General features: G+C 62.8%; 34 protein-coding genes (1 of these 34 only partly in view). 7 read left to right on the forward strand and 27 right to left on the reverse strand.

Features of this window, described 5'->3' with window-relative positions; genetic code table 11:
• A protein-coding gene (locus QP305_RS04430) for an AMP-binding protein (RefSeq protein ID WP_284904177.1) crosses the window boundary here: on the forward strand, window positions 1-986 show its 3' portion. Its footprint begins 1117 nt before the window's first position; the window shows 986 of its 2103 coding nt (coding positions 1118-2103); its start codon lies off the left edge, out of view; it ends in the stop codon at window positions 984-986.
• Between the two features lie 88 nt (window positions 987-1074).
• Here QP305_RS04430 and nrdR read toward each other — a convergent pair whose 3' ends face one another.
• Window positions 1075-1578: a transcriptional regulator NrdR gene (nrdR, locus tag QP305_RS04435; RefSeq protein ID WP_026428570.1), complete on the reverse strand. Its 504-nt coding sequence runs from the start codon at window positions 1576-1578 to the stop codon at window positions 1075-1077.
• A gap of 114 nt (window positions 1579-1692) precedes the next feature.
• Window positions 1693-2307 (reverse strand): LysM peptidoglycan-binding domain-containing protein, encoded by a 615-nt coding sequence (locus QP305_RS04440; RefSeq protein WP_284904179.1) that lies wholly within the window; start codon window positions 2305-2307, stop codon window positions 1693-1695.
• Between the two features lie 183 nt (window positions 2308-2490).
• Here QP305_RS04440 and lexA point away from each other — a divergent pair, with 183 nt between their 5' ends.
• On the forward strand, window positions 2491-3198 hold the full coding sequence (gene lexA, locus QP305_RS04445) for a transcriptional repressor LexA (RefSeq protein WP_284904180.1): 708 nt from the start codon (window positions 2491-2493) through the stop codon (window positions 3196-3198).
• A 144-nt stretch (window positions 3199-3342) separates the two neighbouring features.
• Here lexA and QP305_RS04450 read toward each other — a convergent pair whose 3' ends face one another.
• Both QP305_RS04450 and hflX read right to left on the reverse strand, forming a co-directional pair.
• Window positions 3343-5283: an ATP-dependent DNA helicase gene (locus QP305_RS04450; RefSeq protein WP_284904181.1), complete on the reverse strand. Its 1941-nt coding sequence runs from the start codon at window positions 5281-5283 to the stop codon at window positions 3343-3345.
• Window positions 5280-6785, reverse strand: a complete 1506-nt coding sequence (hflX, locus tag QP305_RS04455) for a GTPase HflX (RefSeq protein ID WP_284904182.1) — start codon at window positions 6783-6785, stop codon at window positions 5280-5282. Before hflX ends, QP305_RS04450 begins: the two co-directional genes overlap by 4 nt.
• A 151-nt stretch (window positions 6786-6936) precedes the next feature.
• Between hflX and QP305_RS04460 the strand changes: the two genes are divergently transcribed.
• Window positions 6937-7536, forward strand: coding sequence for a class I SAM-dependent methyltransferase (locus QP305_RS04460; protein WP_284904183.1), 600 nt, complete (start codon window positions 6937-6939; stop codon window positions 7534-7536).
• A gap of 67 nt (window positions 7537-7603) precedes the next feature.
• On the opposite strand, the gene miaA is transcribed toward QP305_RS04460, so the two are convergent.
• The 11 genes from miaA to dapB all read right to left on the reverse strand — a co-directional run bounded on the left by miaA (window position 7604) and on the right by dapB (window position 19319).
• A complete protein-coding gene (gene miaA, locus QP305_RS04465; protein WP_284904184.1) occupies window positions 7604-8518 on the reverse strand; it encodes a tRNA (adenosine(37)-N6)-dimethylallyltransferase MiaA in 915 nt (304 codons plus the stop codon).
• Window positions 8515-9102 (reverse strand): regulatory protein RecX, encoded by a 588-nt coding sequence (locus QP305_RS04470; RefSeq protein ID WP_284904185.1) that lies wholly within the window; start codon window positions 9100-9102, stop codon window positions 8515-8517. The genes miaA and QP305_RS04470 overlap by 4 nt, the downstream gene beginning before the upstream one ends.
• 154 nt (window positions 9103-9256) lie before the next feature.
• Complete coding sequence (gene recA, locus QP305_RS04475) at window positions 9257-10429, reverse strand: recombinase RecA (RefSeq protein WP_284896747.1); 1173 nt, start codon at window positions 10427-10429, stop codon at window positions 9257-9259.
• Window positions 10430-10645: 216 nt separating this feature from the next.
• Window positions 10646-10882, reverse strand: a complete 237-nt coding sequence (locus QP305_RS04480) for a DUF3046 domain-containing protein (protein WP_234984521.1) — start codon at window positions 10880-10882, stop codon at window positions 10646-10648.
• A gap of 181 nt (window positions 10883-11063) precedes the next feature.
• Entirely contained in the window at window positions 11064-11444 is a 381-nt protein-coding gene (locus QP305_RS04485) for a helix-turn-helix domain-containing protein (protein WP_026428564.1), read from the reverse strand.
• Window positions 11445-11600: 156 nt separating this feature from the next.
• Window positions 11601-12143, reverse strand: coding sequence for a CinA family protein (locus tag QP305_RS04490; RefSeq protein WP_284904186.1), 543 nt, complete (start codon window positions 12141-12143; stop codon window positions 11601-11603).
• Window positions 12140-12751 carry a CDP-diacylglycerol--glycerol-3-phosphate 3-phosphatidyltransferase gene (gene pgsA / locus QP305_RS04495; protein ID WP_087070963.1) on the reverse strand — a complete coding sequence of 204 codons (612 nt, stop codon included), beginning with the start codon at window positions 12749-12751 and terminating at the stop codon, window positions 12140-12142. The genes QP305_RS04490 and pgsA overlap by 4 nt, the downstream gene beginning before the upstream one ends.
• Window positions 12752-12760: 9 nt before the next feature.
• Window positions 12761-15697 (reverse strand): FtsK/SpoIIIE family DNA translocase, encoded by a 2937-nt coding sequence (locus QP305_RS04500; protein WP_284904187.1) that lies wholly within the window; start codon window positions 15695-15697, stop codon window positions 12761-12763.
• Window positions 15698-15758: 61 nt separating this feature from the next.
• Complete coding sequence (locus QP305_RS04505) at window positions 15759-17435, reverse strand: ribonuclease J (RefSeq protein ID WP_284889643.1); 1677 nt, start codon at window positions 17433-17435, stop codon at window positions 15759-15761.
• Window positions 17436-17654: 219 nt separating this feature from the next.
• On the reverse strand, window positions 17655-18563 hold the full coding sequence (gene dapA / locus QP305_RS04510; protein ID WP_284904189.1) for a 4-hydroxy-tetrahydrodipicolinate synthase: 909 nt from the start codon (window positions 18561-18563) through the stop codon (window positions 17655-17657).
• Between the two features lie 9 nt (window positions 18564-18572).
• Window positions 18573-19319 (reverse strand): 4-hydroxy-tetrahydrodipicolinate reductase, encoded by a 747-nt coding sequence (gene dapB / locus QP305_RS04515; RefSeq protein ID WP_284904190.1) that lies wholly within the window; start codon window positions 19317-19319, stop codon window positions 18573-18575.
• 37 nt (window positions 19320-19356) lie between these two features.
• Between dapB and QP305_RS04520 the strand changes: the two genes are divergently transcribed.
• Entirely contained in the window at window positions 19357-21378 is a 2022-nt protein-coding gene (locus QP305_RS04520; protein WP_284904192.1) for an ABC-ATPase domain-containing protein, read from the forward strand.
• Window positions 21379-21420: 42 nt separating this feature from the next.
• Here QP305_RS04520 and QP305_RS04525 read toward each other — a convergent pair whose 3' ends face one another.
• From QP305_RS04525 to QP305_RS04545, 5 genes are all read right to left on the reverse strand, one after another.
• Window positions 21421-22734 carry a M16 family metallopeptidase gene (locus tag QP305_RS04525; protein ID WP_284904193.1) on the reverse strand — a complete coding sequence of 438 codons (1314 nt, stop codon included), beginning with the start codon at window positions 22732-22734 and terminating at the stop codon, window positions 21421-21423.
• Window positions 22735-22826: 92 nt separating this feature from the next.
• A complete protein-coding gene (locus QP305_RS04530) occupies window positions 22827-25265 on the reverse strand; it encodes a polyribonucleotide nucleotidyltransferase (protein ID WP_284904195.1) in 2439 nt (812 codons plus the stop codon).
• A 274-nt stretch (window positions 25266-25539) separates the two neighbouring features.
• Entirely contained in the window at window positions 25540-25809 is a 270-nt protein-coding gene (gene rpsO, locus QP305_RS04535) for a 30S ribosomal protein S15 (protein ID WP_016442511.1), read from the reverse strand.
• Window positions 25810-26074: 265 nt separating this feature from the next.
• On the reverse strand, window positions 26075-26455 hold the full coding sequence (locus QP305_RS04540) for a phage holin family protein (RefSeq protein WP_026428556.1): 381 nt from the start codon (window positions 26453-26455) through the stop codon (window positions 26075-26077).
• Window positions 26456-26506: 51 nt separating this feature from the next.
• Window positions 26507-27496, reverse strand: coding sequence for a bifunctional riboflavin kinase/FAD synthetase (locus QP305_RS04545; protein ID WP_284904196.1), 990 nt, complete (start codon window positions 27494-27496; stop codon window positions 26507-26509).
• A 239-nt stretch (window positions 27497-27735) separates the two neighbouring features.
• Here QP305_RS04545 and QP305_RS04550 point away from each other — a divergent pair, with 239 nt between their 5' ends.
• Both QP305_RS04550 and QP305_RS04555 read left to right on the forward strand, forming a co-directional pair.
• Entirely contained in the window at window positions 27736-28689 is a 954-nt protein-coding gene (locus QP305_RS04550; protein WP_026428554.1) for a PfkB family carbohydrate kinase, read from the forward strand.
• A gap of 23 nt (window positions 28690-28712) precedes the next feature.
• Window positions 28713-29612, forward strand: coding sequence for a DUF4862 family protein (locus QP305_RS04555; RefSeq protein WP_284904197.1), 900 nt, complete (start codon window positions 28713-28715; stop codon window positions 29610-29612).
• 98 nt (window positions 29613-29710) lie between these two features.
• Here QP305_RS04555 and truB read toward each other — a convergent pair whose 3' ends face one another.
• From truB to rimP, 6 genes are all read right to left on the reverse strand, one after another.
• Window positions 29711-30832: a tRNA pseudouridine(55) synthase TruB gene (truB, locus tag QP305_RS04560; RefSeq protein ID WP_284904198.1), complete on the reverse strand. Its 1122-nt coding sequence runs from the start codon at window positions 30830-30832 to the stop codon at window positions 29711-29713.
• Entirely contained in the window at window positions 30810-31307 is a 498-nt protein-coding gene (rbfA, locus tag QP305_RS04565; RefSeq protein ID WP_284904199.1) for a 30S ribosome-binding factor RbfA, read from the reverse strand. Before rbfA ends, truB begins: the two co-directional genes overlap by 23 nt.
• Window positions 31308-31396: 89 nt before the next feature.
• Complete coding sequence (gene infB / locus QP305_RS04570; protein ID WP_284904200.1) at window positions 31397-34474, reverse strand: translation initiation factor IF-2; 3078 nt, start codon at window positions 34472-34474, stop codon at window positions 31397-31399.
• Window positions 34475-34601: 127 nt separating this feature from the next.
• Window positions 34602-34859, reverse strand: a complete 258-nt coding sequence (locus QP305_RS08705; protein ID WP_350309595.1) for a YlxR family protein — start codon at window positions 34857-34859, stop codon at window positions 34602-34604.
• 49 nt (window positions 34860-34908) lie between these two features.
• A complete protein-coding gene (nusA, locus tag QP305_RS04575) occupies window positions 34909-36018 on the reverse strand; it encodes a transcription termination factor NusA (RefSeq protein ID WP_284904207.1) in 1110 nt (369 codons plus the stop codon).
• 14 nt (window positions 36019-36032) lie between these two features.
• The gene (gene rimP, locus QP305_RS04580) at window positions 36033-36584 is read right to left on the reverse strand and encodes a ribosome maturation factor RimP (RefSeq protein WP_087070982.1); all 552 of its coding nucleotides are present in this window, start codon (window positions 36582-36584) and stop codon (window positions 36033-36035) included.
• A 292-nt stretch (window positions 36585-36876) separates the two neighbouring features.
• Between rimP and QP305_RS04585 the strand changes: the two genes are divergently transcribed.
• Window positions 36877-38040, forward strand: a complete 1164-nt coding sequence (locus QP305_RS04585; RefSeq protein ID WP_284904202.1) for a hypothetical protein — start codon at window positions 36877-36879, stop codon at window positions 38038-38040.
• A gap of 378 nt (window positions 38041-38418) precedes the next feature.
• Here QP305_RS04585 and QP305_RS04590 read toward each other — a convergent pair whose 3' ends face one another.
• Window positions 38419-40242 (reverse strand): proline--tRNA ligase, encoded by a 1824-nt coding sequence (locus QP305_RS04590; RefSeq protein WP_284904209.1) that lies wholly within the window; start codon window positions 40240-40242, stop codon window positions 38419-38421.
• Window positions 40243-40439: the final 197 nt, after the last annotated feature.

Consider the following 40439-nt stretch of genomic DNA (forward strand, 5'->3'; position numbering starts at 1 on the left):
CTCCGATGAGTCCGGATCGGCGCCCGTCCACTTTGGGCGTTCCTTTCCCCGGCACCGAGGTGCGTATCGCCAATCCCGATAATTTGGCGGAGGACGCCGTGGATGTGGGTGAGATTTTGGTGCGCGGCCCGCAGGTTTTCGCTGGTTACCTGGGCGAGCCGGAGGAAACGGCGCAGGCGATGTTCGAGGATTGGCTGCGCACCGGTGACCTGGGGCGCTGGGATGGGCCTTTCGTTGTTATGGCGGATCGCGCAAAGGAAATGATTAATTCTTCCGGTTTCAATATTTACCCTTCCGAGGTGGAAGAGGTTCTGCGCGGGATGCCGGAGGTGCGCGATGTGGCCGTTGTGGGGATTCCCGCTGCGGAGCGTGGCGAATCGGTGGTGGCGGCTCTTGTTTTAGAGCCGGGATCAACGGTTGATCTGGCAGCGGTGCGCCGCTGGGCGGAGGGTAGGCTCGCCCATTACGCGATGCCCTCCTCCATCGCTCTTTTTGACGCGCTTCCCACGTCCCAATTGGGGAAAGTGATGCGCCGCTCGGTGCGCGAACAGCTGGATAATTTCGAGCTGAAAGCCGGCGTATGGGTGAAGAAAGCCGGCGCGGTTGCAGGTAGTGCTACTACCGCGGTGAGCGATATGACCCGTGAGACTTTCGAGCGGGTCTTGGCCGGGTTGGAGACCACATATAACCTGACTGTTGATCAGATTCAAAGCTGGGCGTCCAGTGTCACGAAGTCCGCTGCGGAAAGTGGCGATGCGGTACGCCAGTGGGTGGATAAAACGGCCCCCAGTGGCGAAACGATTGCTGCTTTTGTGCGCTCCGCGGGAGCCACGCTGGAATCTTTTGCCACGTGGGTGGTGCGTTCCGGTCACGACCTGGTTGCTGGCACTACACGATCCGTCACACCCGCAGCGAAAGACAAAGGTGCCACTAGAGACGACGCGACCGATCAGAAAGACCGCGCCAAGCCCGAAGAAACCGCATAGCCCCGGCCACCGGAACATCCGGCGCTATCGGTAGTACCCTGCGCCGACGCAGTTCTTTGCGCGTGGAACCATCAGGCGCGTAGAACCCTCAGGATTGGGGTTTCGAGAAATCCGGCGATTCGGATGCAACTGGGACATCCGGATCCTGGCGTAGATCTGCAATGGCTCGCTCAAAGTCGTCAATGGAATCGTAATTCGAGTAGACCGAGGCGAAACGCAGGTACGCGACCAGGTCAAGAGCCTTGAGCGGTTCGAGAATGGCAAGACCAATATCATGCGCATCAATCTGCGAGCTTCCCGAGGAGCGGACTTTTTCTTCCACTTGGGCTCCGAGCAGCGCAAGTTGATCTTCGGTAACCGGACGCCCCTGACAGGCTTTCCCCACCCCGCTAATAATTTTCTGACGGGAGAAAGGTTCGGTAGCACCCGAGCGTTTGACAACCACGAGGCTGGCAGTTTCCAGCGTGGAGAAGCGCCGGTGGCAGTTCGGACATTCACGACGACGGCGAATGGACAGACCGTCATCAGCGGTACGAGAATCAATCACCCGTGAATCAGGGTTGCGACAAAATGGGCAATGCACATTAATCATTCTAAATGTCTCAGCTATAATACGCCAACCGCATAACTATGACAGACCCGCTAGTGCTACCCGTGGTACTACCCGCACCGACCGTGCCGCCCGCGCACAGCCGGTAGCTCGGGACTAATAGCCTGGAATCTCCAACACCTGGCCGGGAACCAGGTCATGAGAAACAAGTCCGTTGAGATTGACAATATCCGCCACCCCGGTGGAAATATCCGGAACACCCGGAATACTGGCAGCAATGCTGGCCAGAGTATCCCCGCCCTGCACGGTTACCGTGGCCATTCCCGTTTCCAGGAAAGTGGTGCCCACGATCATGGCAAAGCTGGCCAGCAGGAGGGTGACTGCGATAGTCAGTGCTACCCGCACCCCCATGCGAACAATGACATCCAGCGAAGCTGGAGCGGTACGCGAACGGACCGCCACTGGCTCTGCACGTTGGGTAGCTGACCGGGCAATCGACTGCGGCGCAAAAGCCACCGGACGGCGCACCGCACCCAGGGCCGGCGTATTCCAACGCCGACGAGCTTGCACCACCCGCAGCGCGGTAACTGAAGCTCCCCCGCGGACACTTCCGCGGGCATCCCCACAATCATCCCCGCAGCGCACTTCTTCCCCGCGCAGCTCACGATATACAGCAGCCGGATGCTCACCCACCACCCGCAGTTTCGGGTGCCGCCGGCTGGTGTGAGCACGGCTAGTTTCCCGCGGAATCTCCTGGTATGCGACACTCATTTTTCACTCCTCGAACATTCGTTCGCCGAACATCTGTATGTTAGACTAGTACGACAGTGAGGGTTTGTCTAGAACGTTCGTTCGATTCCGTTCGCTTCGGTAACGTTCCGGGCCTCGCCCTCATAGAACAATTCAAACCCGCCCTTACGACATAAAAATCGGCACGAACTCTCGGGAGTGCATATGGATCGTCCTCAGCTCACAGCTCGCCAGGCAGAGATACTGGACGTTGTTATTAACGGGATCGTCACCCACCGCGTCCCCCCAACGGTGCGGGAAATTGGTGAGGAAGTAGGAATGTCTTCCCCTTCCTCGGTGAAATACCAGCTCGATGCACTGGAAGAAAAGGGCTATATCTCACGTAACCCACGCCGGCCACGCATGATTGAACTCACGGAAGCGGGGCTCGCCCATGCCCGTAGTTCTCGCAGCGATTCGGCATGGGAAAGCACACTACTCCCCGTGGGTGAACCCGCTCAGAGAAGCCTGGAATCCGATGTGCCGGTTGATATTAGCGAGGCGATCAATGTTCCCGTTGTCGGGAAGATCGCGGCTGGGGCTCCAATTCTGGCCGAAGAACTCATAGAAGATGTTTTTCCGCTCCCGCGCCAATTGACTGGAACCGGTGAGCTTTTCACGCTAAAAGTGCAGGGCGAATCAATGATTGATGCCGCGATTTGCGATGGGGACTGGGTGGTGGTGCGCCGCCAGCCCACCGCGGAAAACGGGGAAATTGTTGCCGCCATGATCGATGGCGAAGCCACGGTCAAAGTCCTCCAACGCCGCGATGGCCACGTCACGCTACTCCCGTGCAACCCCGCCTACTCCCCCATTCCCGCCGATGATAGCGAAGTGCTCGGCCGCGTCGTCATGGTACTGCGCACCCTCTAAGCAACCTCGGGCGGAGCCGGCTGAGCGCTAAGTCCCAGGGTTGAGCTGCCTCCGGGCTGAGGCCCCGGGCCCAGCCATTGCCACGCCCACACTTGTGGCAGGTCAGCCTCCCGCCGCGAGGCGGCGTCGTCGTACTACTTCCCGTTACCCAAGCTGTTCCGCGAGCCGGCCCAGGGCCGCACGCACCACGGCACCGTCGGCCGTACCCCACATACGCGGAAGGGAGGCACGCAAGAACCCGCCGTAACGCGCCGTCACAAGCCGCGGATCCAGAATCGCCACCACGCCCCGATCAGCCTCACTGCGGATCAGGCGCCCGGCCCCCTGCGCCAGCAGCAAAGCAGCATGCGCGGCAGAAACATCCATGAAGCCGTTAAATCCACGCTCGTTAGCCCGCCGCGAACGTGCCTGCACCAATGCGTCATTGGGGCGCGGGAAGGGAATCCGATCAATCGTCACCAGGCGGCACGTCAGGCCGGGCACATCCACGCCCTGCCACAGCGAAAGCGTGCCAAAAAGCGAGGCATGCGGATCCGCCGCGAAATCCTTAACAAGCGTGGGCAACTGGTCTTCGCCCTGCACGAAAATCGGCAGGTCAAGGTGATCACGAGCGAAAGCCGCGGCCTCATTCGCGGCCTTACGGGAAGTGAAAAGGCACAGCGCCCCGCCCCGGGAAGCCTCAATTAACTCCACGAGTTCGCGCAGGGTTTCCTCCCCGTACCCATCCTTTCCCGGCACGGGCAGGTGGCGCGCAATATAGAGAATGCCCTGCTGGTGGTAGGTAAAAGGAGAGCCGACGTCGATTCCCCGCCACGGCCCCTGGCTCGGATACGAAAAACCAATCTGCCGAGCGGCCAGGTCAAAACGCCCGCCAATAGCGAGCGTGGCGGAGGTGAGAATCGCGGGGCGCGCCTCGAAAAGAGTATCCGCCAGCGGCGCGGACACGTCGAGAGGCGCCGCGCACAAGCTCGACCGCCCCTCCAGATCACGGGATACCCACACGACGAGAGAGCCGTTCGCCACCTCGTCACTGACCATCGCACTCACCATATCGACGCAGGTAGAAAGCCGGTGGCGCACCACCGCTTTCGTTGCGGCATCCGATTCGGTACTACCGGGCAGAGCTGCGACGTCGTTCTCCACCAGCTGCAATTCACGCAATAGCAACATAAGAGCGTCCTGCAGGGGCGCCGGAAGGGAAGTGAGGCGACCTTCCTCCAGCTCATCAAGAATATCGACGACGCCGTTACGGGCCCGTTCGATCCCATCAGCCAAGATTTTTTCGCGGCGCAGTAGGCGCGCCAATCCCGTGATCTCGCCGTGGGAGAGCGCGAAGGTGAGTTGGCTGGTGACCCGGTCAGCCAGATCATGGGCTTCGTCCACGACGAAAGCATCCACGTCGGGGAGCACCGGGGTGCCCGAGCTATGCACGCCCAACATCGCATGATTGGTAATGACGATATCCGCTTCGGCGGCCTCGGTGCGGGCGCGCACCGGGAAGCACACCTCGCGCAGCGGGCACTTGACGCCCACGCATTCGGGTTTACTCAAGGAGACTTGGCGCCAGGCACGCTCCGAGACACCGGGAACAAGATCATCACGGTCCCCGGTCTCGGTTTCCGCGGCCCATTCGCGCAAGCGCATCACTTCTTCGCCGGTTGCGCTGGCGCCGTATTCCCCTTCGGCGCGGCTGACCAGGGCATCATCCTCCGGGTAGCCGCCGTGGACTTTACGCAAACATACGTAATTATTCCAGCCTTTGAGCAGGGCAATATGCGGTTCGTGGCCGGTTACGGCGCTGACGGCCCGCGCCACCCGCGGCGCGTCCTGCCCCACGATCTGGCGCTGCAAGGCGAGGGTGGCGGTGGAAACGGCCGCGCGCTGGCCGGTGCGCACCGACCATTCCATGAGCGGGACCAGGTAGCCGATAGATTTCCCGGTGCCCGTCCCGGCCTGAATCAGCAGGTGGGAGGAGTCCTCCAGCGCGGTGGCGGTCTCCTCGACCATGCGATTCTGCCCTTCGCGGACCGCTCCCCCGAGATCCGCGACCACCAGCTCGAGGATCTCGGTTAGTTCTTTCCTCATGCCCGCATCCTGGTGGGCACGTCTGTTTGGGCACCCCAGCGGGCCTCAATCTGGCCCGCAATATTTGCCCGCACCCGCGCGTGGATGCGAGTTCCGGTGGGCAGATACTCAAGTTCTTCCAGGAGTTCCCCCTCTTCCAGGATCCGTGAAACAAGATCACCGCGCTCGAAGGGAATGACCGCGTCGATTTCAATATTCGGGTGGGGCAGTTCTTCTTCGATGCGCGCGAGGAGCTCATCAATACCCGCCCCGGTGTGGGAAGACACCGCGATAGCGGACGGGTAACGGGAACGCAGCGCGGTCAGATCGACCGGAGCGGCAATATCGGCTTTGGAGAGCACAATAATCTCCGGGATATCGCGGGCCCCGGGCACATCCGCAAGCACCTCGTGCACGGCGGTGACCTGCGCGACCGGATCCGCATTGGAGGCATCCACGACGTGGAGGAGGACATCCGCCCCGTCCACTTCCTCAAGGGTGGAGCGGAAAGCTTCCACCAGCTGGGTGGGCAGATTCCGCACGAATCCCACGGTATCCGAGAGCGTGAATTCGCGACCTTCCGGGGTGATGGCTTTGCGGACCGTCGGATCAAGAGTGGCAAAAAGCGCGTTTTCCACCAGAACATTCGCACCGGTGAGCCGGTTGAGCAGCGAGGATTTCCCAGCGTTGGTGTAGCCAACCACCACCACGGAGGGAATCCCGGTACGGCGCCGTTCGGCACGCCGAGTGGAACGGGCCGGTGCCATCTTTTTGATATCGCGGCGAAGCTTTGCCATGCGTTGGCGGATGCGGCGTCGATCCAATTCGAGCTGGGTTTCACCCGGGCCGCGCGATCCAATGCCGGCACCACCAGCCACCTGCCCGCCGGCCTGCCGCGACATCGATTCACCCCAACCGCGCAGGCGCGGGAGGAGATATTCGAGCTGCGCGAGCTCGACCTGGGCTTTGCCTTCTTTCGATTGGGCATGCCGCGCAAAAATATCGAGGATGAGCGCGGTGCGGTCGATTACTTTAACATTGACGATATCTTCGAGGGCGCGCCGCTGGGAGGGCGCGAGCTCGGTATCGACAATGACAGTATCGGCTTCCTGGGCTTCGACCATCGCAGCGAGTTCGCGGGCCTTGCCGGCGCCCAGGTAGGTGGCGCGGTCGGGTAGCGCGCGGCGCTGGATAACCCCGGCCAGTACCGTTGAGCCGGCGGTATCGGCTAATGCGGCAAGCTCGCGCAGGGATTCTTCGGCGCGGGGGCGGTCCTCAGAAAAGACTCCCACGAGGATGACTCTTTCGAGGCGAACCTGGCGGTATTCAACATCGATGCCTTGTTCGCGTTCGATACCGCGCGCCAGGCCTTCCACTTCCTGAAGGCCGGTGTGGTCACGGTGGATGCTATCGGTATTGGCCTGCCAGGCGGTATCGGCTTGGAGTACCGTGCCGCGGCGGGTGGAGATATCGACATCACCGACGTGGTGCTTGTGTTCATGTACTTCGTTGCTAATGGCCACGTTCTCCTTTGTATTCGCTTTTATTTTCTCACGTTGCGCCGGAGTTTCCTACCGGGAAGTGGCACGCGTGCTTCAGGTATGTGCGCGGGATTTTTCGCGAGAGTTTGCGCGAGAGTTTCCGCGCCGCTGCACGCTCCTTTAAGCTGGTGTTATGACTTCGCACTACTTTTCAGAGCATCCGGATACCGCGAGTAATGCGCGCACCCTCGAGGTAACGATCCGCGGACGGGACTATTCCGTTACGGTCGACGACGGCGTCTTTTCCGGCGGTGGCCTCGATAAAGGCACCGCAGTGCTCTTACGAAAAGTGCCCGAGCCGGAGCTGGAGCCGGGCGATATCGCGGTGGATCTCGGGTGTGGCTGGGGGCCGATCACCTTGGCTTTGGCCGCCGAGGCACCTCAGATTATCGCGGTGGATGTGAATGAGCGGGCGCGCGAATTGACCCGTATGAATCTTGAGGCAAACGGCCTGCATGGTGAGGTGTTGGCTCCGGATGAGGCTCTGGAACGCTTGGGTGAGAAGTCGATTCGGTTGCTGTGGTCAAATCCTCCTATCCGTATCGGGAAAGCTGCCCTGCATGAGCTGCTCACCACGTGGTTGGGCCGTCTGAGTGATGACGGGGAAGCGTATCTGGTTGTACAGAAGAATCTGGGTGCTGATTCCCTTGCTTCCTGGCTGGTAAACGAGGGGTATCAGTGCGAGAAGATTGGTTCCTCTAAGGGATTCCGGGTCTTGTACGTACGCCGGTAGTGATACGGGAGCTAACTCGATACTGACGGAAGCGCTCCTTCGGTAACCGCCGCGCCGTTCCTCGGACTCACCGAGTGAGTTTCGTGAGGATGCGCGCGGCTAGCTGGGCTGGCGTGTCCGTACCTGCGTCCAGCCAGGTGATGCGGGGATCGGCCCGGAACCACGAGCGTTGCCGGCGCGCGAGCTTTCGGGTGGCGATACGGATCTCTTCGGTTCCTTCAGCGAGGCCAAGAGTGCCGTCCAGGATGGCCATGGCTTGGGGGTAGCCGGTTGCCCGTGATGCGGTGGGCGCTTCCCGCAAGCCTCGGCGTAGCAAGCCGGCGGTTTCTTCCAGGAGCCCCTCCCGCATCATCTCATCAACCCGCTCGTTAATAGCGGCGTGAAGATCGGCTGATTCCCGGTGGATCGCGAAGATATGCACATCCTGGTAGTGGGAGGTATGGCGCGGAAAACTCGGGGTATAGGGCTTTCCCGTCAGTCGAATAACTTCCACGGCACGAATGACGCGGCGTTCATTACGCGTATCGATGGTGGCGTATGCCTGCGGATCGCGTTCCTCTAACTCCCGCAGGAGCCGGGGATAATCACAGCGAGCTTCCTCCGTAATCGCGGCGCGCAACCCGGGATCAGTTCCAGGGAACTGCAATTCATCAAGAAGCGCAGATACATAGAGCCCCGAACCTCCCACCACCAGCGGAATTTTCCCCGCCGTGGTGATAGCAGCGAGATCCTGCCGGGCATGCTTCTGGTAGGCCGCAACCGAAGCTTCTTCCGCGATATCCAACTCATCAATCTGATGGTGGCGAATTCCGCGCCGCTGGGAAACCGGAAGCTTGGCGGTACCAATATCTAAGCCGCGGTAGAGCTGCATGGCATCGGCGGAGATGATCTCCACTTTTTGCGACCCGCCCAGAAGCTCCGCCAGCTCCAGCGAGACGGATGTTTTTCCGCTTGCGGTGGGGCCCACCACTGCAATAATCACCCGGCCACCGCCTCATCTGCCGCGTAACCGTACTGATCATCATCAGTTTGCTCCGCGGCGAGTTCTTCCGCGGCGCACTCCTCAGCGACGCACTCCTCCGCGGCGCGTTCTTCTAGGAGCACCGCGCGGGCTTGGCGGAGCGCCTGGGCGCATTGTTCGGCCGTGAAGCCGCGCCGAGCCAGCATGGCGTAGGTGCGTTGGGCGAGCGTTTCCGGTTTCCCGGAGGCGCTGCGTAGCTTCTTGAGAGCAAGCTCCACCGCCGAATCGAGTTCCGCTTCCGGTTCGATATCAGCAAGTACTTCCTCGATGATGCTCGCGTCTACGCCTTTACGGCGCAGCTCCGCTGCGATGGCGCGCCGGGAGGCATTCTTATCACGCCGGCGAGCCACTGTGAGCGTGCGCGCAAACTTGGCATCGTCAATATAGCCGGCCGTCTCGAATTCGTGGAGTACCCGCTCAGCCACGGCTTCCGGCACCTGGCGGGTGTGGAGCGCCTGGCTGAGTTGATAGCGGGAACGATCCATCATGCCGAGCTGGCGATAAACAATATCCCGAGCCCGGTGCAGGTGTTCCTCTTCACTCAAGGACTCGAGGTCAGGCCCTCTCCGAGCGCCGCGCCCATCTCTACTAGCACCGCGCTGTGAACGGCCGCCGCGACGCACGTAACTAGCGCCGCATGATCGACCGCCGCCGGTATCGGTATCGGTATCCGAGTAGTGTGCCACCCCGACCACCTACTTAGAAATCAACGGTTTCCGCGGCGTTACCAGTGCTTTTCGCGGATGCGGCTTGCTTAGCACCGCCAGCTCCTGCGGTAGCGCTATCTGCTCCGGCCTTAGCTTCAGTTTCGCTTGCTTCAGCTTCCTCCGGGTCTTCCCGCAGGCCGGCCTTGCGGAGAATTTTATCCTCAATTTCATCACGCAAATCCGGATTATCCATGAGGAATTGGCGGGCCTTTTCTTTACCCTGGCCTAATTGGTCACTCTCATACGTGAACCAGGCACCGGCCTTGCGGATGATATTCAGTTCCACACCAACATCGAGGAGGCTTCCCTCCCGGGAAATCCCCTCACCGTAGATGAGGTCAAATTCTGCCTGCTTGAAAGGCGGTGCCATCTTGTTCTTGACGATCTTGACACGGCAGCGGTTCCCCACGGGTTCACTACCGTTTTTAAGGGTCTCAATGCGCCGCACGTCCATACGGACGGAGGCGTAGAACTTGAGGGCTTTTCCACCGGTGGTGGTTTCCGGGTTACCGAACATAACTCCGATTTTTTCACGCAGCTGGTTAATGAAAATGGCGGTGGTGCCCGAGGCGGAGAGCGCACCGGTCATTTTCCGCAGCGCTTGGCTCATGAGGCGTGCCTGCAAGCCAACGTGGGAATCACCCATATCGCCTTCAATTTCGGCCTTGGGAACGAGGGCTGCCACGGAGTCGATGACGATGATGTCAATCGCGCCGGAGCGAATGAGCATATCGGCAATTTCCAAGCCCTGTTCTCCGGTATCCGGCTGGGAGACAATCAGCGAATCGGTATCAACGCCCAGAGCCCGCGCGTAGATTGGGTCAAGCGCGTGTTCCGCGTCGATAAACGCGGCGATCCCGCCATTGCGCTGCGCGCTAGCAACAGCGTGGAGCGCAACCGTGGTTTTACCCGACGATTCCGGACCGTAAATTTCCACCACGCGCCCGCGCGGCAAGCCACCAATGCCAAGGGCAATATCCAGAGCAATAGATCCGGTAGGAATGACTTCCACCCGCGGACGGACATGGTCACCCAGCCGCATCACGGAGCCCTTACCGAATTGCTTATCAATTTGCGCCAGAGCGGTATCAATTGCTTGTTTGCGATCATCCACTGCGGGGCGCCCGACCGTTTTGGTGCGGGCACTAGCTTTAGCTGCGGCCATATCCCATCCTTACTCACGTTTCCTACAGATCAGGCCTAGGCGAGACACTCCCTCTCCGAGAGGCTCGAGATCACTGTATATCCGGCCTACGACATACTTAGGCGCCGCGAAACTCCTGTGGATAACGCTGACGCCTGAGGATCTGTGGACTATTCTAATACGAACGGTTGTTCGGTACCGCATGGAGGCGGTGTGTCACCCACTGCATTCGCGCAGCTACTCGCGGGCCGCGAAATCTTCCGGGGTGAGCCGGTGGAGGTAATGGTAGTAATCCGGAAATCCCATCGTCTCGCACACGGCATCCCAGATCCGCTGCGGATCTTCCCCGGCTTCGAGGGCTTGAGCCGGGCTACGGTCACCCAGAGCGGATAGAACGAGATCTTGGGCTGCGCTTCTCCCGCGCCCGTGCGGGAAAGCACGATCAATATTGAGCCAGAATTCAGATTCACGCACCGGTGCTTTGCATTCCTTTATTGGTGTGGGGCTTCGATTAGGGCGCCTGGTGAGAAGCGTTCGACACAGCATAACGGCGCGTATCAAGGGATACTGAAGCTAGTGAGCTAGCTCCGAGCGCTCCCGCTTCGCGAGCGGGGCGCTACCTTGACCGCGCCGTTTGCGACGTGGTGTATAGGGATTACTTCGTAGTGGAAAGTTCCCCGCGCATGAGTTCTGCCGGGCTTTCCGGTACGCGCAGGTGGGCCGGGATGCGACCTTCAACCAGGTCAATCCGATCAGCAACCAAGCGCAGCACGTGACTCATGGGCACGTTGAGCGCCCGGCAGATCGAGGCGAGGAGTTCCGAGGAAGCTTCTTTCTGACCGCGTTCGACTTCGGAGAGGTATCCGAGGGAAACACGTGCATCGGAGGAAACTTCCCGCAGGGTACGCCCTTGCCGCTGCCGGTAGGCCCGCAAAACCTCGCCAATCTCTTCGCGAAGGAGAGCGGGTTGGCGCTGTTCAGGACGCACTACGAAATCATTCTTCCGGGTTACGCCGGTACGGGTATCAATTGTCATCACTAACCTCAACGCCTACTTCCTGTTTTTATTCCCCACAGAGCGAAACATCTTCATCGCCTCCGGTGCCAGGCTCGTGGCACGAGGCCATCAAAAGGTTCCACAAATATTAAGCCAGGCGAATCTGAAGATTTACTGGGAGCGAACAGGAGTTAGTCAGGACACAGCCGACTCGGCGCACTGATCGGTTGCGCCGTCGTGCAAAAACGCGGCAAGAAGTTCGACGGCGCCGCGCACCGCCCCGCTCCGTACGTCGCTACGGCCCCCGGCAATATGGAGCTCGCGCGCCATATGCGCCCCGCTCCGCGTGCTCACCGCGATCCACACGGTTCCCGCCGGGTGTCCATCATGCGGGCCGGGCCCGGCTACCCCGGTGGTGGCCATGCCGATATCCGCTCCGGCGACGTCGCATACGCCACGGGCCATCTGGAGCGCAACTTCCCAGTCCACCGGCCCGTGGCTGGCTAAACGCTCGCTGGACACTCCGAGGATGCTGGCTTTGAGGTCGGTGGCATAGCTGACCACTCCCCCGCGCAGCACCGCGGAAACTCCGGGAATGGTGACGAATTGTGCAGTGAGCAGCCCGCCGGTGAGGGATTCTGCGCAGGCGAGACTGAGGCCGCGTTCGTGCAAGTTCCTCACGCAAGTTTCCGTGAGCGCGGCGAGGTCCGCGACGCCACCTGGCTGCGCCGTCGTCATGAGTGCGCCTCGTGGCCGCTACCGCGGGCGATCCGCACCGCGTCGCCGACGTACCCGACGGCGGACCACACCGAGAGTACAAGCGCCACCCCGAGGGTGATCCACCCGAGCCACTGGAAAATATCTCCGCCCGGGTGCCCGAGCCACGCAATCCACGGCAGCATGAGGATACCGGCGCCGATGGACTGGGCAAACATTTTGAGTTTGCCAATCCAGCCGGCCGCCATGACCTGTTTGGTCACCACGAGCATCCGCACCAGGGTGATGAAAATTTCGCGGGCGATCATGAGGATAGTGACCCACCACCACAGCCGGTCGTGGAGCGAGAGCATAATGAGCGCCGCCGCGATGAGGCCTTTATCAGCGATGGAATCGGCGAGCTTCCCGAAGTTGGTGATGAGGCCCCGCGAACGCGCCAGCTGCCCATCGAGACGGTCAGTGAACGCGGCGACGGCGAAAACTACCCAGGCCCAGAAACTGCGGGTGGCGGTCGGCTCCCAGAACACCCAGATAAAAACGGGGATGAGGATGATCCGCGCGACCGTCAAAGCATTAGCAATATTGAGGAGGGGCGGCTCGCTCGCCTCCGGAGCGTTCGTGTGAGACATGGCCCTACTTTACCGCCCCGTGAGCTGCCAAGCGTCCTCCCCGGATTCGCCGGCGGGGTCATCGTCGTCGTACCAGGTGGGGACGGTGCTCTCCGGGTCGTGTGTCAGTGGATCTTCGGCGTAGCGGTTTGCGTACCCGGTGCCGGCTCCGGCGCCGTTCGCACCGTTTGCACCGTTTGCACCATTAGCACCGTTCGCTGTGCCCGCACCGTTTGCGCCGTTCGCACCGTTTCCAGCGTAGGCGCCATTAGCACCGTTCCCGGCGTTCCCGCCGTCCGCACCGTGCCCCGTTGCGGCGCCGCCTGCCCCGGCCTCGGTTTCCGCCTCGCTCGGTTCGTCCTCGTAAATAGAGTCGCGTTCTCCGCGCAGCATGGCGAGGGCATCCTCCACCAGTTCCGGGGCCACCAGCACGTCGCGGGCCTTGGAGCCTTCGGAGGGCCCCACGATTTCGTATTGTTCGAGCAGGTCCATCATCCGCCCCGCCTTGGCAAAGCCGATGCGCAATTTACGTTGCAGCATGGAGGTGGATCCGAATTGGGTGGTGATCACGATTTCCGCGGCCTGGAGCAGGATATCGAGGTCCTCACCGATTTCTTCGCGCTGTTTCTTTTCGCGCCCGGCGGCTTCCACCGTTTCTTGGAAATCTTCGCGGTACTGGGGGCGCAGCTGCGTCTTCACGTGCTCGACCACGCGCTCAATTTCCGCCTCGTCCACCCAGGCACCCTGGAGGCGAATCGGTTGAGCACCGCCCGGCATAAAGAGCGCGTCACCCTGGCCAATGAGTTTCTCCGCCCCGCCCTGGTCAAGGATGGTACGCGAGTCGGCCAGCGAGGAGGTCATAAAGGCCAGGCGGGAGGGAATATTTGCTTTGATGAGACCGGTGACCACGTCCACGGAGGGCCGCTGGGTGGCGAGCACCAGGTGAATACCGGCGGCGCGCGCCAGCTGGGTGATGCGCTGGATGGAGGATTCCACGTCGCGCGGGGCCACCATCATCATGTCAGCCAATTCGTCCACCACAACCAGCAGGTAGGGGTAGGGCTGGAGGGTACGGTGCGGATCGTGTGCCTTAACGGTGCCCGCCCGGATCGCCTCGTTGAAATCGGTGATGTTCTTGAAGCGGTAGGACTGCATATCGTCGTAGCGCGCGTCCATCTCCTTGACCACCCATTCCAGCGCCTCGGCGGCCTTCTTCGGGTTGGTGATAATCGGGGTGATGAGATGGGGAATACCCGCGTAAATCGTCAGTTCCACGCGCTTGGGATCCACGAGGATCATCCGCACTTCGTCCGGGGTGCAGCGCATAAGTACCGAGGTAATCATCGAGTTGATGAACGACGACTTTCCCGCACCGGTAGCGCCCGCCACCAGCAGGTGCGGCATTTTTGCCAGGTTGGTGACCACGAACTGCCCGCGCACATTCTTCCCCACCGCCACGGTGAGGGGATGGTGGTCACGGCGCGCCACGTCGGAAGCCAAGACGTCGCCCAACTGCACCACTTCACGGTCCGCATTGGGAATCTCAATACCGATCGCAGATTTGCCAGGAATGGGCGAAAGAATACGCACATCGGCGCTTGCCACCGCATAAGCAATATTTTTCGAGAGCTGGGTGATGCGCTCGACTTTGACGCCCGGCCCCAGCTCCACTTCGTACTGGGTGACCGTCGGTCCGCGTGAAAAGCCGACCACCTGCGCATCCACCCCGAAATCGGTGAAGACCTGGGTGAGCGCGGCAACAACGCGATCATTCGCCTCGGTGCGTTCGGGATGCACCGCCCCGCGTTTGAGCAGATCCGGGGAGGGCAGCTCATACAAAATACTCGGGTCAAGGGCTAGCTGCTGGGTGCGGGTGAACGGTGCGCCAGTATCGGGTGCGGGAAGATCAGGCACCGTGGCCGCCGCATCCTGGGTTTCTGTAGCGCCGCCGGTTTTCTTGGTACGCACCGTTTTTTTCGGCGACGACGCCGCCCGGCCCGCCGCCCCGCTACCCGCCGTGGCTTGCGGCAGCACCGTGGTGGCGCCCTGGCCCTGCGCATCATTGGCACCGCTGGCACCGTTGGCACCGTCTGCCCAGGCGGCCCCCGCCGCCCCGTCCGCGCCGTTCCCGCCGTCACTGGCGGCGGGATCGGTAGCGGCGTCGTCGTGCTCAGAAGAAGCCCCGGACAGTGCCGCATCCAAGTAACTGCGCGCGGTTTTCTTGCCGCGCCGCGACGTGCGCCCGGCGCTGGGGAGGCGGGTGGTGTTCTCCGCCGCGTCAATATCATGCGGGGAATCGTAGGGCACCGAGGCGGAATGCCCACGGTTGGCGATCTCCTCCCCCGCATCAAGCTGGCGCTGTTCGCGCCGGTCTCGAATGGTGGCAGCAATATCCGCCATGGACACGTCGGCAATATAGAGCCCGGCCCACAAAATAATAATGACGAGAATGGGAACAGCACCCCACGGGGAGAACAGCATCTCGAGGACGCCCCCGCCAAGCCAACCGATCAGGCCGCCGGCGTTTTCTACGTCCGCGAAGTGGTCGGCCGGGCTGCGCGGTTGTTTCACAACGTGAATAATGCCGGCCAGGCACACCACGATAATCAACACGCCCAGCAGTACCCGCCGGTGTTCATTCCCGCGCGCCGGGACCACCAGCCTGATAGCGAGGGCCAGGAAGACGGCGGGAATAAGAACGGAGAGCAGCCCGAAGATACCTGCGGTGGCGTGGTGAATAACCCCGCCGAGTACCCCGGAAATATTGAACCATTCGCGCAGTGCCACAATAACCGCGAGACCGAGGAACGTCGCCACGAGGGCGTTGCGTACATTCCCCGTCAGCTGGCGCCCCTCCGCCCGCTCCGTACCCGCACCGTTAGCGGACGGTGCGGTACGGCGGGACGGACGGCGCGCGGGCGCCGTCGTCTCTTTCTCGGTTTTTTTGACACGTCGCTGAAACTTCACATCAAAAGCCTAGCCTTTGTGCAAAAAGTTGCCCCTCCCGGCGCGCCGCATGCGAGGGGGACTACACCTCCACGACGGTCGGAATAATCATGGGCGAACGGCGCAATTTACGCGAGACCCAGCGCCCCACCACGCGTCGCATGGCCTGCTGCATCCCGTAGCTATCCGAGCCCTTCGCCACGGCTTCTTCCAGGGCACGCGTGACTTCCGGAGTGATGCTGTCAAAGACGGTCTCATCTTCGGCCATGGCGCGTGCCTGGAGGTGCGGGCCGGTAACGATGCGCCGCGCATTGGTATCCACCACCGCGAAAATAGCAATAAAGCCTTCGTTGGAGAGGATCTGGCGGTCCTTGAGTTCGGATTCGGTAATATCCCCGACCGAGGAACCGTCCACGTAAATATTCTGGAAAGGCACCGAGCCGACGAGGCGAACTTCGCCGTCGATCATATCGATAACCGAACCGTTTTCCGCCAGAATCACATTATCGGCAGGCACCCCGGTTTTCACCGCGACACCGGCATTAGCGACCTGGTGGCGCACCTCCCCGTGAATGGGCATGGCGTAGGCCGGCTGCAAAATGTTGTAGCAGTAGAGCAATTCGCCCTGGGCGGCGTGCCCCGATACGTGCACCCGCGCATTTCCCTGGTGGATAACATTCGCGCCGAGCTTGATAAGCCCGTTGATCACCCGGAACACCGAATTTTCGTTTCCGGGAATGAGGGAGGAGGCCAGCAGCACCGTATCCCCGGGATTAATTGCCACCTTGGGGTGGGAACGATTCGCGATGCGGGAAAGCACCGCCATGGGTTCGCCCTGGGAGCCGGTAGACATGTAGATGCGGCGGTTTTCGGGCAGATCCTTCATATTTTTGAGATCGACGACGGTGCCCTCTGGCACGTCCAAATACCCCAGATCCTCCGCAATTTTCATATTGCGCACCATGGAGCGGCCCACGAAGGCAACCTTGCGCCCGTTGTGGGCCGCGGCGTTGAGGACCTGCTGGACCCGGTGCACGTGCGAGGCGAAAGAGGCGACGACGATCTGCCCGGTGGCCCCGCCGATCACCGAATCGATCACCGGCTGAATTTCCGACTCGGAATGCACAAAACCGGGGATTTCCGCGTTGGTGGAATCGCACATGAACAGGTCTACGCCTTCATCCCCGGCTGCTGCGAATGCACGCAGGTCGGTGAGGCGCCCGTCCAGTGGGAGCTGGTCCATCTTGAAATCACCGGTGATAAGAATATTGCCCTCCGGGGTGCGGATGAACAGGGCCAGCGCATCCGGAATGGAATGGTTGACGGCAATGAACTCAAATTCCATGCCCGCGATACTCATGGAATCCCCTTCGGCCACCACGGTGACATTCGGGGTGATGTGATGCTCCTGGAGTTTCGCCTCCACGAAAGCAATGGTCAATTGGGAGCCGATCACCGGGATATCCGGGCGCATTTTCAGCAGGTAGGGCACCGCCCCGATATGGTCCTCATGCCCGTGGGTGAGCACGATGGCGGCAATATCCTCGAGGCGGTCTTCCAGGTAGTCAAGATTGGGGAGAATAAGATCAACACCGGGCTGGGCTTCTTCGGGGAACAGCACGCCACAATCAGCAACCACCAGTTTTCCCTGGTATTCAAGAACATTGCAATTGCGGCCAACTTCACCGAGCCCACCTAGGGGAACGATACGAACGGCGTTCCGCAGCGGTGGTACAGATTTCTTCACTTCATCACTCACCCCTGTATTCTCTCACGAAGCGGGGCGCTTCCATAGGTGCTTCATGCCCGGGCGTAAAACTGGCGGCTTGCTAGTCCGCGGCGGCGGGGCACGGCGCGGCGCGGGGAGCACAACCTCGGCGCGGCACGGCGCGGCACGGCGCGGCACGGTGCCCGCACCCTCGGCGGGGCACGGCGCAGCACGGGGCGCCCGCCGCCGTTGCCGCCGTGCCCGCACCGGCTAATCCGCGAGGAGCCCTTCGGCGCGCAGCGCTTCCGCCAGTTCCGCGATCTGCGCCGCGGAGGCTCCCACCAGGGGTAGCCGCAGGGTTGCCGAGGGGATAACCCCGAGGAGCTTGAGCGCCTCTTTGGCCATAACGGCGCCCTGACCACTTCCCATAATCGCGGAAATAATATGGCGCTGCGCGGCGGCTTCCCGGCGGGCGGCGGGCAGATCCCCGGCATCAACCTGCTCCACCAGGGCCCGCAAGCGCGCCGCAATAACGTGCCCGGCCACCGAAATCACCCCGGAGGCACCGTGGGCGAGCCAGGCGAAATTGAGGGCGTCGTCCCCCGAGTAATACTCCAGGCCGGTACGCGCCATTTTCACGAAACCTCCCGCCACGTCCCCGGTGGCATCTTTGACGGCGAGGATGCGCGGATGCTCCGCTAGCCGTAGCAGCGTATCCAATTCGAGCCGCACCCCGGTGCGCCCCGGGATATCGTAAACCATGACGGGCAGATCGGTTGCTTCCGTCACGTTCAAAATATGCTGGTACACGCCCTCTTGGGAGGGCCGGTTGTAATACGGGGCGACGACGAGCAGCCCCTGCGCCCCACTTTTTTCGGCACCGCGGGCAATGCGCACGGCGTGGGCAGTGTCATTAGAACCGGCGCCGGCGATAACCATGGCGCGATCCCCCACCGCCGCGCACACTTCCCGCACCAATACATCTTTTTCGGGCTGGTGCGTGGTGGGAGATTCCCCGGTGGTGCCCGAGAGGAGCAGGGCATCGCAGCCCTGGTCCACGAGGGTGGTGGCCAGCGCCACCGCGGCATCAACATCCAAGGAGCCGTCGACGTGAAAAGGGGTCACCATCGCAACGCTGACGGATCCGAAACTGCGTGAAGGCAAAGTGTGCTCGTCCATGAGCTCAGCCTATCGTCCCCAGCTCATATACTGCTCTAATCCCACCTGCACGCCCGGATGTTGGTCAATGCCACGGATAGCGAGAAGCACCCCGGGCATAAACGATTCGCGAGTAAAAGAATCCTGGCGCAAGGTGAACTGTTCGCCCGGGTTGCCCAACAGCACCGTTTCGTGGGCGTTCAGGCCCCGTAGGCGCACCGCGTGCACCGGGATGCCGGCAATTTTCTCCCCGCGGGCGGGCGCCGGCCCACAGGTCGCATCGGGAGCGGGAGCGCATCCGGCCGCCGCCCGGGCCGCCGCGATTTTCTCCGCGGTGGCACGCGCCGTTCCCGAGGGAGCATCCACTTTATCGGGATGGTGCATTTCCACCACTTCGACGGATTCGAAATACGGGGCGGCCATTTCCGCGAACATCATGGTGAGCACGGCGCTCAAACCGAAATTCGGAGCGATGAGCACATGGCGCCCCGTCTCCTTGGCCACCGCCTCAATACGTGCGATTTTTTCCGGGGTCCATCCCGTTGCCCCGACGACGGCGTGGCAGCCGTGAGTCAGGAGGGCTCGCACGGTATCTTCCGTGGCATCGGGAACGGTGAAGTCCACTCCCACAGTGGCGCCCGCCAGGGTCTGGGCGTTGATGGGATCGTCCTTGGTGATCCGGGCGGTCAGGTTCATATCGGGGGCGGCGGTGACGGCGGTGCACACGGTGCTCCCCATCCGTCCCGCCGCTCCCACCACAGCTACGTTGATAGTCATACCGTCCATGCTACGTGGCCTGGATAGACTAGGGGCTATGAGTTTTGGATATGAGCACAGCTCGGAACGTTACGATGCCCGCGGCGGGCGGGACTACCGGGGAGGCCGGGGCCCGCGCGGGGGCCAGGATCGCCAATATGACCGTCGGGATAGGCGGGGCGGGGCGCCCCGTGAACGGCGCGAATTTGCGCGGGTCGAAGGAGGCGACGTCGACCTTATCGACCGCCTCCACGAACTGGACGGACGCAATTACCCTGCCTACAAGTCGGTTATCGGCGATTACGACTACGGCATGTACACGGTGCATATTGATCGGGTGCAATCCGATCCCTACGCCCCGCCGTCCGCGCTGCGGGTGACGGCCGATCCAGCGAAGGTGGGGATTCCCGCTGATTTGCTCACCACTCCGGAGCAGCGCCTGGCTGTTGCTGATTTCCTGGCCCGTACTTTTGCGGAACGCGCCCGCCATTCTCGCGATATTTCCATCGCGAAAGTGGGGCAAGAAATTCTGGAGCGCTCCAGCGCTACCGTTTTCGCCAATCACGTAGAGCTGCGTTTCCAATGCCACTTCCCAGCGCAGGGGCGCACGATCCTCGGGCATGCTATGGCCCAAACCGCAGATGAGTACCTTCCCGAAATCATTGAAGCCACACTCAATTTCTCCTCCGAAGGGGAAGAGTTTGCGGCTCACCGGGACGCGTTACGTAAACATGTAGAAACATATGAGGATTATCTCGCCCTTCAGGACGTGATTCGGGAGCGCGGTTGGATTGGTTTTATTAACGACGGCGCAGTACTGGTGCGCCGGTCGGGTATTTCCGATCTGCCTTTGAGTGATGCCATTGCCTTCTCCAGCCCGGAGAATTTGCGCGAAAGCGTGCAGCTGCCCCATGCCGGTGAGGTGACCGGTATGCCGGTTATTCCGGGTATTACGGTGATCGTCGGCGGGGGCTACCACGGTAAGTCCACGCTGCTCTCCGCGCTGGAGCGCAGTGTTTACCCGCATATTCCAGGGGATGGACGCGAGCTGGTCGCCATGGATCCCAGCGCGGTGAAGGTGCGTGCCGCCGATGGGCGCTGGGTGACCGGTGTGGATGTTTCCGCTTTCATTAATTCCCTGCCCGATGGCACGGACACCACTGATTTTTCCACCGAAAATGCTTCGGGTTCTACTTCGCAGGCCGCCGCGATTGCCGAGTCCATTGAAGCCGGTTCGCGGGTCTTGCTTATTGACGAGGACACCTCGGCCACAAATCTCATGATTCGTGATGAGCGGATGCGTGCCCTGGTGCCGGCAAACCAGGAACCAATTACGCCTTTTGTGGATCGGATTGCTGGTATGGCGCGCGCCGGTATTTCCACCATTATGGTCATGGGTGGCTCGGGCGATTATTTGGATGCCGCGGATCGGGTGCTCCTCATGGACCACTATGTGTGCCACGATGTTACGGAGCAGGCCCGGGAGGTTGCCGCGGCGCACCCGCGGGAGCGCAATGATATTGCCGAGTTTACGCACCCGGCGCCGCGCTATCCGCTCCCCCTCAAGGCCCACGGGGTCAAGGCGAAAACGAAGTCGCGCGGGGTGGATCTTATTTCTCTGGACCGCGCTGATATTGATCTCAGCGATGTGCCCCAGATTGTGGATCCGGGCCAGACCGCTGCGATTGCCTGGGCGATTCGCTCCCTGACCGACCCCACCCGCGCTCTGTGCCTGCGCGGCAAATACACCGTTCCGGAAGGTATTGCGCGCCTGGAGGAGACCATTGCCACGCACGGCCTGGATGCCCTGGGGGCCGGCGAAAAACCGGCTTTCCTGGCCCGGCCACGCGCGGTGGATATTGCCGCGGCGCTCAACCGCTACCGCACCCTCAAGGTGGTGCATGCCCCGGTGGGCGAACCGGCCGCTAGCGAGCCCGCGGCGGATGCGAGGGAGGCGGACGGCGCGGAGGCTGGTGCGGCCGCGCCGTCGGCAACAAGTGCGGGCTCCGCACCCAGTGCCCCGTCCGCGCCATCGGGCGACAGCGCCCCATCCGCGCCTAGCCCGGAGGACGCCGAATAGCCGAAAACCGACTAGCGAACTAGCGGCCCAGCGGAGCGCCCGCTAGTTCTCCGGTCCCACGGTTACGCATGAACGCTGGCCTGCCGCAATGCGGCGGGCCAGCTCGTTTATATCTGCGGCGCGCACGGCGCGGGCACGGCGCAGGTGTTCCTCATGCGAAATGAGGCTGCCGCGCACTAGCTCCGAAGTGCCGAGCCGGGTCATGGCGGTGCCCACCCGCTCGGCGTCGAACACAATATCGGCGCGCAGGCGCCGGAAGGCGGATTCCGTTTCTTCTTCGCTCACGCCGTCGCGGGCGAGGCGATCCAATTCGGTCATCATGAGTTCGCGCACGGTACCCACATTATGCGGGGCGCAACCGGCCGCCAGGCAGAACATGCCGCCTTCGCGGTAGCTGATCGGGAAGGAATAGGTCGAGTAGGCCAGAGCGCGCCGTTCCCGAATTTCCTGGAAAAGCCGCGAGGAGGTTCCCCCACCCAGAATCGCATTGAGGGCGAGCAAGGCGGGCAGATCCTCACTGGTCAAGCGCAGCCCCGGCATCCCCACGATAACCGCCGCCTGCTCCACTTCCTTCGGAACGTGCAGCTCGCGCGCTTCCTGGTAGACGATAGGCGGAGCGATACGGCGCGGGTGGGCGTCACGCTCCGTGCTCAGGTCCCAGCCTCCGGCGCTCAGCGCACCCACCGCCAGCTCGCATAGCCTGTCGTGATCAACGGCGCCCGCGGCAACCACCACCACTTCATCAGGATGGTAGACCCCGTGATAGTGCTCGAGAAGCGCCTCGTGCTGGAGGGCCCGCACCGTCTGCGCCGTTCCCCCAACGGGGCGCGCCAACGGGTGATCCCCGAAGACCAGCTGCGGGATTTTTTCCATCGCGGTATCGGTGGCGTCGTCGGCATACATCGCGAGTTCTTCGAGGATAACGCCGCGTTCCACAGCGAAATCTTCGGCGCTGAGGGTCGCGCTGGTGAGCATATCGGCGAGGATATCGATGGCCTGGGGCAGGTCCTCGTCAAAAATATGGCCGTGATAGTGGGTGTATTGCTTCGAGGTGGCCGCGTTGAATCCCCCGCCCAGGTAGTCCGTTTCTCGCGAAATATCGAGGGAGCTGCGCCGCTTCGTGCCTTTGAACAGCAGGTGCTCAAGGAAATGGGTGGATCCTTGGGTCTCCGCCACTTCGTCGCGAGACCCGGCGCCCACCCACATGCTGACGTAGGTGGAGTGAATATGGGGCAGGCGGTAGCTGAGGACACGTAGCCCGCCGGGGAGGACGGTGCGGCGTAGGAGTGCGCCGTCGTCGTCAATATTGAGACTGGCGCCCGCGTTAAGCGGAAGGGGCAGTTCGCTATACATCATGGGAATACTTTTCTGGATAGTTACGCAAACTCCCCGAACGTCCGGAAACATTCGGGGAGTTCACTATGCCTTAGCGCCCGTGGGCGCAGGTTTTAGTCTTCGTCCGTGTGGACGGTGCGACGACGCCGCCGCGAGCCGCGACTTCCACGCGAACCGCGACTCGAGCTGGAGTCAGCATCGGAGTCGTCTGCCGAGGGTGCGCTGGGCGCCGAGGACTCGCTGCGCCGGCGCGAACGGGAGCGCGCCCGATTCTGCCGCGGGGCGCTCTCCTCCGCTTCGCCGTGAGCGCCGTTATCGCCCTGATCGGAGCTTTCCGCTTCGGCGTTCTCTTCGCCTTCCGGAACGACCGCTTCCAGGGAGATCTTGCCGCGATCATCAATTTCGCCGATTTCGACCTCGACCTTGTCGCCCACATTGAGGACATCTTCCACGTTCTCCACGCGCTTGCCACCCACGAGACGGCGAATCTGGGAGATGTGAAGGAGGCCGTCGCGGCCCGGGGTGAGGGAGATGAACGCACCGAAGGTAGTGGTCTTGACCACGGTACCCACGTAGCGTTCGCCCACTTCGGGGAGCTGCGGGTTGGCGATGGAATTGACGGTGTCACGAGCGGCTTCCGCGGAGGCGCCGTCGGCAGCACCAATGAAGACGGTGCCGTCATCCTCGATGGTGATTTCCGCACCGGTATCTTCCTGGATCTGGTTGATCATCTTGCCCTTGGGGCCGATGACTTCGCCGATCTTATCCACCGGGATCTTCACGGTGAGGATACGGGGAGCGGTGGGCGCCATCTCATCGGGGCCGTCAATGGCCTGGTTCATGAGATCGAGGATGGCCAGGCGGGCGTCACGGGCCTGGGACAGCGCCGCGGAGAGGACTTCCGCGGGGATGCCGTCCAGCTTGGTGTCCAGCTGCAGCGCGGTCACGTAGTCGCGGGTGCCGGCCACCTTGAAGTCCATATCGCCCAGGGCGTCTTCCGCACCGAGAATATCGGTGAGGGTCACGTACTTAGTTTCCCCGTCGATCTGAGCGGAAATAAGGCCCATGGCGATGCCGGCAACCGGGGCCTTGAGCGGCACACCCGCGTTGAGCAGGGACATCGTGGAGGCACACACGGAGCCCATGGAGGACGAGCCGTTCGAGCCCATCGTCTCGGAGACCTGGCGGATCGCGTAGGGGAATTCCTCGCGGCTGGGCAGCTGGGATTCCAGCGCCATTTCGGCCAGGTGCCCGTGCCCGATTTCACGGCGCTTAGGGCTGCCCACGCGCCCGGTTTCGCCGGTGCAGTAGGGCGGGAAGTTGTAGTGGTGGATGTAGCGCTTGTGGGTAATCGGGGAAAGATTATCCAGCGGCTGCTCCATCTTGAGCATATTGAGGGTGGTCACCCCGAGGATCTGGGTTTCGCCACGCTGGAAGATCGCCGAGCCGTGCACGCGCGGCAGCACGCCGGCCTGCGCGGAAATCGAACGAATATCGGTGGGGCGGCGCCCGTCCATACGCACGTTTTCGGTGAGGACGTGGCGGCGCATGACTTCCTTGAAGTGATCATTGACCGCAGCGGCGAGCCCAGGGCCGTCTTCTTCCAGGTTGAACTGGGCATCGGCGGGCACCGTCAGCTCGGAAACGATCTGATCGGTGAGGTCATTGAGCGCGGTATCGCGCTCCACCTTGTCCACAATCCCGAGGATGGTGTTGAAACGATCACCGAGAACATTCCCGACGGCCTCGAACTGGGCGTCGGTGTAATTCGGGAAGAAGGGGTAGTCCGCGGTGGGCTTCCCGCATTCGTTGATGAGGCTGAGCTGCGCTTCGCAGAGGGTGCGGATAACGCCCTTGGCGGCTTCCAGGCCCTGGGTAATAACCTCTTCGGTGGGGGCAATACCACCGGCGGCCACGTTCGCTTCCGTTTGTTCGGGAGCTTGGGCCTCCACCATGGTGATGGCGACGTCGTCCCCAACAATGCGCCCGGCAATATCCATGGAGAAGGTGGCGCGCGCCATTTCCGACCAGCGCGGGAAGGCGATCCACTGCCCGTCCACGAGGGACACGCGGGTGCCGCCGACCGGCCCGGCAAAGGGCAGATCCGTCAGCGAGGTGGACAGGGATGCGGCGTTGATCGCGAGAACGTCGTAGGCATCATCCGGGTGGATGGAGAGCACGGTTTCCACGATCTGCACTTCGTTACGCATGCCCTTGGTGAAAAGCGGGCGCAGCGGGCGGTCGATGAGGCGGGCGGCCAGAATGGCGTCCGTACCGGGCCGGCCTTCGCGGCGGAAGAAGGAACCGGGAATTTTACCGGCCGCGTAGGAGCGTTCTTCCACATCCACCGTCAGCGGGAAGAAATCGAAGTGTTCCTTCGGGCTTTTCGAGGCGGTGGTGGCGGAGAAAACGGTGGTTTCCCCGTCCAGGTAGGCCAGGGCGGCGCCGTTGGCCTGCTGGGCCAGCAGCCCGGTTTCGAATCGAATGGTACGTGTTCCAAAGGAGCCGTTATCAACAACGGCTTCCACACTATGAATATTGGGACCCTCCACGGGACCTCCTTTTATTTCGGCCGCGAGGCGGCCATCAGTGGTAATTCACGAAAACGGGCCCTAGCGTTCCCGCCTTCGTCAACCATCACCGAAGACCACGTTCGCGGTACTCCACATGTTGGGGTGCGTAGGCGCACCGCACCCTGTCTATCGTAATGCCCGAGCAAGCAGCTGAGCGCCGCGCACAGTTCACTTGCGGCGATGCTGAGCCGCTTCTCACGCCTGCGGGCATACGGAAAGCGGCCCGGGATGAAACCCGAGCCGCTTTAAGTACTTATCGACGCAAGCCGAGGCGTGCGATCAGCGACCGGTACCGCTCGATATCTTCCTCAGCGAGGTAGCTGAGAAGGCGGCGGCGCTGGCCGATAAGAAGCATGAGGCCACGACGCGAATGGTGGTCGTGGATGTGCGAGCGGAAGTGCTCCGTCAGCTGCGAAATACGAGCCGAGAGCAGCGCCACCTGCACTTCGGGGGAACCGGTATCGCCCTCGTGCGTGGCGTATTCGGCAATGATCTTCTGCTTTTCTTCAGGCTTGAGGGCCATGCGATTCTCCTTAGTTTCCGTTGCACGGAGCTCCGGGGCATGTTCTCCCAGGCATGACGCTACCGTGGCCGATGTAAACGGCCTAAAAATTCTAGCACACGGCGACGACGCCCCGCACTGGCGTATCCGCCAGTGCGGGTGTGGCCTTCCCCGCTTTCCCTTTGCCGCTCGGTGGTGGTGACCGGACGGTGGGGGTGGCGGGGCTGACGGGGCGGGCCGGACGGCGGGCTGACGGGGCTGACCGGACGGTGGGGCTGACGGGGCGCTACGAGCGGTCCACGAAACCGCTGAGCACCATATTGACGAGGGAGACCACAATCCCGCCGAAGAGCGCCGCCCAGAAGCTGCCCACCACCAGGTGCACCGCCAAGCCCTGGGAGGCCCATGCGGTAAGCGAGATCATCGCCGCGTTAATCACCAGGGAGAAAAGCCCGAGCGTGAGGATATAGAGCGGGAAGGACAGGAACTTCAAGATCGGGCGGATGACCGCGTTGAGAATGGCAAGAATGAGGCCAGCCACCACGAACCATCCGATGAGACGGAGGGTATCGGGGGCCTCCCCCACCATTGCCAGACCGGGAATGAGGAGCGTGGCCACCCACAGTGCAACAGCGTTGATGGCGACGCGAAGAGCGAATGTACTCATGCACCTACCCTAGCGAATGCTGCCTGCCGTTTGCTGACGGCGCCGCCGGCGCTAGGCTTGCACGGCGCCGGGTGGCACGCGTCCGGCGGGCGGAACACCCAGGCGATCCGCCGTTTCTAAAACGTCCAGGTCGATGCGGGCCAGCAGTTCGTCCACCGATCCGAAGGTGAGCATGGGGCGGATGCGGGAGACGAAATCGATACTGATGGGCTCCCCGTAGAGGTTGAGGTCGCTACGCCCGAGCACGTGGGCTTCCACGGTGCGTTCCTGGCCATCGAATTGGGGATTGGTGCCCACGGATATGGCTGCCGGAAGGTATTCTTCAGCGCTGCCGCCCGGCACGCGGCGCACCAGCCACCCGGCGTAGACGCCGTCAGCCGGCACTTCGCCCAGGTCATCCCCGCTGAGATTGGCGGTGGGGAATCCTAATTCGCGCCCGCGGCGCGCCCCGTGTACCACGGTGCCGTGGATACGGTGCGGGCGCCCCAGGATCTGCGCGGCGTGATCAACTTTGCCGGTGGCGAGCGCGGCGCGCACCCGGGTGGAGGACCACCGTTCCCCCGCCTCATCGCACCGCTCACCTACGATTTCCACGCCGAAGCCCAGCTCCGCGCTGAGGGAGCGTAGCACCGCCTCATCCCCCGTATTCCCCGCCCCGAAGCGGGCATCATGCCCGACCACCACGAAGCCGGCCCGAAGTTGGCCCACCAGCTGGTCCCGTACAAATTCCGCGGCGGTGGCGCGGGCGTAGGCGGCGTCGTAATGCTGAAGGTAAAGCGCATCCACACCCAGCGTTTCAATGCGGTTAATACGATCTTGCAGGCTCATAACGAGGCGAATATGGGCCTCGGGGCGGTGGACGGTGGCCGGATGGGGATCAAACGTGAGAACAATAACGGGCCAGCCGAGCTCCCGGCCAATATCAACGGCGCGGGTGAGCACGGCACGGTGCCCACGGTGGACGCCATCGTATACCCCGAAGGTCACGACGCTCCGGTCAAAATCCGGCGAAATATCTGAAGGAGATGTCCAAATCTGCACGTTCTCCAGGGTAGCTTATTCGCCCCGTTATCCCACCCGCGCAAAAACCAGAATTTTTTGCGCACCCGGACTTGACATTTTTATGCCACGGGGCGGGGTCTTCCGCGCCCCGTATGCCCCAAAATCACCGCGATTTTCCAGATAAACTGGTGTGCGAAGAAAGCGTGCGCAGCGTCGGGCAGCCAGGTTACGGTGCCCCGGGCCTGCGCGCAGAACAGCTGTGGCGATGGGAGGCACCAATGGCACGATTTGTGAGCGCCGGTGAAGCGCTTGTGGACATCATTATCCGTGAGGGAGAAAGCGGACCCGGCACCGAGGTCGTGGGCGGCTCACTTCTCAATGTGGCATCCGGCGTCGCCCGGCTCGGTCAGCACGTGGAGCTCGCTACCTGGTTCGGGCGTGATGAGCGCGGGGAACGGATTGCCGCGCAGGCCGCCGCTATGGGTGTGGAGATCGTCCCCGGGTCGGACGGCGCCAGCCGCACCACTACCGCGAGCGCCTTCCTCGACGCGGAGGGCCGGGCGCGTTATGAGTTCGACGTCGAATCGGACTTCCCCGAAATCCCAGACCCGGATACGGTGGGCCACCTGCACTGCGGCTCGTACTCTGCGGTGGTGGGTGCCTCGAGCAAGAAGATTTTACGCGCCGTCAAGCGCCAGGCACTGACCGGCACGGTCTCTTACGATCCCAATGCTCGCCCGGATCTTATGGGTTCTCCCGAAAAGGTGCGGGAGAGCATTGAGGAACTGGTGGCGCTGTGCGATGTGGTCAAGGCCTCCGATGAGGACCTTGAATGGCTCTACCCGGGTGAACCGGTGGAGCGGATTATGCGCCGGTGGGTTACCTCCGGGCCGGGCATGGTGGTGGTCACCCGCGGGCCGTGGGGCGCTTATGTCAAGCTGGCCGGGGAGCGCGATATGCTCGTCGTCGATCCGCTCAATGTGGAGCTGGGAGACACGGTGGGAGCCGGTGATTCCTTCATGGCCGGGATGTTGGCCGGGCTCCTAGAAGCCGGGCTCCTCGGATCGGTGGAAGCCAAGCAGCGCCTACGCGCCGCCCACTTCTCCGACGTGCGCCCCGCCCTGCACCAGGCGGTTATTACGGCGGGGCTGACCGTCAGCCATGACGGTGCCTACTCCCCCACTCCCGCGGAGGTCGACACCGTCCGCACCGGTGATCCGGCGCTGCGATAAATATTATTTTGGAAGGAAAATAAATGACACTCCCCTTCGTTGTTGGGGCTTATGCATCGCTCCCCGAACCCGCGGTGCAATCTGACTACTATCGCCTGCTGGCGGAGCAGGAATGGATCTCCGGAATCGAAATTCCTTTCCCCGGAGTCCTCGCCGGTGACCCCAAGGCCATCGCGGACGTCATCGCCCCGCACTGGACGCTTAACACAATTACCGCGATTCCCGGCACCATGCAGAACGTCGGCAAAAACCCGGCTTTCGGACTGGCCTCCCCCGACGAGGAGGGCCGCACGGCCGCTCTCGCCTTCACGCGCGAGATCCGCGACGCCGTTGCCTCCCTCGCCCAGCTCAGTGGCCGCCCCGTCATCACGAAGGTGCAGCTCCATTCGGCCCCCACCAAGCAGGCCGACGGCGCAGCTTTCCGCGCCTCCCTTGCCGAGCTATCGGAGTGGGATTGGTCCGGGGCAGTTCCCGTGATTGAGCATTGTGACCGCTATATCGAAGGTCAAGCTCCGGAAAAGGGCTTCCTTGCTCTCGAGGAAGAAATCGCCATCTGCCAGGAGCTGGGCCTGGGTATCCACATTAACTGGGGCCGCTCCGCACTCGAGGAACGCAGCGCGGATACTGCTTTCGCGCATATCGAGGCATGTGCACAGGCGGGCGTGCTCGCCGGCCTCATGTTCTCCGGGGCGGGCCCGGCAGAAACCCAGTACGGCTACTCCTGGATTGACGGGCATCTCCCCTCGCGGGCCGATGAGCCGACGTCGATTATGACGGCGGAGGAAATCACCCGCTGCGCCACGGCCGCTCGCGAGGGCGGGGCGCAGTATCTGGGTGCCAAGATCTGCGTACCGGCCAATGCTTCGCTGCCCGAGCGAGTGGCCATGCTCGAGCATATCCACCGTGCCGCGGTAGCGAACTAACCGCACATTATCGCTACGCGTGCATCACCCCGCGCCGTCACCACAGAGGTGCCGGCGCGGGGATTTTTATGCACCTATGTGTCTACGTAGCTATGTATTTATGCGCCGGGCGGGAATACGGTGGCCGGCCGGAGGCTATCCCCGTGCCGGCGTGCCACCGCAACAAGCTCATCACCGTGCAGCAGGGCGACGGTGCCAGCTTCGCTTTCCGCACCGGGTGCTTGTCCCGATACCGTTCCCGCACCTACAGTACGCGATTGCGCCGTTCCTGCGGCGGGGGTCACCGCTCTCCCCCGTGCCTCAAGGAACTGGCCGTGGCGCACGGATTCGGCTTCGGCTGCCGCGATCTGCACCGTCGGGAGTGCGCGAGCCGCTACCTGCGCCAGTGGGATAACGGGGGGCTGCGCCCCTCCCCGCACCAATTGCGCCAGTTCCGCTACGCTCACCGCCTCGTCTTGCCGGAAGCCACCCACGCGGGTGCGCCGCAACGCGCTCATGAGGGCTGCGCTTCCCAACGCTATCCCGGTATCGCGGGCAAGGGCGCGCACGTAGGTACCCGAGGAGCAGCTCACCTCCACATCGACATCTGCAACCGGCACAGCTCCTGCTTGAGTTTCTATCGGAGCCGCACCATCTAATTGCGCCGCACTATCCGTTAGAGCCGGACCGTCCAGCGCCGCCGTACCGCTGACCGGCGCCTGGCGCCAGCAAAGCTCCCCGCTCCGTTCCAGGCGGGCAATATGGATTGGCACCGCTTCGAGCACCACCTCTTGCCCGGCCCGGGCCAGATCATAGGCACGCTGCCCGGCGATCTTCTTGGCCGAATACGCCGAGGGCACCTGCGAAATATCACCCTGGAGGGAAGCAAGGGCAGCGTCGAGCTGCGCCGTCGTACCGGAAAAACCTGGAGCGGATGTGACGGTACCGGTGCAATCCTCGGTATCAGAGCCGATGCCGAGCGTGAACGTAGCCCGGTAATCCTTATCGGCCCCGCTCAGGTAGGTGAGGAGGCGGGTACCGGCGCCGATACCCACCACGAGCACCCCGGTGGCCATCGGGTCGAGCGTACCGGCGTGCCCCACTTTGCGAGTGCCGCATAGACGGCGCAGCGCGGCAACGACGTCGTGCGAGGTCACCCCGGCTGGTTTATCAATAACCAGGACGCCGCTCGGCGCCGGATGCTGCGCGCGGGGCAGATCAGGCCAGGGATTCTGGCGCATCGGTTTCATGGAATGCCTCAGGGGCTAACGGTGCGGCGGCACCGTCGCCTTCCGTTACCTCACGGGGCTTGCGGTAAGGATCAGCCTCCCCCGCGTATTCCTTCCCCTCCGCATTGCGCGCCAGTTCGGCGTCACGGTGCAGGGCGGCAGCCAGCACGTCCTCAAAGGTGCGGGCTCCTTCGGGTAGTTCGTCGGCCACGAATTCCAGGGTCGGGGTAAGCCGCAAGCCGAGCTGGCGCCCCACTTCTGAGCGCAGCGCACCCTTGGCCGCCTCCAGCCCGCGGGCGGCGTCTTTCACCTGGTGCTCATGCCCGATGGCGGTGAAGAATACGGTCGCGTGCTGGAGGTCGCCGGTCACGCGGGTATCGGTGATGGTCACCATATTCAGCCGCGGGTCTTTCATACGGGTGTTAATGGTTTGCGCCACGATCTGCTGGATGCGTTTCGCTACCCGTTCCGCACGGGGATTAGCCATCTTCATCTCCTTTATTGCTGGTGGATATGCTGCGGCCCGCCAGCGCCAGTGGCGAGCCGGCGGGCCGCAACGTTCCTCAGGACAGTTCCCTAGCTGCGGGCCTTCTCCTGCATCTCGAAGGTTTCAATAATGTCGCCTTCGTGAATATCGCGGTAGCCGAGCGTAATGCCGCATTCGTAGCCTTCGCGCACTTCGGTAACATCGTCCTTTTCGCGGCGCAGCGAGACAATTTCGAGCTCGGGTTGCACCACGACGCCGTCGCGTACCAACCGTGCCTTCGCCCCGCGCTTGATCGCACCGGTGCGGACAATGGAGCCGGCAATGGTGCCGGCCTTGCCCGAGCGGAAGAGCTGGCGCACTTCGGCGCTGCCCAGCTGAACTTCCTCGAGAACGGGCTTGAGCATGCCCTTGAGCGCCGCTTCCACTTCCTCGATGGCCTGGTAGATGACCGAGTAGAACTTCATCTCCACGCCTTCGCGTTCGGCCATATCGGCCACGCGTTCGGCGGGGCGCACGTTGAAGCCGATAATGACAGCGTTATCAACGGTTGCGAGATTGACGTCGTTCTGGGTGATGGCGCCCACGCCACGGTGGATGATCTGCAGCGCCACTTCGTCGTCGACCTCAATATCGAGGAGCGAGGATTCCAGCGCTTCCACGGCACCGGAGGAATCGCCCTTGATAATAAGGTTGAGCGTTTCGACGCTGCCTTCCTTGAGGACATCCCCGAGGTTTTCCAGCGACACACGCTTACGACGCCGCGCCAGGGAAGCTGCCCGCTGGGCCGATTCGCGCTGTTCGGCAATCTGGCGTGCGGTGCGTTCGTCGTCCGCCACGAGGAAAGCATCCCCGGCGGAGGGCACCGCGTCCAAACCGAGCACCTGGACCGGCATGGAGGGGCCGGCTTCCTTGACCGGGTTGCCGCTGGCATCGAACATGGCGCGCACGCGCCCGTGAGCAATACCCACCACGATGGGATCGGAGATCCGCAGCGTACCGGTTTGCACCAGGGCGGTAATCACCGAGCCGCGGCCCTGATCGAGCTTCGCTTCGATGGCAACACCGCGCGCGGTGCGATCCGGATTTGCCTTGAGTTCCAGTTCGGCATCAGCCACGTAGAGGATGGCTTCGAGCAGATCGTCGATGCCGATACGCTGCTTGGCCGACACGTCGAGGAACATGGTGTCCCCGCCGTATTCTTCGGCGATGAGGCCGTATTCGGTCAGCTGGCTGCGCACCTTCTGCGGGTTGGCGCCTTCCACGTCGATCTTATTGACCGCAACGATGATCTTCACACCCGCGGATTGCGCGTGGTTGATAGCTTCCACCGTCTGGGGCATCACGCCGTCGTCCGCGGCGACCACGAGGATCGCAATGTCGGTAATATCCGCACCGCGGGCACGCATCTGGGTGAAGGCTTCGTGACCGGGGGTATCGATGAACGTGATCGCCCGGGTTTCGCCTTCGTATTCGATATCGGTCTGGAAAGCACCGATGGCCTGAGTAATACCGCCCGATTCGGTACCTTCCACCCGCGAATGGCGGAACGCATCGAGAAGCTTGGTTTTACCGTGGTCCACGTGGCCCATAACGGTAACAACCGGAGGACGCGGCTTGAGGTTCTCTTCGTCTTCCAGGAGCTCTTCTTCTTCGAGGTTAATATCGAAGCTCTCCAGGATTTCACGATCCTCATCTTCGGCGGAAAGCACTTCCACCTCGTAGCCGAGTTCGGCGCCCAGCAGCTTGAAGGTATCTTCGTCCAGCGACTGGTTCATCGTGGCCATTTCGCCCATGCGGAAGAGCACGGTAATGAGGGCCGCCGAGGACGCACCGATACGTTCGGCGAAGTCCGCCAGCGAAGCACCCTGGCGCAGGCGCACCACGGTGGAGCCATCCCCGCGGGGAACCTGGACACCGGAAAGCATCGGCGAGGACTGTGCTTCGTATTCTTCGCGCCGGGTCCGCTTGGATTTGCGGCCTCCGCCGCCTCCGCGGCGCCCGAAAGCACCGGCGGTGGAGCCGCCGCGTGAACGCCCGCCACTGCGGGTGAAGCCGCCCGTGGGCCGGCCTTGCCCGCCGCGATTCTGACCGCCGCCAGCCGGACCGCGCCCGCGGCCACCGCCGCGACCGCCCCGCCCGGAGGACGGAGCACCGGCCATCTGGTTAGGCATCATCGCCGGCGAGGGACGCGAACCGCCGTGCCCGCGCCCGCCACCGGAGCGCTGCCCGCCGCCGTGGTTGTTCTGATGCGCGCCTTGGTGCGCACCGGGGCGGGGAGTACCAGCATTCTTGCGCCCGCCACCGGGACGGGGCATACCCTGCGAAGTGGCATACGGATTATTGCCGGGCCGCGGACCGCGCCCGCCACCCGGACGGGGCATACCCTGCGAAGTGGCGTAGGGGTTATTACCGGGGCGCGGGGTGCGCTGATCAGCTTCGGCACGCGCGGCCTTGGCTGATTTCACCGCGCCGCGCGGAGTAGGAATATTGGAACGGCCGGCGTGCCCCGTTTCCTGGGGCTTAGCGCCGCCGTGCGAGGCAGCGGAGCCCTGGGCGGAAGCCGCTTCCCCGGATTTGCCGGAGGGTACGGGAGCGCCGGGCTTGGGAGCCGGTTTCGGCGTGGCTTGCTGCGAGCCGGGCTTGCCGGGCTTCGGGGCTGCCCCGCCGTGCGCACCAGCTGCGGCACCAGGTTTAGGTGCACCGGTGCCGGTAGCGGTGCCGGTGGCCGTTCCGGCAGCGGCGCCGCCACCTGCCACCGCGGCAGGGGTGGGCGCCGCGGCGCTATCCGCATGCTGCTTGGCCGGGGCCGGCTTCGGGCCGGGTTTGGGTGCACCGGCGCCAGCGGTACCGGCGGCATCGGATTTCGCGGCGGCCTTCGCCTGCGCCGTCACATCGACAATCGAGGCCGAACCGGCGGGCATATCCACCGCATCGGGGGCCACAGGATGCTTACGAACCGGCTTGCGTGGTGCCGGCTTGCCGCTCCCCTTGGATTCAACCAATTCGGGGTGCGCTTCAAAGTATTCACGTGCTTTACGCACAACAGGTGCCTCAATGGTGGACGAGGCAGATTTGACGAATTCGCCATTCTCCTTGAGTGTGGCCAGCAGCTTCTTGCTGGTCACCCCCAGTTCTTTGGCGAGTTCATGGACGCGGACTTTTGCCACAGTTCTCCTTCGTTGGGCCCGGCAAAAGTGCGCACGGACCCGTTAAATCCGGTTGTTCATCGTTGGGTACTCATCGGGTGCCCATCAGCTTCCAACCCGCTTTCTTGGTCTCGGGTTTTCGCTCCGCTCACGCGAGCGAACTGATTACTTCTGTTACGGCATGCGGAGGAAGAACGACGGCGCAGCGAAAGGCATGCGCAAGTTGTCCCGACCGCATTCCCCTGGCTAGACAGTCAGGGCGGAGATGCACCCACGCTCCCCGGCCGGGCAGTCGCCGTTCCTTATCCACAACGACTCCCGCATCGGTGAGCGCTAAGCGCACCAGTTCCTCCCGGGCGGCACGCTGACGGCAGCCCACGCACATGCGCGGATTTTTCGCCATCATCCCACCGCCTCGAAAGTCACACCCTATCTATTTTAGCGGCAAGATGCTACTAACGCACGTCATCATGCGGATGCGGCGCGTGATCTTCCCCGTGTTCAGCGGCGCTTGCTTCAACGGCGGGGATGGCGGGAGCGGCGCTGGAAGCGGCGCCATCTGCGACGTCGCCACCGGAGGCTTCTTGCACATCGGATTCTTTACGAATATCGATGGACCACCCGGTGAGCTTGGCTGCCAGGCGCACATTTTGCGCTTCTTTACCGATGGCGAGGGACGCCTGCCCATCGGGAACAATGGCGCGAGCCTGGCGCTTCTCCGCGGAGAGGATATCCACCCGGCTTACCTTCGCGGGGGACAGTGACGCGGCGATAAATACCGCCGGATCATCGTTGTAATCAACGATGTCAATTTTCTCCCCCCCCAGCTCCGTGGTGACCGCACGCACGCGCTGACCGTTATGGCCAATACATGCGCCCTTGGCATTAACCTCCGGATCTTCCGCGTACACGGCAAGCTTGGAGCGGTGCCCCGCTTCGCGCGCGAGCGCCACGAGTTCCACAGTCCCGCTGGCAATTTCAGGCACTTCCAGTTCGAAGAGACGGCGCACAAAATCCGGGTGGGTACGCGAGAGCCGAATGGAGGCACCTCGGCTGGTGACCACTACATCCAAGACCAGGGCGCGGATGCGATCCCCCCTGTTGAGATGCTCGGTGGGAACCTGTTCCTCCGCTCGCAAAATAGCTTCGTGATCCCCGACTTCCACGAGGAGATCGCGGGAGAAGCTATCGCGCCCGGCCCGGCCTTGCACAACGCCGGAAATAATGTCACCCTGCTTATTTTTGAAGGAACCGAGCACGCGATTCGCTTCGGCTTCTTTGAGGCGCTGGGCGATCACGGATTTCGCCGTCGCCGTTGCAATGCGCCCAAAATCGTGCGGCGTGTCATCGAATTCACCGACGACGTTGCCTTCTTCGTCAATTTCCGGGGCCCACACCACGATTTTGCCGGTGCGCCGATCCATATCGACCCGGGCCCCGCGAATCGCACCGGGTACCCGTGCGTATGCGTGCAGCAAGGCATCTTCAATTGCTTCGACGAGTACATCGGAGCTCAGACCAAGTTCACTTTCCAGGGCCCGCAGCTCGTTCATGTGAATTTGAATATCCACGATTTCTCCTACTCTTCCTCGCCGTCGCGATGGAATTCAATATCAACGCGGGCCCGTTCCACCCGGCCAATGGGTAAGCGCCGTTCCGCTCCCCCGTTATCTGATGCGAGAACGAGGGTATCTCCTTCAACAGCGCGCAGCCTGGTCACGATCTCATCCTCACCGGAGGGTGTCAGACGCAGCAGGCGCCCCACGGCGCGAGAAAAGTGGCGCGGCTCCACGAGCGGGCGGGTGGCACCGGGGGTGGACACTTCAAGGTTATAGGCACCCTGGACGAGGTCGACATCGTCCAAACGCGCGGAAATAAGACGCGAAACGTCGGTGAGCTGATCCGAGCCAACACCGCCGGGGCCGCTGGGAAGATCGACCGTGACCTGAACGACGGCGCGCCCGCCGGCACGGCCCACCGTCACGCCTTCCAGGTAGAGTCCGCATTGCGAGACAAGAGGTTCAATCGCGGCGATGATTTCACCGGTCCGCTGTGCCTGACTGGATTTACGGGGCCCGGTAGAGCGGCGGTCCCGCCGCGCGGGAGGACGCGAACTCTTGGAATGACTCATGGGCTAATCCTACAGTTTCCGCGCCGCGCCGTGGTACACGGGCGTGCCAGACGGTGCTCACGGTGCAGGGATGACCGCGCTCGCCGACGGTGCAGCTATCACCCGCCGTCTCCCACGGTGCAAGTAGCGCTGCCGGTGCCGATGGTGGCACGGTGGCACGGTGCGCCACGCGCCGTTATCCGCGCGCACCGTTATCAGCACGCGCACCGTTATCAGCGCGCGCACCGTCTCCCAGACCGATGGAGGTGGCACAATATAAGCGGTTTTATTCTCGTCAAGAAAGCGGAGAAGCATGGCAGCTGCACCCCGGAGCGGAGCGCCCGTTCATCGGCGCACCTCTCAGCCGGTTCGAACCACGGTGCAGCTGGTGGGCACCGCCGTGCTTACGATCCTCATCATTGGCGCCATTCTTATTGCGATGGGAGCGCGGTGGGAACATGGCGATCCCTCCCCCGCACCCATGACGACGACGCAAGAACTGCGCCAAAGCCTCGCCGTGGCATCCCAACGGTGCTCCGCGGCCGCCACCGACCTGGCCGCTGAGACGGGCGGCTACGCCGCGCAGGTATATCAGGATGTTGCCGAACACGCGAGCGCATGGGAAAACCAATTGGGCGGGGTGTGGCAGGCGTGGCCGAGCGGCGCCCCGGCCGGGCACACAAATTCTCCCGAGCCTTCTCCTCTTGCTCCGGATGCCACTGAGTTACTCGCGGAATTATCCAAAATCCGCACCGTGGCGGTCACTGCGGCTGATGCGCTACTGCCCGCAGCGGAAACACCGGTGAAAAACGGGGCGGATAGTGCGGCAGGCGACGCAATGAAAGACGCCGCCGCTCGCGCGGAGATATCCGAGGAAGTAGCCGGGGAGCGCGCACTTTATTTTGCTATGGCGCTGCGGGCAACGTGGGATGCTCAGGCCGTGGCTGAGGCTGCCGGGTTGCCTGCCCCGGAGCCCTTCGGTGCCGCGGTTGCGGGTGGCCCCAGGTACGACGTCGACCTCCTGGTGCCGGCGGGCGGCGACGAGAAGCTTCTCGCGGCCGCGAATACGGCCCGCCAGTGGTATGAAGTTGATGCGGCACGCCGCGGCATGGACGGGCATGTCGAGCGTATGGAACGCATCGCGCGCATTGCTGATCTGGAGGAAGCTCTACTTCGGGCCGGCACCCCGGATACCCGAGCCACCAGCGTTCCGCTCCCGGCTGTTGCAGACGATGAACTCGCATCCGCCGCTTACGCTACGTTGATCGGGGCGCTGTGGCATAGCCCGGTTCCGGCCACGGAAGCTCTCAATTTTGTGCTTGCCTTGGATGGTGCTGGCGGTGGGCCCAATGGGGGCAGTGGCACCGGTGCAGGCGGGGCTCACGGTGCGAACGGAGCTAACGGGGCCACTGGTGATGCCAGCCAGAGCCTTGGCATCGCAGCACTCCCCGGACTTTCGCCACACACGGCAGGCTAATTGCGTTATCCCTGCGATAATCAATAACTAATGAGGCACTCGCCTACCAGTGGCCGCGGTTGCTGGGCGCCTGCGCTGTCTTCACGATTTTATTCGTCATCGTCAAGAAATATCGCAAGCCCGGCAGTAAACCGCCCCGTTTCGGGTTCAATCTTGAGACCGTCGCGGATATGGGGACTCTCCTGGCTTTCTGCTTCGCAGTGGGAGTCATAGGTGCCTTTTAGCCGAACGCCAGCCGGCTATCGGTCGGATCCGGCCTGCACTCCCCCAGGGCACACAAAATGCGCTTCCAGAGCATACATATTTATGTAGCTGGAAGCGCATTTTGTGGTTATCAGTTATCAGAGTCGAGCACACTGTCACCCAGCGTGGGAATGTTTACTCGCTAGCCTGGGCAGCAGCCAGGATCTCCTGTACCCGTGCGGCGGCATCCGCCACCGCCACGTCTTCGGATTCCCCAGTGGCGCGGGTGCGTACTTCCACAGTCCCGTTGGCCAGGCCCCGCCCAACCACCACCGCGTAGGGCATACCGAGGAGCTCGTAATCAGCGAATTTCACCCCGGCGCTCACCTTACGGCGGTCATCGAAGAGGACTTCGATACCCGCGGCAGTCAGTTGCGTAGCTAAGTCCTCCGCGGCGGAGAAGACGGCGTCGTCCTTACCGGTGGCAAGGATATGTACCTGCGCGGGCGCGACGCCCACCGGCCAGACCAGGCCCTTCTCATCGTGGTATTGCTCGGCGATAGCGGCGAGGACGCGGGAAACACCCACACCGTAGGAACCCATGGTGACCACGCGGATTTTACCGTTTTCGTCGAGCACCGTCAGGCCGAGAGCTTCGGCGTATTTGCGCCCCAGCTGGAAAATATGGCCAATTTCGATACCGCGTGCGATATCGAGCGGGCCCGAGCCGTCCGGGGCTTCGTCGCCGGCGCGTACTTCCGCGGCTTCGATGGTGCCATCGGCCTCGAAATCACGCCCGTACACCAGGTTGAATACGTGCTTATCCACCGCGTTGCCACCCGCGATCCAGCGCGAACCACGGGCTACGTGGGGGTCAAGGAGAAGGCGCGCCACCGGCACCGTTGCGCCGTCGCCGGTTGCTGCACCGTCATCGGCACCGTCGGCAACGGCGCCACCACGCGCTTGCGGGCCAACCGCACCGGGGCCGGTATAGCCCGGCACGATTCCCGGGTACTTCTCCATATCCTCAGGAGAAGCAAGCTCCACTTCGGCCGGCGCCAAGCTGGCTTCCACGCGCTTCATATCGACTTCGCGATCCCCGGGAAGGGCGATGACCACCACTTCTTTCTCCCCGTCGGGATGGGTGAGGGTCACGATAACCGACTTGAGGGTATCGGCCGCATTCCAGGGGCGATCCAAGCGGGGATGTACCTGGTTCGCCATCTCAACCAGGTCAGCGATGGTTTTCGCCCCGGGGGTGTCCACCAGTTCGGGTGCCGGAACGTCGGAGAAGTCCTGCTCGGGGAGCGGCGGCGTCGTAACAGCTTCGGTATTCGCGGCGTAACCGCCCGCGGACCGGACAAAAGTATCCTCACCAATAGCGGTGGGGAACAGGAACTCTTCCGAACGCGAGCCACCCATCGCACCGGACATGGCGGAGACAATCGCGTAAGGCAGGCCCAGGCGCTCAAAAATACGCTGGTAGGCCGCGCGCATCGTATTGTAGGAAGCGTCCAGCCCCGCCTCGTCCATATCGAAGGAATAAGCATCCTTCATGACGAATTCGCGCCCGCGAATCACGCCGGCGCGCGGACGGGCCTCATCGCGGTACTTCGTTTGGATCTGGTAAAGCGTGAGGGGCAGATCCTTGTAGGAAGAATAAAGATCCTTGACGAGGAGCGTGAACATTTCCTCGTGCGTGGGGGCGAGCAACATGTCGTTGCCTTTGCGGTCCGCCAGCTTGAAAAGAGTGGGGCCGTATTCGCTCCAGCGGTTTGTGGCCTCGTAGGGTTCGCGCGGGAGCAGCGCCGGGAAAAGTACTTCCTGAGCCCCGGATGCATCCATTTCTTCGCGGACAACCTGCTCCACTTTCCGCAGTACCCGCAGGCCCAGCGGCAGCCAGGTGTAAATACCGGGAGCCACGCGGCGCACGTACCCGCCGCGGACTAGGAGCTTATGACTGGCGACCTCGGCGTCGGCCGGGTCTTCGCGCAAGGTGCGCACAAAAAGACTAGACATTCTCAGCACGCCCGCCATTCTACCCGCTTGCCGGGAACGGCGCGGCACCGGTGGAGGACGGGGCAACGGCGCGGCACCGGTGGTGGACGGGGCGGCACCGGTGGTGGACGGGGCGACGGCGCGGCACGGCGCATACGGGGCGCTGCACGGCGCATACGGCGCAGCACGGTGCCTGGAGCGAATACGGTGCCCCCCCC

The sequence above is a fragment of the Actinotignum timonense genome (assembly GCF_030216305.1).
GTDB lineage: Bacteria > Actinomycetota > Actinomycetes > Actinomycetales > Actinomycetaceae > Actinotignum > Actinotignum timonense_A.

What these genes read in the sequence shown, in the direction of transcription:
- nrdR (WP_026428570.1), bottom strand. Translation starts at nt 1,578, where the DNA reads ATGATTAATGTGCATTGCCCATTTTGTCGCAACCCTGATTCACGGGTG.
- QP305_RS04440 (WP_284904179.1), bottom strand. Translation starts at nt 2,307, where the DNA reads ATGAGTGTCGCATACCAGGAGATTCCGCGGGAAACTAGCCGTGCTCAC.
- lexA (WP_284904180.1), top strand. Translation starts at nt 2,491, where the DNA reads ATGGATCGTCCTCAGCTCACAGCTCGCCAGGCAGAGATACTGGACGTT.
- QP305_RS04450 (WP_284904181.1), bottom strand. Translation starts at nt 5,283, where the DNA reads ATGAGGAAAGAACTAACCGAGATCCTCGAGCTGGTGGTCGCGGATCTC.
- QP305_RS04460 (WP_284904183.1), top strand. Translation starts at nt 6,937, where the DNA reads ATGACTTCGCACTACTTTTCAGAGCATCCGGATACCGCGAGTAATGCG.
- recA (WP_284896747.1), bottom strand. Translation starts at nt 10,429, where the DNA reads ATGGCCGCAGCTAAAGCTAGTGCCCGCACCAAAACGGTCGGGCGCCCC.
- QP305_RS04485 (WP_026428564.1), bottom strand. Translation starts at nt 11,444, where the DNA reads ATGACAATTGATACCCGTACCGGCGTAACCCGGAAGAATGATTTCGTA.
- QP305_RS04490 (WP_284904186.1), bottom strand. Translation starts at nt 12,143, where the DNA reads ATGACGACGGCGCAGCCAGGTGGCGTCGCGGACCTCGCCGCGCTCACG.
- pgsA (WP_087070963.1), bottom strand. Translation starts at nt 12,751, where the DNA reads ATGTCTCACACGAACGCTCCGGAGGCGAGCGAGCCGCCCCTCCTCAAT.
- dapA (WP_284904189.1), bottom strand. Translation starts at nt 18,563, where the DNA reads ATGGACGAGCACACTTTGCCTTCACGCAGTTTCGGATCCGTCAGCGTT.
- dapB (WP_284904190.1), bottom strand. Translation starts at nt 19,319, where the DNA reads ATGACTATCAACGTAGCTGTGGTGGGAGCGGCGGGACGGATGGGGAGC.
- QP305_RS04520 (WP_284904192.1), top strand. Translation starts at nt 19,357, where the DNA reads ATGAGTTTTGGATATGAGCACAGCTCGGAACGTTACGATGCCCGCGGC.
- QP305_RS04525 (WP_284904193.1), bottom strand. Translation starts at nt 22,734, where the DNA reads ATGATGTATAGCGAACTGCCCCTTCCGCTTAACGCGGGCGCCAGTCTC.
- rpsO (WP_016442511.1), bottom strand. Translation starts at nt 25,809, where the DNA reads ATGGCCCTCAAGCCTGAAGAAAAGCAGAAGATCATTGCCGAATACGCC.
- QP305_RS04540 (WP_026428556.1), bottom strand. Translation starts at nt 26,455, where the DNA reads ATGAGTACATTCGCTCTTCGCGTCGCCATCAACGCTGTTGCACTGTGG.
- QP305_RS04550 (WP_026428554.1), top strand. Translation starts at nt 27,736, where the DNA reads ATGGCACGATTTGTGAGCGCCGGTGAAGCGCTTGTGGACATCATTATC.
- QP305_RS04555 (WP_284904197.1), top strand. Translation starts at nt 28,713, where the DNA reads ATGACACTCCCCTTCGTTGTTGGGGCTTATGCATCGCTCCCCGAACCC.
- truB (WP_284904198.1), bottom strand. Translation starts at nt 30,832, where the DNA reads ATGCGCCAGAATCCCTGGCCTGATCTGCCCCGCGCGCAGCATCCGGCG.
- rbfA (WP_284904199.1), bottom strand. Translation starts at nt 31,307, where the DNA reads ATGGCTAATCCCCGTGCGGAACGGGTAGCGAAACGCATCCAGCAGATC.
- QP305_RS08705 (WP_350309595.1), bottom strand. Translation starts at nt 34,859, where the DNA reads ATGATGGCGAAAAATCCGCGCATGTGCGTGGGCTGCCGTCAGCGTGCC.
- rimP (WP_087070982.1), bottom strand. Translation starts at nt 36,584, where the DNA reads ATGAGTCATTCCAAGAGTTCGCGTCCTCCCGCGCGGCGGGACCGCCGC.
- QP305_RS04585 (WP_284904202.1), top strand. Translation starts at nt 36,877, where the DNA reads ATGGCAGCTGCACCCCGGAGCGGAGCGCCCGTTCATCGGCGCACCTCT.
- QP305_RS04590 (WP_284904209.1), bottom strand. Translation starts at nt 40,242, where the DNA reads ATGTCTAGTCTTTTTGTGCGCACCTTGCGCGAAGACCCGGCCGACGCC.